This window comes from Streptomyces sp. NPDC091416, assembly GCF_044756845.1.
In the GTDB taxonomy this organism is placed as follows: Bacteria; Actinomycetota; Actinomycetes; order Streptomycetales; family Streptomycetaceae; genus Streptomyces.
In genome coordinates, this window is record NZ_JBIVTU010000010.1 from 171,407 (window position 1) to 229,077 (window position 57,671).

General features: G+C 70.6%; 26 protein-coding genes, 1 pseudogene and 1 riboswitch (2 of these 28 running past the window's edge). Of the genes and pseudogenes, 14 read left to right on the forward strand and 13 right to left on the reverse strand.

Annotated elements, in window-relative coordinates; translation table 11 throughout:
* Positions 1–434, reverse strand: partial view of a TetR/AcrR family transcriptional regulator gene (locus ACIQMX_RS28055; RefSeq protein ID WP_363073700.1) — the 5' portion only. The gene continues 169 nt to the left of window position 1, outside the view; only the first 434 of its 603 coding nucleotides appear in the window; it begins with the start codon at positions 432–434; its stop codon lies off the left edge, out of view.
* 135 nt (positions 435–569) lie between these two features.
* Between ACIQMX_RS28055 and ACIQMX_RS28060 the strand changes: the two genes are divergently transcribed.
* Complete coding sequence (locus ACIQMX_RS28060) at positions 570–2,426, forward strand: glycoside hydrolase family 15 protein (RefSeq protein ID WP_402482119.1); 1,857 nt, start codon at positions 570–572, stop codon at positions 2,424–2,426.
* Between the two features lie 60 nt (positions 2,427–2,486).
* On the opposite strand, the gene ACIQMX_RS28065 is transcribed toward ACIQMX_RS28060, so the two are convergent.
* The gene (locus tag ACIQMX_RS28065; RefSeq protein WP_402482122.1) at positions 2,487–3,080 is read right to left on the reverse strand and encodes a histidine phosphatase family protein; all 594 of its coding nucleotides are present in this window, start codon (positions 3,078–3,080) and stop codon (positions 2,487–2,489) included.
* 124 nt (positions 3,081–3,204) lie between these two features.
* Positions 3,205–3,298, forward strand: a riboswitch (adenosylcobalamin (AdoCbl) riboswitch).
* Between the two features lie 45 nt (positions 3,299–3,343).
* On the opposite strand from ACIQMX_RS28065, the gene ACIQMX_RS28070 reads away from it, so the two are divergent.
* Together ACIQMX_RS28070 and ACIQMX_RS28075 are read left to right on the forward strand one after the other, a co-directional pair.
* Entirely contained in the window at positions 3,344–3,559 is a 216-nt protein-coding gene (locus ACIQMX_RS28070) for a CbtB-domain containing protein (protein ID WP_363073706.1), read from the forward strand.
* Between the two features lie 29 nt (positions 3,560–3,588).
* Complete coding sequence (locus tag ACIQMX_RS28075; protein WP_402482125.1) at positions 3,589–4,356, forward strand: CbtA family protein; 768 nt, start codon at positions 3,589–3,591, stop codon at positions 4,354–4,356.
* 69 nt (positions 4,357–4,425) lie between these two features.
* Here ACIQMX_RS28075 and ACIQMX_RS28080 read toward each other — a convergent pair whose 3' ends face one another.
* Both ACIQMX_RS28080 and ACIQMX_RS28085 read right to left on the reverse strand, forming a co-directional pair.
* Positions 4,426–4,935 (reverse strand): GNAT family N-acetyltransferase, encoded by a 510-nt coding sequence (locus ACIQMX_RS28080; RefSeq protein WP_402482127.1) that lies wholly within the window; start codon positions 4,933–4,935, stop codon positions 4,426–4,428.
* 72 nt (positions 4,936–5,007) lie between these two features.
* Entirely contained in the window at positions 5,008–5,364 is a 357-nt protein-coding gene (locus ACIQMX_RS28085) for a tetratricopeptide repeat protein (protein WP_402482129.1), read from the reverse strand.
* 142 nt (positions 5,365–5,506) lie between these two features.
* On the opposite strand from ACIQMX_RS28085, the gene ACIQMX_RS28090 reads away from it, so the two are divergent.
* From ACIQMX_RS28090 to ACIQMX_RS28130, 9 genes and pseudogenes are all read left to right on the forward strand, one after another.
* Positions 5,507–6,472 carry a pirin family protein gene (locus tag ACIQMX_RS28090; RefSeq protein ID WP_402482132.1) on the forward strand — a complete coding sequence of 322 codons (966 nt, stop codon included), beginning with the start codon at positions 5,507–5,509 and terminating at the stop codon, positions 6,470–6,472.
* A 1,625-nt stretch (positions 6,473–8,097) separates the two neighbouring features.
* Complete coding sequence (locus tag ACIQMX_RS28095; protein WP_363073718.1) at positions 8,098–8,616, forward strand: hypothetical protein; 519 nt, start codon at positions 8,098–8,100, stop codon at positions 8,614–8,616.
* Positions 8,617–9,041: 425 nt separating this feature from the next.
* The gene (locus tag ACIQMX_RS28100; RefSeq protein ID WP_363073720.1) at positions 9,042–11,027 is read left to right on the forward strand and encodes a hypothetical protein; all 1,986 of its coding nucleotides are present in this window, start codon (positions 9,042–9,044) and stop codon (positions 11,025–11,027) included.
* Complete coding sequence (locus ACIQMX_RS28105) at positions 11,008–11,748, forward strand: hypothetical protein (RefSeq protein ID WP_363073722.1); 741 nt, start codon at positions 11,008–11,010, stop codon at positions 11,746–11,748. Before ACIQMX_RS28100 ends, ACIQMX_RS28105 begins: the two co-directional genes overlap by 20 nt.
* Positions 11,749–12,095: 347 nt before the next feature.
* Positions 12,096–12,649 (forward strand): annotated as a pseudogene (locus ACIQMX_RS28110) (transposase family protein); the annotation flags it as partial.
* Complete coding sequence (locus ACIQMX_RS28115) at positions 12,647–12,817, forward strand: helix-turn-helix domain-containing protein (protein ID WP_363073848.1); 171 nt, start codon at positions 12,647–12,649, stop codon at positions 12,815–12,817. The pseudogene ACIQMX_RS28110 and the gene ACIQMX_RS28115, both read left to right, overlap by 3 nt.
* Before the next feature lie 432 nt (positions 12,818–13,249).
* Positions 13,250–15,379 carry a glycoside hydrolase family 2 protein gene (locus ACIQMX_RS28120; protein WP_402482136.1) on the forward strand — a complete coding sequence of 710 codons (2,130 nt, stop codon included), beginning with the start codon at positions 13,250–13,252 and terminating at the stop codon, positions 15,377–15,379.
* Between the two features lie 678 nt (positions 15,380–16,057).
* A complete protein-coding gene (locus tag ACIQMX_RS28125) occupies positions 16,058–18,712 on the forward strand; it encodes a glycoside hydrolase family 97 catalytic domain-containing protein (protein WP_402482139.1) in 2,655 nt (884 codons plus the stop codon).
* A gap of 393 nt (positions 18,713–19,105) precedes the next feature.
* A complete protein-coding gene (locus ACIQMX_RS28130) occupies positions 19,106–20,779 on the forward strand; it encodes a glycoside hydrolase family 27 protein (protein ID WP_402482141.1) in 1,674 nt (557 codons plus the stop codon).
* A 102-nt stretch (positions 20,780–20,881) separates the two neighbouring features.
* Here ACIQMX_RS28130 and ACIQMX_RS28135 read toward each other — a convergent pair whose 3' ends face one another.
* Both ACIQMX_RS28135 and ACIQMX_RS28140 read right to left on the reverse strand, forming a co-directional pair.
* Positions 20,882–22,258 carry a glycoside hydrolase family 76 protein gene (locus tag ACIQMX_RS28135; RefSeq protein WP_402482144.1) on the reverse strand — a complete coding sequence of 459 codons (1,377 nt, stop codon included), beginning with the start codon at positions 22,256–22,258 and terminating at the stop codon, positions 20,882–20,884.
* Between the two features lie 704 nt (positions 22,259–22,962).
* On the reverse strand, positions 22,963–26,001 hold the full coding sequence (locus tag ACIQMX_RS28140) for a TIM-barrel domain-containing protein (RefSeq protein WP_402482147.1): 3,039 nt from the start codon (positions 25,999–26,001) through the stop codon (positions 22,963–22,965).
* A gap of 1,262 nt (positions 26,002–27,263) precedes the next feature.
* Here ACIQMX_RS28140 and ACIQMX_RS28145 point away from each other — a divergent pair.
* Positions 27,264–30,080 (forward strand): PQQ-dependent sugar dehydrogenase, encoded by a 2,817-nt coding sequence (locus ACIQMX_RS28145; RefSeq protein ID WP_402482149.1) that lies wholly within the window; start codon positions 27,264–27,266, stop codon positions 30,078–30,080.
* A 632-nt stretch (positions 30,081–30,712) separates the two neighbouring features.
* Here the strand turns inward: ACIQMX_RS28145 and ACIQMX_RS28150 are convergent.
* Both ACIQMX_RS28150 and ACIQMX_RS28155 read right to left on the reverse strand, forming a co-directional pair.
* The gene (locus tag ACIQMX_RS28150; RefSeq protein WP_402482152.1) at positions 30,713–31,384 is read right to left on the reverse strand and encodes an SDR family NAD(P)-dependent oxidoreductase; all 672 of its coding nucleotides are present in this window, start codon (positions 31,382–31,384) and stop codon (positions 30,713–30,715) included.
* A 94-nt stretch (positions 31,385–31,478) separates the two neighbouring features.
* Positions 31,479–32,009: a MarR family winged helix-turn-helix transcriptional regulator gene (locus ACIQMX_RS28155; protein ID WP_363073736.1), complete on the reverse strand. Its 531-nt coding sequence runs from the start codon at positions 32,007–32,009 to the stop codon at positions 31,479–31,481.
* Positions 32,010–32,191: 182 nt separating this feature from the next.
* Between ACIQMX_RS28155 and ACIQMX_RS28160 the strand changes: the two genes are divergently transcribed.
* Positions 32,192–32,677 (forward strand): NUDIX hydrolase, encoded by a 486-nt coding sequence (locus tag ACIQMX_RS28160; protein WP_402482155.1) that lies wholly within the window; start codon positions 32,192–32,194, stop codon positions 32,675–32,677.
* 327 nt (positions 32,678–33,004) lie between these two features.
* Here ACIQMX_RS28160 and ACIQMX_RS28165 read toward each other — a convergent pair whose 3' ends face one another.
* The 5 genes in view from ACIQMX_RS28165 to ACIQMX_RS28185 are tightly spaced (at most 27 nt apart) and all read right to left on the reverse strand, a layout consistent with a single transcriptional unit that may run on beyond the window.
* Positions 33,005–33,205, reverse strand: a complete 201-nt coding sequence (locus ACIQMX_RS28165; RefSeq protein WP_363073740.1) for a hypothetical protein — start codon at positions 33,203–33,205, stop codon at positions 33,005–33,007.
* Positions 33,205–33,963 carry an SRPBCC domain-containing protein gene (locus ACIQMX_RS28170; RefSeq protein WP_402482158.1) on the reverse strand — a complete coding sequence of 253 codons (759 nt, stop codon included), beginning with the start codon at positions 33,961–33,963 and terminating at the stop codon, positions 33,205–33,207. Before ACIQMX_RS28170 ends, ACIQMX_RS28165 begins: the two co-directional genes overlap by 1 nt.
* Positions 33,964–33,990: 27 nt before the next feature.
* Complete coding sequence (locus tag ACIQMX_RS28175; protein WP_402482160.1) at positions 33,991–35,238, reverse strand: cytochrome P450; 1,248 nt, start codon at positions 35,236–35,238, stop codon at positions 33,991–33,993.
* A 10-nt stretch (positions 35,239–35,248) separates the two neighbouring features.
* Entirely contained in the window at positions 35,249–35,464 is a 216-nt protein-coding gene (locus ACIQMX_RS28180; RefSeq protein WP_402482163.1) for an MbtH family protein, read from the reverse strand.
* A gap of 3 nt (positions 35,465–35,467) precedes the next feature.
* Positions 35,468–57,671 carry the 3' portion of a non-ribosomal peptide synthase/polyketide synthase gene (locus ACIQMX_RS28185; RefSeq protein ID WP_402482166.1) on the reverse strand. 1,754 nt of this gene lie beyond the right edge of the window, so only the last 22,204 of its 23,958 coding nucleotides appear in the window; its start codon lies beyond the right edge, outside the window — the gene reads right to left on this strand; the stop codon is at positions 35,468–35,470.

Sequence of the window (57,671 nt, forward strand, 5' to 3'; positions counted from 1 at the left end):
CGTTCGAGGACGCGCCTCGTCTCGCTCATGATCCGCTCGGTGTACTCCGCGTACTGGCCGCGCGCCGCGCCCGCATCGGCCGACGCCGCGATGAGGCCCGCGAGCAGCCGGTTCGAACCCGGCAGCCGGTAGGCCTCCAGCCGGGCGGTCAGCACGAAGCGGAGCTCGGCGCCGAAGTCGCCCAGATCGGGCACCGAAAGGACGCCGATGCGGGTCTCCGCGGCGGCGATGATCAGATCCTGCTTGGTGGGCCACCGCCGGTAGATGGCCGGCTTGCTCACCCCGGCCCGGGTCGCGACGACGTCCATCGTGACCGCCGCCATCCCCTGCTCGGTGACCAGCTCCACGACCGCGTCGAGCACGGCTCCGGTGACCCGTTCCTCGCGCGGTCGCCCCGGTCCCCGTACGGCCCCGCCGGCTTGCCTCTCCCTCATGTGCAGAGCCTACGGCCCCGGCCGGGACCGGCCGTCACCGCGCTCACTTCCTCATCACGACGGGGCGACTTCTCATCAGGACGGGGCGACGCCGTCGGCATACGATGGGGCGTCGGTGCCGAAAGGGGCGTAAAAGTGGATGAATATCCCCTGATCGAGAACCACGGTCTGATCGGAGACCTGCAGACCGCGGCTCTCGTGAGCACGGACGCGACGATCGACTGGTTCTGCTGTCCGCGCTTCGACTCACCCAGCGTCTTCGGCGCTCTCCTCGATCACCGCAAGGGCGGTCACTTCACCGTCCGTCCGGTCGCCGACACCTATACCAGCAAGCAGCTCTACCATCCCGACACCGCCGTCCTCGTGACGCGCTTCATGACCGAGGCCGGCACCGGTGAGGTGGTGGACTTCATGCCGGTGACCGGCACGAAGGCGACGGACCGGCACCGTCTGGTCCGCATGCTGCGCTGTGTCCGGGGCAGCATGGCGTTCGAAGGAGAGATCGCTCCGCGCTTCGACTACGGCCGCGCACCGCACGAACTGCACATCACGGAGCGCGGGGCCCTGTTCACCTCACCGGACGTGAATCTCGCCGTCCACGCCGTCCGCGAGCCACAGGACGAGCGGCTGCTGAACATCCTCTCGGGCGACAACGACCTCCAGTTCAACCTGTCCCTGCGGGCCGGCCAGCAGCGCGGCCTGGTCATGGAGTCGTCCCCGGACGGGCCGCCGCACGAGGTCTCCGTGGCGGAGTTCGAGCAACTCTTCGACGAGACCGTCCAGTTCTGGCGCTCCTGGCTGGGCCAGTCGACTTATGCGGGCCGGTGGCGGGAGGCGGTGGAACGCTCGGCCGTGACGCTGAAACTCATGACGTACGCCCCCACCGGCGCCCTGGTGGCAGCCCCCACGGCGGGCCTGCCCGAGCAACTGGGCGGAGAACGCAACTGGGACTACCGGTTCACCTGGATCCGTGACGCGTCGTTCTCGGTGTACGCGTTGCTGGGCCTGGGGTTCAGGGAAGAGGCCAGGTCGTTCATCAGCTGGCTGCACGACCGCGTGAAGGAAGAGGCCGGTCACGAGGGCGGCACCGGGCCCCTGAACATCATGTACCGCGTCGACGGCTCCTCCGATCTGGTCGAGGAGAGCCTGGAGCACTGGGAGGGCTACGCCGGCTCCGCCCCGGTCCGCATCGGCAACGGAGCGGCGAGCCAGCTGCAACTGGACATCTACGGTGAGGCGCTCGACAGCATCTACTTCGCGCATCAGCACGGCATGCACCTCGACACGCGGGGCTGGGCCGCGCTGCACACCCTTCTCGACTGGCTGGTCGATCACTGGGACCAGCCCGGTGAAGGCCTGTGGGAGACCCGCGGCGGCAGGAAGGACTTCACCTACGGCCGAGTGATGTCCTGGGTGGCCTTCGACCGCGCCGTCCGTATCGCCACCGACGACGGCCGTCCGGCGGCCCGCGGCCGCTGGGTGGACGCCCGTGACACCATCTACCAGCAGGTGCTCAACCGGGGCTGGGACCCGGCGAAGAAGGCCTTCGTCCAGCACTACGGCGACGACGTGCTCGACTCGTCCCTGCTGCGCATGCCGACCGTCGGCTTCATCACGCCGGACGATCCGATGTGGCGGACCACGCTGGACGCGATGGAACACGAACTGGTCAGCGACAGCCTCGTCTACCGCTACAACCCCGAGGCCTCGCCCGACGGGCTGAGCGGGTCGGAGGGAACGTTCTCCCTGTGCACGTTCATGTACGTCGACGCCCTGGCGCGGGCCGGACGCACCGACCAGGCCCGGCTGGTCCTGGAGAAGATGCTCACCTACGCCAACCATCTCGGCCTGTACTCCGAGGAGATCGCCCTGACGGGGCGTCAACTCGGTAACTTCCCGCAGGCGTTCACCCACCTCGCCCTGATCGACGCCGCCATCACGCTGGACGCGAGGCTCAACGCGGCGCGCGGGGGCCGGCGGGGAAGGGCGTGAAGTCCCACGCGGGGAGTATCCGTCCCCGCCGGCGCGGTGACCGGCGCTTCCGGGCCACCGTCACCGCATCCCCGCCTCCGGTACGAGCGGACGGCCGCAGCGCAGGTTCCACCGCCCCGACCTGCCGCTGAGCTCCGTCACCGTCAGTGGTGCCACGTCCAGTCGCCAGAACGCCGGTGGCGGGAGGGCCAGAGCGCGGACGACCGCGGCCCGGATCACGGCAGGCTCGACCACGCCCAGGACCCGGCCCGGGCCGTCCCCGGGCAGGGAGTCGAGCCACGCGCCCACACGGCCGCAGAGTTCCAGCAGCGACTCGCCCCCGTGCGGAGCGGCTTCCGGGTCCGCGAGCCAGGCCGCCACGCCGTCCGGCTCGTCCGCGCTCACATCGGACAGCCGCGCACCCGACCAGCGGCCCATCTCCCAGTCACGCAGGGCATGTTCGGTCTCCGTCCGCAGCCCCAGTGCCTTTGCGGTGCCGTTGCAGCGGAGGGACGGTCCTCGCACCCACTGGTCCGCGGCCGGGACCGAGCCGGCGGCGGCAGCAGCCCGGGCCGGCCGGAGTCCGGAGCCGTCCAGGGGTGCGTCACCGGCGAACCGGGCCTCGCGCAGCGCCCCGTTCATCCCCGGTGAGATCAACATCACCCGTACCGTCATACCCGCCCTCAACTCCCTGAACAGTGGCCCCGAGGCCAAGCACACCATGGCATCCAGGGCCCTGCGGCCCGCCCGCGGGCACCATGGCGGCCGTCACGCCCAAGCGGTATGGTCGCGACGACACGACGAGGGTGTGACGGAAGTCCGGTGAGAATCCGGCACGGTCGCGCCACTGTGAACCCGTACCCGTACGGGAAGTCAGACCCAGCACCCTCGTCTCAGGCACCACGATCGGGACGCGTGTTCCCTCAGGAGGTTCTGCCATGGCACAGAGTGCTGCCCCCGCCACGGTCACACCCGCCATCACCCCCATCTCGCTGAAGGCACTCGCCCCTTGGGCGGTCTTCTTCGGCGTCGTCATGCTGATCCTGCTCTACTTCGTCGGCGCCGAGCAGGGCGCCACCGCGCTCATCTCGGGCGAAGGCGTGCACGAGTGGGTCCACGACGGCCGTCACCTTCTCGGTTTCCCCTGCCACTGATCCATCCGGCTGATCCAGGGGAATCCCTCATGAACTCCATATCTGTCAGAGCTCTGCTGGTCCGCGGCATGCTGGCCGGCCTCGTCGCCGGTGCGTTCGCGCTTGCGGTGGCGTACTTCCTCGGCGAGTCGCGCGTCGACGCGGCCATCGCCCTCGAAGAGGCGCACAGTCACAGTCACGACCACGGCGGCGAGGAACTCGTCAGCCGGGGCATGCAGGCCACCGGCGGCCTCGCCACCGGTGTGCTCGTCTTCGGCGTCGCCGTCGGCGGCATCGCCGCACTGGTCTTCTGTTACGCACTCGGCCGGCTGGGCCGCTTCGGCCCCAGAGCCACTGCCGCGCTGATCGCGGGAGCCGCCCTGCTGACCGTGTACATCGTTCCGTTCCTGAAGTACCCGGCGAATCCGCCGGCCGTCGGCAACCCCGACACCATCGGCGAACGCACCACGCTGTTCTTCCTGATGGTCGCGCTCAGCGTGCTGCTGGCGGTAGCCGCCGTGATCCTCGGCAGACGGCTCGCTCCGCGCCTGGGCAACTGGAACGCCACCATCGCCGCCGCTGCCGGCTATGTGCTGGTCATCGGCCTCGCCTATGCCTTCCTGCCCTCCTTCAACGAGGTCGGCAAGGACTTCCCGGCTTCCCTGCTGTGGGAGTTCAGGCTGGCCACGCTCGCGGTGCAGGCCACGCTGTGGACGACCTTCGGGCTCGTTTTCGGCTACCTCACCGAACGGCTGCTCACGCCGGGACCGGAGGCGGTCACGGGCGGGAGCGCGAAACGGCCGGTCACGGTCGGCTGAGTGGTCCGGCAGGGCCCGCCGGGGGAGATCAGGCCTCCCCGGCGGGCCCTGCCGCGCAGGGACGGCGGCTCACGCCTGCGCGGCGGGACCGTCCCAGTCGATCCGGTAGTACCTCAGCAGCGCGTCCTCCTTCACGAGGCGCATGCCTGCCGCGGTCATGACGTTCTGGGAGGCGATGTTGTCGAGGTCGGCGTCCCCGTGCACGGACGCGATGCCCTGGTCGCGGGTGAACCGCAGGAGCGCGCGGAGCGCCTCGGTGGCGTACCCCATGCCCCGCGCGGACGGCACGATGCCGTAGCCGATCGTCACGTGCCCCTTCTCGTCGGGCGCTCCGTGGAACCCGGCTCCGCCGATCAGCACACCGTCCTCGCGGCGCCGTACGTCGTACGAACCGTAGGGAGTCGGGTCGCCGGTCCCGGCACAGGTCTCCAGGAACCGCTGCGCCGCCCGCATCTCGCCCGGCAGAGGATAGTCGGGAGCCCAGCGAGCACCGTCGGCCGGTTCTCCCGCCGCCACCCGCTCGGCGTCGGCAACGGTCATCGGGGAGAGGATCAGCCGCGGCGTGTCGAGTGGGGTCATGCTCTGTGGGGTATCACGCGGTGCGGCCGGGCCGCACCCGCATATCCGGGTGCGGCCCGGAGCGCCCGGCGGTCAGGAGCCACCGGCCGGGGTGAATTCCCCGGACAGCGCGGCCGCCATCCGCAGCTGCGTGTCCGCCTCGGCCTGCCGGCCCTGACGCTCCAGCGTGCGGCCGAGCATCAGCCGCGCGTACTGCTCGACCGGGTCGAGTTCCAGCACCGTACGCAGCTCCGTCTCGGCCCGGACGAGGCGCGCCGAGTGGTAGTAGGCCCGCGCCAGCAGCAGCCGCGCCGCGACCTGCTCCGGCACCTCCTCGACGAGTCCGCCCAGGATCCTGGCCGCGATCGTGTACTCCTTCGCGTCGAAGAAGAACTGAGCGCGCTCCCAGCGCTCGGCCGCGGTCCCGAACTCGTAGTAGGTGTCGCTCATGTGACCTCCTCGGTCGAGGGTGCCGCCGGGCCGCTCCCGTGCGTATCCACCCGCCACAACACCGATAGGTGGTTTAACATTCCACTAAATATTCGGCGTGGGTGCCACCCGCCCGGAGCCGGACGGGAATAGGTTGGCCGCCATGAGCAATCTCGATCGCCAGGCCGCACTCTCCGTCTGTGGAGGGCGGGGTTTCGTCGTCGCCGAACCCGTACGCGAACTTCTCACCCCGCGCCACGTCCGGCTCGGCGAGTCCACCGAGGTCCGCAGACTGCTGCCCAATCTGGGCCGCCGCATGGTCGGCGCCTGGGCGTTCGTCGACCACTACGGCCCCGACGACATCGCGGACGAACCCGGGATGCAGGTGCCACCGCACCCCCACATGGGTCTGCAGACGGTCAGCTGGCTGCACGAGGGCGAGGTCCTGCACCGCGACAGTCTGGGCAGCCTGGAGACGATCCGCCCGCGCGAGCTCGGCCTGATGACGTCGGGCCGCGCGATCAGCCACTCCGAGGAGAGCCCCCGGCCGCACGCCGCGCTGCTGCACGGAGCGCAGCTCTGGGTCGCTCTGCCCGATGCCCACCGCACCGTCGAGCCGCACTTCCAGCACCACAAGGACCTGCCGGCCGTCACCGCCCCCGGCCTCACGGCCACCGTGATCCTCGGCAGCCTCGACGGCGCCACCTCGCCCGGGACGGCGTACACCCCGATCGTCGGCGCCGACCTCGCCCTGAGCAGCGGAGCCGAGGCCCGCCTCCCGCTGGACCCCGACTTCGAGTACGCCGTCCTGTCGATGTCCAGCGAGGCGGAGGTCGACGGCGTCCCCGTGCTGCCCGGCTCGATGCTCTACCTCGGCTGCGGCCGCACCGAGCTCCCTCTGCGTGCGGAGTCCGACGCGGGGCTGATGCTCCTGGGCGGTGAGCCCTTCGAGGAGGAGATCGTCATGTGGTGGAACTTCGTGGGCAGGAGCCAGGAGGACATCGCGCGGGCCCGCGAGGACTGGATGAGCGGTGACCGGTTCGGCGCCGTGCGGGGCTACGACGGTGCGCCGATTCCCGCTCCGGCGCTGCCCGGCGTGCCTCTGAAGCCGCGTGGGCGTGTGCGCTGAGCTGCGGATCATCGTTTGCGCGGAGTGCGGCTTCCTTTTCTGGGGGTGAGCCGTGTGGGGGTAGGCGTGCAAGCAGGTCGAGACCGCTCTGGACGGAGCTCGCTGCTGGGCGGGGCTATCTCATCTGTGCCAGCGTGTTTCCGCGTATGCCAGGAAGGATGCTGACTTGGGGTGTCAGTTAAGTTCGATCGCCGGCCGGGGTGCTAGCCCCGGGCGCTCCTGGGTGAGCGTGGCTGCGGCCCAGCAACGTCAGGCGCTTGCTCCTCGGGCCGTCATCGTTGCCACGGGGCCCGTCTAGAAGACGGCGTGAGGAACCCGGTTCGGGTGCGCGGGGAAACCTCACCGAGGCCCGACGCGGTTGTGCATGGAGAAGTCGAGCACGGCGCCGTCGGCGGCGAAGGTCGGCCGGGATCTGGGGCAGCAGAGAGCATGCCAAGTCACCTCGAGGGCCGCCCCGCAGGCGCCGTGTCGATTCCTTCCAGCGATTCCGCGAGTAGAGAAGGCTCTAACGAGCTCGTGCACGGTTAGTGGTGGGATGCCGAAGGCCAGGGCGAGGTCTCGGTGCTTACATCTGCCAAGCCAGGATCCGGTCTGCGGTCTGTTGCTGGGACAGTAGGCCCGGCGATGGCTTGGATGGTGTCATCCATGTGCTCTCGGCGACCGAGGTGGCATGCCAGTGCTCGCCAGTTCTTCAGGTGGGCGATGCCGTGTTCGACCCGGATGCGGTGTGAGGAGTGAGCTTTGCGCTGCCTCTCGTGCATCTCCTCGTACTAGTCGGGGGCGTTCTTTTTGCACTTGCGGTGCGGGGCGTCACGACGCGTCCGCCGGTTTGTGCTGCGAGTCCTTGGTAGCCGGCAGCGGCAAGGATCTCGACCGCTGGACCGTCGGCCGGGAACCTGACCAGCCCCAACTCGCGGGCGTGGGTGATGTCCGCGCGACTTCCGGGTCTGGTCGGGCTGCAGAACAGCAGTCGCCCGTCCCCGTCGGTGAAGACCATGGCCTTCACGGCGGGCAAGGGTGCGCTCGTTGCCCCACCCGCGGTATGCCCGGGCCTAGCCCAGAAGCACCCGTACCGCGTGGCCGTGGCCGAAAGCTGCCGTCCTGCCGAAATCCCACGAACAACAGAGAACACGGCACTCACTTCCGTGCCGTGAGTCATAGAGATCAACTGGCTAAAACCGTACGGAGTGCGGCAGGCTTTTCTCGTTACTGCCCAAAAGGATCCACCTTCCGTGCCCGCCGTAGGGATTCTGTGGGCATGCGACTTCATCTGCTGCGATGGTTTCTTGACCCTGTCACCAGCTTCGCTGCCTTCCGGCAGGGCATCGCAAGTCACGGAGAGGAATCGTTCGACGTGGCCTGGCGTCGTGCGCGGGTGGAACGTTTTCCCGACGAGGCCCTCTATCGGCAACACGGCCACGCGCCCGAATCCCACCCGGCAGAGCGAGATGGCACTATACGTCGATCGGACAAGTGGCCGAATTGACATGCGCTGCGTTCTGGTCGCTTCATTCTGGCCGGGGAGATGGAGGAAAACCTGCCATCCTCATGAAAATGATCCGTGTCGACAGGCTGTGTCAGAAAGAATCAGACGGTCATTCCCTAGGAAGCTGGGAGAGCGAATCATGCCCGATGCCACTGAGCTAGCTTTGATCACTGCTTCGCTTCCAGCCGCGCTGACTTTCGTCTTCCAGCGCGTCGAACGCCTCCTCAGCTCCCGTGGTGCCGAACCCGAGGCCGACATTGTCGTACCCGACGCCCTGACCGGAACGTTGCAGTTGCCGCTGCAACCCGACCACGCCCTCCTAGACCAGCGCCGGCGCGAACTTGAGATGCTGCGGGACGCCCTCGCTGACTACTCCCACGGCGACGTCCCCCTCCCCGCTTCGCCGGGCCTGCTGCGCAACTGGGCGAGGCTCCGCGACGCACTGGAAGACATCTACAGCCAGCGCCTGACCTTCGACGGAGAAGACCGATCAGCCTCCGGACCGTTCGTGCACCAGAAGGCCGACGTCCTCACCGGCGAGGCCACGGGCATGGACGCCGACGAAATCACCGGCAACGCACGGGTCGTTCAGGACGTCGGCCGGGTGGAGCGGGACGCCAAGATGACCGGAATGAAAGCCCGGCGGATCGGCTCGTAAGCAGAACCGGCCATCGACCACGCCTGCGTATGCGGCACTGCTGTACCCCGATCCTGAAGGGCTGAACCTTGACCACGCTTCCGCCGGCTGACCCCGACAACACCGCCAGGTCGCACTCAGCTCTACCCAGTTGGCCGCAATCCCCGGCACCCGGAGGGTTTCCGCCTGTCAGCGAGGACACAGCGCAGACCGAAGGGGCGCGCGCGGGCGCTGGAGAAACGGACCCCGAAGACGGCGCTGCTCCCACACCAGCCAGCGCGCCTCAGGCCGCAGAGCGCGGAGGCGAACCCGTACACGGCAGCACCGGTCACCAGGCGCGCCCCGCTGATGCCCAGCCCTCTGTACTAAACCGTGACCCCGGAATCGGCGCCCGCGAGGACGACGGCAGGCACACCTCCGCAACAGCCGTCCAGCAGAACGTTCCCGTGAACCTCGGCACGGTCATCGGGACACAGAACATCAGCGAGATCCGTCGCCTGCGAGGCACTCCGCTGCCCAAAGACTGGATCGAGGACCGTCTCGCCTCCTACCTCCCAGACAGCCAACTGACCGACGGCATCAGCGGAATTCTCAAAAACAACCGAGTCGCGGTGCTCCACGGATTGCCAGGCACCGGCCGCTACTCCACCGCACTGCACACCCTCACCCGCCAGTCCGCTGTGACGGCCATCCGGCAAGTCCGCCGAGAACCCAACGACGCAGTGGACCTCGAGGGGCTCACCGACGAGGACACCGGCTGGATCCTGGATCTCAGAGACGAAGAAGAGAGCCTGCATACCGGATTCGGACTGCACCTGAGAGAGGCCGAAGGGTACCTGAGCGCAACCCGCTCCCTGGTCATCGTGGTCACCCATACCGACACCTGGGCTCATGTGGCCAGTGAAGCCACCGAACTCGCCCGCCCCGTCGCCCCGCCCGCGGCCCTCAATGTGCTGCGCGCGCACCTAAACTGCCCCCAGCCAGGCATTGCCGAGATCGAACAATGGCTCGCCCAGGACGCCATCGTCACCGGAATGGAAGGCGCCAGCCCAGCCACCGCAGCGCACTGGGCCCGCATCATCCGCACCACTGCCGCCTTCAACAGCTCCAGCACCGACCCCAAGACCGTTCCGGAACTGGTCGACGCTGTCGTTCAGGCTGCCCGCAACTGGCGCCACACTCTGCGCACATGGCACACCTGCAACACCGACAGCGCCCACCGAAACTACCTGCTTGCCGCCGCTACCCTCGACGGCGCACCCGCCGAGGACATCTACGAAGCCCACACCACACTGGGCAAGATCCTCGGTGACACGCCACAGCCCACCCGGGGACAACAAGGCCCCGGCATCATCGAACTCACCCACGCCATCGGCGCCGAACTCGGAAGCGACGACCGCATCCGCTTCCTCAACCCCAGATACGCCGAAGCCGTCGTCGACTACTTTTGGGTCGACCGGCCCCACCACGTCGCAGCTTTCACCCGCTGGACCGCCGAACAAGCCGCCACACTGCCCCCTGACCTTGGTGACCCGCTGGCCGAACGCGTCACCCAGTGGGCCACCCACTACACGATCGCTAAGCAGAGCTTCACCGTGCTGAGGGCTGTCGCCACCGACTGGGCCAAGAACCCCCGCCTCCACGACCGAGCCCAGGACCTCCTCGTGGCCGCTGCAGTCGACCCTACCGACGGCAAACGCACACGCGATCAGTACCTCACCTGGGCCAAAGCCCTCGACACCGACGACCCCAGCAACCGTAAGCACACCCCCGTCGCCCTCAAACGAGCTCTTGCCGGGGCTTTGGCCCAACTCGCCCCCGCTTACCCCCAGATCGCCCTCAAGCGGCTGTCCGAACTCGCCGTCCACAGCACCGACGAAACGGTCGCCGACGCTGTCGGAGACGCGCTGACCCAGTTGTGGGACCAAAAGACCCTCCAAACCACTGTCCGCACGATCCTCTTCTCCTGGTTCACCTCCCCCCAGACCCACTACGTCGCTGCCGCACGCCGAGCCTTCCTCCACCTGGCCGACCGGACCACCGCCGAGAGCCTGCCCCTGCTGCTGAACCACACCGACCACACCCTCGACCCCTGGACACTCGCCGGGTGGCGCTGCGCCCTGGACGGCCCCGCCACCGTGCCGGTACAGCGAGCCGTCAATGCATGGCTCGACGCCGGGCTGACCCACCCGACGCTGCGGACCACCGTCCTGCGAACCTTCACCGAAGCCGTTTTCCGATCCGACGCCGACCGCACCTACCTAGCAGAGCGCTATCTGCGCCTCAACCAAGCAGCCTTCGGCTGGCAACCCACACACGCAGAATCACTCCCAGGCGAACGCTCACTCTTGCGCGACGCCCTCGTATGGGCCTTGACCCAAGCAGACCCCGCCGCACCTGTAATCGCGCACCATGCCCCTCTCGCGCAGTAGTGGCAGCAGATGGCCTGCACCCCGGGCAGGCACGCTCAAACTCGCCTGCCCGGCTCCCACCATCACGCCGGGCTACTACTTCGAGCTCACCCTCGACGGCGCGTGGGAAGAACTGCCTGCCCCCACCCCGCACCGCAATCCGGCAGCTGCAGCCACTGACCACGCTCTCAGCGTCGTCCGCAACATCACCGCTAACTACCTGGCCACCGACACCGCCGCAGCCACCGCCCGCATCAACACCGTCCTCGGCCGCCCCAGTGACGTCCCCAGCCTGCCCGTACGTCTCTGCTGGGCCACGGCCCACCTCATCGCCCAGCCCGGCGCCCAACAAGCCGCCCTCACTCAGCAGCGCCTCGCGCACGAACAAGAACAGCGCCGTACAGAAGAACAACGCCGCCTGTCCGAGGCCCGGGCTCTGCGTGACACGCTGATGAGCGACCCGTCCCTGGCCCTCTCCTACTGGTTTGCCGCAGCCCCTCACACCATCGACACCGACACCCTCGCCCGCCTAGAGGAACTGTTCAGCACGGCCGCCGCCTACGCCCCCCACGGCCAGTGGGCACCGTTGGCGCGACTGCTGCACACGTTCGCCGATAACCTGACTGACGGCGCCAAGGGTCACCTGATTGACACCCTGGCCACCCTCACAGACCGATACGGTCGCCCGGATATCACCGTCGCCATCAGGGCACTACACGCCTCGGGTCCGGAACGGACCTGATGCCGCAACCCCGGTAGTGCCGGCATGATCACGCTCACCCAGGGGTAGCCTGACTTCTTTAGGGATCGTCTCAACTGGCTTGGTCAAGTGGCTGGTGCCGGACGGGCTGTGGGAGTTGTTCCAGCGGGTGGTTCCCGCAGCTCCGGTGCGTCGCAAGGGCGGGGGCCGATGGCGGTATGGGGACCGGCAGGTAATGGCAGCGATCGGCCGAATCCATGCAGCACCCCCTGGTGCGGCTGGCCGACACACACCGAAGGATCGTCATCAACGAAGTCGCGCGAGTAGCTCCTTCCATGCAGGCCGACCGAGCGGCCGACCCGTCGAACAGGCGTCTGCCCACGGACTGACAAGCCCTGATCACCTTGGCCCACCTGGGATGAGGGATACCTATGCCCAGCTCGCCGCAGGGTTCCGCATCGGCATCGCGACCGTCTATCGCTACATGCGCGAGGTCATCGACGTCCTAGCTGCCCTTGCCTCGACACCGACCGAGGCGATGAAGAGCATCCAGACCAAGGCGTTCGTGATCCTGGACGGCACCGTCCTGCCGAAGGACCAGATCGCCGCCGACGCCCTGTACTACCCCGGGAAACACAAGAGCCACTGCATGAACGCCCAGGTCCTCACAGATCCGTTCGGACGGCTGTGGACGTCTCCTGCCCTGCCCGGGTCCGTCCACGACCTGACTGCTGCACGGGCCCGCGGGTTCATCGACGCGCTTGCCGCAGCCGAGTTGATGTGCTGGGCGGACAAGGCGTACCAGGGAGCCGGCCACCTCGCCCGCGTCCCGTTCCGAGGCCGTCGCCTCAAACGGTGGCAGAGTTGGCACAACAGCACACACGCCAAGATTCACTGCCTCGGCGAGCAGACCATGGCCACTCTGGAGGGCTGGCGCCTTCTGTACCTCGCGTGCGACCAGGACGTGCGGGAGGTCGCCGCCCGGCTTGCCGTGCATCCGAACACCGTCCGGTACCGGGTGAACCGGTTCCAGGAGCTCACCGGGCTGAACCTGCGTCGCACCGAGGATCTGGTGACGTCGTGGTGGCTGCTGAACCGTCGGCGTTCCTGAGGCCGGATCCGGCCTGTCCGGGCGGGGCGCGGCGCAGCTGATCCCGCTCTCCGCGCCCCGGGTGGTCTGCCCGGGAGGCGGTGCGGAGAGCGGGACCGGTCATCCGGCCGGGGCAGGGGCCACCGCAGGGCTTTGGAGACGTTGCGTGAACGACTGATCCGTGCCGGACCGCCGGTAGAAGGGTGTCTCGCATCTGGCGTTCATACATGTGGACGGCAAGATGCGGCCCAGACCGGTTGTGCCCGTCGTCATCTGGCCCGAACGGCAGGGGTTGACCTCTGAGTTGACCGGCTCTAGCGTCACCTCTGCTGCGGTTCATGGTGCAGAAGAATGTTCATATGTGTGAATCTCTGGGTTTGAGTTCAGATGCCTCCGCGTTGCCGGCGAGGCAGTCGCCACCCATGAGTCCCCCACCCTCCCTGGAGGTACGTCATGAATGAACTTCCAAGTCGCCGACTGGTATTGGGCACGATGGCCGGCGGTGTACTTGCCACGCTCGCCTCCGGCGGCACGGCCGCCGCCGGGTCGGCCGCCTTGCAGACCTACGCTCCGCCCGCTCGGCGAGTCCGGCTCGGCCTCAACTCCGGCTGGCTCTTCCACAAGGGCGACGTTGCCGGAGCGGAACGGGCCGGCTTCGACGACAGTGCCTGGGACTCACTGAGCGTCCCGCACACCTGGAACGCCGAGGACGGAGCCGACGGCGGCAGCTACTACCGAGGAATCGGCTGGTACCGCAAGCGTGTCACGGTGCCGTCGAACCTTTCGGGAATGATGCTCTTCCTCCAGTTCGCAGGGGTCAATCAGGTCGCGGACGTCTGGATCGACGGCGTTCACCTCGGGCAGCACCGAGGTGGCTACTCGCGATTCCGGTTCGGCGTCACCGAAGCCCTCGCGCCCGGGAAGACCTGCGTGCTGGCCGTCAAAGTGACGAACGCGCACAACCCTGACGTCGCCCCGCTCGGCGCGGACTACACCTTCCAGGGCGGCATCTACCGCAACGTCAGCCTGCACGCAGTCGACAAGCTGGCGGTGCGCATGCTCGACTACGCCGGTCCCGGCGTCTACGTGCGCCAGCGCAGTGTCACGGCCGCCTCGGCAACCGTCGACGTGAAGGTGACCCTCTTCAACAACAACACCACCAGCCGCTCCGTGGTGGTGCGCGCCGTCGTCACCCACGCCAACGGAACCGTCGTGACGGATCGGAGCACGACGGCGCAGGTGATCAAGGCCAACAGCGGCATGGACGCCGTGCAGACGCTCACCATTGCCAACCCGCGGCGCTGGAACGGGCTCGCCGATCCCTACCTCTACAACGCCCACGTCGAGATCCGGGACGCCGCCTCCGGCACCGTCACGGACGTGGTCACCGAGCCGCTCGGCCTGCGCGGGTTCAGCCTCGACGCCACCAACGGCTTCACGCTCAACGGCAAGAACCTGAACCTGCACGGCGTCAACCTGCACCAGGACCGAGCGGGCGACGGCTGGGCCGTCACCGATGCCGACCACGAGCAGGACTTCGCCCTCATCAAGGAGATCGGCGCCACCGCGGTGCGGATGGCGCACTACCAGCACGACCAGAAGGACTACGACCTCGCGGATGCCGCGGGCGTGGTGGTGTGGGCGGAGATTCCCCTGGTGGACGCGATCACGGACTCGGCCGCGTTCACGTCGAACACCCAGACCCAGTTGCGGGAACTGATCCGGCAGAACTACAACCACCCGTCGATCGTCTTCTGGGGGATCGGCAACGAGCAGCGCACCGACAACACCTCCACCAACAGGCTCCTGGCCCAACTGGCCGCGCTCGTCGAGAGCGAGGACCCGGAGCGCATCAGCGCCTACGCCAACAACCTCGGCAACGAGGCCGGGGTGGCGGGTCACGCGGAGACCACGGCGTACAACAAGTACTACGGCTGGTACGGCGGTTCGTACAACGACCTGGGCGGATGGGCCGACAAGCTGCACGCCGCGTCGCCCAACCGCACGTTCGCCGTATCGGAGTTCGGCGCAGGGGCGAACCCGGGGCAGCACGCGCTCAATCCGTCGGCGCCCAGTCCGGGAGGGCCGTTCCATCCGGAGGAGTACCAGGCGCTGCTGCACGAGGCGTCCTGGAAGCAGCTCACCGCGCGGCCCTTCGTCTGGGGCTCGTTCGTCTGGAACATGTTCGACTTCGCCTCGGACGGGCGCGACGAGGGCGGCCGGCCCGGAATCAACGACAAGGGCCTGGTCACCCGCGACCGGCTGCTCCGCAAGGACGCCTTCTACTGGTACAAGGCCAACTGGTCCGCGGCGCCGACCCTGTACATCACCAGTCGCCGCTGGACGTCGCGGACCGACGCCGCCTTCGAGCTGAAGGTCTACTCGAACGCGCCGGAGGTCGCCGCAGCCCTCAACGGCACGTCGCTGGGCAAACGGAGCAGCGCGGACCGCATTTTCAAGTGGACCGGCCTGGAACTGCGTCCGGGAGTCAACACCGTCACCGTCACGGCCTCGATCGATGGCGCAGCACATACCGACACGGTCACCTGGACCCTTGAATCCGGTGTGACGCATGACGGCTGACCGGACCGTCACCGGCACTCATACCCTTGGCCAGCGCATAGTGGTCGCCTCCGGCGGCGTGGAGCCGCTGACGTATGTGTACGCGCCCGGCGCGCACCCCTCGGAGATCCACAAGCCCTACGTGCACGCACTTCGAAGCCGCCGAGGACCGGCTGCGATTCGTTGAGCGGCTGACCGGGCCGGAGGGTGGCGGCCGGGAATGGGATGCCGGGGGTCGCGCCATCGCCCTGCACTCGGCGGACCTGAAGGAGGGCGCCCGAGTTCCGGGCCGGTCCCTGTCCCCGATGAACATGCGCGACGAGCCGTTGCGTTTCGGATCGGCTATCACCGCCGATGGCGGGCTCGTCGGCTGTGCCGGACTCAGCCACTCGATGGCACGGTCCCGGGCCTTCGCCGAAGCGTTCCGGCTTCACCCGGGAACTCGGCCACCGCTACCGCGTTGTCGTCTTCGACGGTGCCTGGGACGCGACCGCGCCGCTTCCTGCCTCGACAGCCATCAGCGGTGAGCGTCGTGGTCCGGATCAGTGCGCCTGCACCGCTCAGGTTGCTCTGCGGGCTCCTCAATTGGCGTGTGTAACAAGCCTAGTTGGAGTTCTGTTCATTCTTGTGTGAACCGTTGACGCTCAATTCAACAGGTCTACACACTGTGCACCACCACCCCCACGGAAGGAGTCCACCATGTCCGGGTGCACGTTCAGAAGTCCGCGCCGCTTGGCCGCGTACGTGCTGGCAGCCGCCCTGGCCGCCGTTGTCCTACCCGCGGCGCCTGCCACGGCAGCGCCCGCCTCCGCAGCAGCGGCCACCACGTGGACGGTCGCAGGTCCCTCCGCCAACGCGCCCGTCTCCGCGCAGGTCAGTCTCGAAAGCGACGATGGAGCGTTGCGATTCGGAGTGTCCCGCCAGGGAACAGCCGTACTGAACCCCGCCCCGATCGGCGTCGAGACCACCGCCGCCGACCTGACGAAGAATCTGGTGTTCACCGGACGCAAGGACCGGACGGTCACCGAGTCCTACACGATGACGACCGGGAAGAAGCGCACGCGGCAGACCGCCTACACCGAGACGACCCTCTCCTTCACCGGCTCCGCCGGCGCGCGGCTGGACGTCCTGGTGCGGGTGTCGAACACCGGCGCCGCGTACCGGTACGTCCTGCCAGGCTCCGGGAGCGTGACGGTCGAGCGGGAGGCGTCTTCCTGGGACGTGCCGACGTCCGCGAACGCCTGGCTGGTTCCGGCCGGCCGCGAGGACCAGGGACAGTGGATCCGTACGACCGCGGGCAGCGCTCCGGCGGGCGACTACGCCGTACCCGCCCTGTTCCGGGTCGGTTCGACGTACGCGCTGCTGGCCGAGACGGACCTCGACGGGCGCTACGCCGGCAGCCGCCTGACACACCGGGCAGGGACCGGTGGCTACGGCACCTCGATCACGAACGCTCCCGTCACCGCGACGTTGCCGCTGGCCACGCCGTGGCGCACCGCCGCCGTCGGGGACCTGGCGGCCGTCACGGAGTCGACGATCGTGGACGACCTCGCCCAGCCGTCCAGGGTGGGTGACACCTCCTGGATCAAGCCGGGCGCGTCCGCCTGGTCCTGGCTGACCGAGCACTCGAGCCCGTCGGACCCCGCCCGCCAGCGCAAGTACATCGACTTCGCCCAGCACCACGGCTGGGACTACGTCCTGGTCGACGAGGGCTGGCAGTCCAGCTGGATGCCGGACCTGGTGAAGTACGCCGACGCACGAGGCGTGAAGGTGATCGCCTGGTTCAACTCCTCCGGCCTCCAGACGGCCGAGCAGCGTGACAGGTGGCTGCCCCTCGTCAAGAGCTGGGGCGTGGCTGGAGTGAAGATCGACTTCAGCTACGAGTACACGCAGCCCACCCTCAAGTGGTACGACACCGTGCTCGCCCAGACCGCTCAGCTCAAGCTGCTGGTCAACTTCCACGGCGCCGCCACCGCGCGCGGCATGCAGCGAACCTGGCCGCACGTCATGACGGGTGAGGCGGTCTACGGTGCGGAACAGCAGAACAACCGGGCGGCCCGTAACACGGTGCTCCCGTACACCCGCAACGTCATCTCCAGCATGGACTTCACTCCCGTCGTCTTCAGCATGAGCAACCGGGACACCACCGATGCCCATGAGCTGGCGACAGCGGTGGTGTTCGAGTCGGGCTGGCAGCACTACGCGGACAACCCCGAGAGCTACCAGTCACGGCCCGAGGCGCTGCGCATCCTCGACCAGCTCCCGACGGCCTGGGACGAGACCCGGCTCCTGGCCGGCACGCCCGGCGAGGACACCTACCTGGCTCGCCGGGCGGGCGGCAGGTGGTACGTCGGGGGCATCTCGTCGGTGGCCGCGAAGACGTTCCAGACACCGCTCGGCTTCCTCGGCGACGGCCGGTGGCTCCTGGAGACCGTACGCGACGGCTCCGGCCCGCTCGTGCGCGAGACCAAGGTGGTCTCCCGCGCGGACACCCTGTCCGTGGCGATGCGGCGCAACGGCGGCTTCGCCTCCGTCCTGTGTCCCTACACGGAGGGAATGACGACCTGCGGCTCCTCCGACACCGACGGGGTGCTCAAGGGCCAGGAGTCCGGACTGTGTGTCGACGTGCCGAACGGGACGCAGACCAACGGGACCGACGTCCGGCTCGCGGACTGCAACGGCGACAGCAACCAACTCTGGACGCAGAACCCGGCCGGGCAGCTCCGCGTGTTCCCCGGCAAGTGCCTGGACGTCGACGGCGCGGCGACCGCGGACGGGACGGCGGTCCAGATCTGGGACTGCAACAACACGGGCGCCCAGCAGTGGACCGTGAACAACGACGGCTCCGTGGTCAACCCGGCCTCGGGCAAGTGCCTGGAGGCCCGTGACCACGGCACCGCGACCGGGACGGCGCTCGTGATCCGTGGCTGCGACGGCGGAGCCCAGCAGAAGTGGGCACGCGGAGCCGCGACCGGAGCGGTGAAGGGCCAGGAGTCCGGGCGCTGCCTGGACGTACCCAACAACGAGACGGGCAACGGAACCCGGCCGGCGCTGTGGGACTGCAACGGCGGCGCCAACCAGACCTGGTCCTCCACGGCTTCCAACCAGCTGAGGATCTATCCCACCGAGTGCCTGGACGTCCGCGACGGGGCGAGCGCCGACGGAAGCGCCGTCGTCATCACGGACTGCACCAATGCGACGAGTCAGAGGTGGCGTGTCATGGCCGGCGGCTCGATCGTCAATGTGGCGTCCGGCAAGTGCCTCGACGCGTACGACCGCGGCACGACGAACGGCACTCAGGTGATCATCTGGCCGTGCAGCGGAGCCGCCAACCAGCAGTGGAACCGCGGCTGACCTGTCGCGTCACCGCCTGGAACAAGATCCATGGCATCGGGACTCGGCGGCAGTTCAGGACGGCGCCGATCCTCATCCGGACCGTGGAGCGTGACCGTCATGGATCTGACGGCCGAAGACGCATCGAGCGAAAGGGCTGCGGACGCCTGACGGCATCAAGCACCACACGTCCGGCATCACCTTCGTCCCCTCCTGACGAGCTCGTGACCGGAACCGGCGGGAGCGAGCCTGCCACTGCCACCACCACTGCCACTGCCCCCGACACCGGCCTCGTCCTCGCCCGGCTGACCGGGCGCCCCGGCTACGAGGCGCCCGGTTCGCGACGAGGGCACGCACATCCCGCACGTGCCCTCGTCGTTTCCATCCTTGCGGGACCATCCTCAGGAGCCGTACATGTCCTACGAACGGCATGGTTTCAGAAGACGCTTCGCGGCCTCGGCCGCTTCCCTCGCACTGACCGCCGGCGGTCTGGCGGGCGCAGCCGCGGTGACCTCCGGAGTCGCCGTCGGTATGCAGGTCGCCGCCGTCGCGGCCGCGCCGCAGGCCGCTGCGGTGGAGAACGGCCTTGCCCGGACCCCGCAGATGGGATTCAACAACTGGAACACCACGGGCTGCGGATCGCAGTTCAACGAGGCGATGGTCAAGGGCATCGCCGACATCTTCGTCTCCAAGGGCCTCAAGGCCGCCGGATACACCTACGTCAACCTCGACGACTGCTGGGCGCTTCCCTCGCGGAACGCCGCAGGCAACCTGGTCGCCGACCCGGTGCGCTTCCCGAACGGCATCAAGGCCGTCGCCGACTACGTCCATTCCAAGGGGCTGAAGTTCGGCCTCTACTCCAGCGCGGGCACCAAGACCTGCGCGGACAACGGATTCCCCGGTGGTCTCGGACACGAGAAGCAGGACGCCGATCAGTGGGCCTCCTGGGGCGTGGACTACCTGAAGTACGACAACTGCAACAACACCGGCGCCGACGCCAAGACCCGGTACAAGACGATGGGTGACGCGCTGAAGGCCACCGGCCGTCCGATTCTCTACAGCATCTGCGAATGGGGCTCCAACTCACCCTGGAACTGGGCGCCGGACATCGGCAACTCCTGGCGCACCACCGGAGACATCAACGACACCTGGTCCAAGATGATCGAGATAGCCCACAAGAACCAGCCACGGGCGCAGTACGCCAGGCCCGGTGCCTGGAACGACCCGGACATGCTGGAGGTCGGCAACGGCGGCATGACCGACACCGAATACCGCACCCACTTCAGCCTCTGGTCACAGATGGCCGCGCCCCTGCTCATCGGCAGCGACATCCGCACCGCGAGCCCGGCGACGTTCACCATCCTCGAGAACACCGACGTCATCGCCGTCGACCAGGACCCGCTGGGCAAGCAGGGTACCGTCGTCTCCTCCTCGGGCGGACACGTCGTGATGACCAGGCAACTGGCCAACGGCGACCGGTCGGTCACGCTCACCAACGAGAACGGCTCCGCCGCCACCGTCAGCACCACGGCTGACGCGGCCGGGCTGCCGGCAGCGTCCTCGTACAGACTCGCGAACCTGTGGACCAAGGCGGTGTCGTCCACGAGCGGCACGATCAGTGCGTCGGTGCCCGCGCACGGCACGGTCATGTACCGGGTCTCCGCCGGCACCGGCAGCAGCACCGGAACGACGCACCCCCTGATCAGCGCCTCGTCCAAGCGCTGCCTGGACGCGGAGGGCGCTGAGACGGCGCCGGGCACCAAGATCGAGATCTGGGACTGCAACGGCCGCCCCAACCAGGCCGTGACGCTCACCGCCGCCGGTGAGCTGCGGCTGTACAACGGCTCGCAGTGCCTTGACGCCTACGAGAACGGGACCACCCGGGGCACGCCGGTTCAGCTGTGGACGTGCAACGGCGGAACCAACCAGCAGTGGAAACTCAACGCCGACGGAACCATCACCGGCACCCAGTCGGGCCTGTGCCTCGATGTCACGGGTGGTGACAAGCCTGCGGGGAACGTCAACGGCGCCGCGCTGGAACTGTGGTCCTGCAACGGCGGGGCGAACCAGCAATGGAGCCTGGGCTGATCTCTTCCGACCCGGCCTGTAGCGGCCCCGGCCCGTGCGCGTACGACGCGCGCGGACCGGGGCACAGCCACGTGGCCCGCCGGAAGCCCGGGTGCGGATCCCTCAGCCCGCGGCGGCGTTGAGAAGGTCGAGGACGCTCTGCTGGCACCCGTAGTCGGTGGTGCCGCTACCGCCGTTCCAGTGCGGGCCGTACTGGTCGAGCGGGTTGCGGTCGTGGGCGTAGGCGCTGTTGGCCCAGCGGGTGAGAGCAGGGGTGTAGGGGCGGTCGGACAGCCGGCGGTTGAGCGTGCCGAGGCCGCGTACGTAGGCACCCTTGAAGCTCGGTCCGTCTCCCGTGCAGCTGTCTCCCTCGCCGGGTTCGCGCAGGACGCCGTCCGTCTCCAGCCGCGTGGTGGAGGCGTCGGCCAGTTCGCGGGCGGTCGTCAGGAGGCCGGCGTCGCCGGTGGCCCTGTGGAACTCGGTCAACGCACCGAGGACGACGCCCTGGTTGTAGGTCCAGGTGGGCTGGCCGTTGTTGGCGCAGGCATCGGTGAGGCCGTCGTTGATCATGTGATCACCGTTGATCATGCCGCTGCCCCGGAACCAGTTCCATTCGCTCCTGGCCCGGTCCAGGTACGTGGTGTCGCCGGGGATCCGGTTGTGCAGGGCCGAGTTGAGCTGGAGGAACAGTTCGTTGGCGATGGCGTTCTTGTAGTTGCCGTTCGTGCTCCAGCGGACCCCGCCGCCGCAGGTGCTGTTCCAGTTCGCCTGCATGTGGTCCGCGTCGGCCCGCGCCGTGTCCAGGTACCGCTTGTCGCCGGTCACGTCGTACGCGTCGATCCAGGCCAGGCCCCACCACCCGGTGTCGTCGAGGTACTCGTTGCGGAACTGCCCACCCTGCGCGTTGATGTTCTTGTCGTACGTCTCGGCGATGGCGTACGTGTAGCTGCCCATGCCGCTGATCCTGCTGTTGTCGATGACCGCTGTCAGGGCGTTGGCCGCGGTCCACCAGCCGTTGCCGCCGAAGAGCTTGCTGTTCCGGTCGAACGACATCATGAGCGCGGTGGCCGCCGCGGTGCTCCGGCTGCCCGCGTTCCAGGTGGTCCGCGCCCAGGGCGTGCATGCGATGGCCCCGCCGGCGGGCTGCCCGCACGCCCGCAGGGCCCCGACACCCCGGGTGTTCCAGTCATCCACGTTGTACATCTGGGTACGCCAGCCCTGCCCGCCGGACGGCACAGCGGTGTCGCCGAGGCGGCTCCCGGACGCCCAGGTACGGCCGCCGTCCATGGACCGGTCCAGCCACACCCGGTCACCGGAGCCGCCTTTGTCGATGGACGCCCAGCCCATCGCGTCGGCGTCGTCGAAGTGCAGCGCGATCGACCTCCCGGCGACCGAGGCGGTGACCGGGATCCGGTCCTGGGTGCTCGATGCCGGGTCCCGCGCATCGCAGTACGCGTTGCAGACGGCTGCGGGCGCCGCGGCGGCGGAGGGCGCCGACATCCCGCAGAGAAAGAGGGGAGACAACGTTGTCAGAGTCGCGGCTAAGACCGTCGGAATGGATCGGAGTGACTTCATGGGGGGACTCCCGGAACGTTTGATTGTGGTGGGGGATGGTCTGTCGACCGAAGGAGAGCGTTTGCCGAAACTAGCCAGGCTTGCCCGGCCACGTCAACGGATCGGACCCGCTCGCTCGCCGCCCTCCGCAGCGGAGGGCGGCGAACAGGGAGCCGGGCTCGTGGCCGATTCAGCGGCAGGACCCGGCTGGTACGGACGCCGTGCGAGGGCCTGCGTCGTTCGGTTGAGCTTCCGGATCTGGTCGGTCCCGCCCGTGGCGGCCCACTGCTGGAGTGCCGTACCGGGCGCGGTGGACTCCTCGGGCACGTCGGCCGGCCACCCCACCGCTGCCGAGATCGACCAGGACTCCCAGATCGCCGCTGGACTGCCGGCTCAGTGCGGCCCCCTGGCAGGACCCGTGCGAAAGATCGGTGGACCGGTAGCAGTCGGTGGACCGGAAGCTCGTGTCCGCCGCACTCTCACCGGTCTTGTCCTCGCCGAAGGCGTACCGGGCGGAGTCGACCTTCACGTTGCCGGGGCCAGCCCGTCAGGGCAAGGTCCCTGCCGTCCGCGTCCCGCCCGGCAGCCGCCAGGACTGCTGGCCCTGACGGCTGCCGCGCGGGCGACTCCGCACCTTCCGGGAGGAGTCGCTACAGCACGGTCAGACTGTCGATGTTGGCGCCCTGGGACCCGGTGAGGACTGCGCGGACGGTGATGCCATCGCCCTTCGGGAGGTCCGCGGTGACGGCGGCCGTCGCCCAGGTGTTCCAGCCGCCGGTGGGCGGCATGGCCAATGTGCCGGCCTTCTTGCCGTTGACATCGATGGACAGGGGGCGGTCATTGCCGCTCCCATTGGCGTAGCGGACGAGGAGCCGCTTCGTGCCGGCCGCTGCCACGGCGACCGTCCACGCGATGGTGGCGCCGTCCGCGGACGTTCCGGTGAAGTCGGCGTAGCCGGCCCCGGTGTAGCCGGGGTGGCCGGTGTCGATGGAGAAGGTGCTGTCGAGCCGGGCGTTCTCGGCCTGGTAGACCGTGCCGCCGCCGACAGCGGGGTAGGAGCCACCGCCGGGCTCGACAGTGGCGGCGTTGCCGCCGTCCTGGACAACGGGTATTTCCGCTGTGACGATGCTCAGGATCTTCGCCGTCGCGTCCCATACGCTTCCGGCGCCCTTGTCGCTGAGGACAGCCGCGGCCTCGCTGGAGAAGGCGGGCAGTGTGGCACCGCCGTTGACCCGCATCCCGACGGGCGCCTCCAGGCCGTGAACGCGGATGACATAGCGCCGCTTGTCCGGCGCCCCCTCGTACGTCCCCCTCGGGTGAGCGATGACGACGCGCCTGGAGGCGTTGGCGTAGGTGAGGCGAGTGACGCTCGTGCCCTTGCCGGTCCGGTACGCCTCGGTCACCCCGTCGTCCTCGACGACCTCGAAGGCGCCGTCGGCCCCCGCGTAGACGTCCATCTCGAGCTGCCGCTTCGTGAGGTAGGCGGTGCTCTGCGCGTAGGGATACCTGGGCAGAATGGCGCCCGCCTTGACGAACAGCGGCGTTTCTCCGGTGCGGGTGGTGTAGGGGAGGTCCGCGGTGTCGGATCCGGTGTGCTTGATGTCCGCCCAGAAGTTGTACCAGGTGGTTCCGGCCGGCAGCCAGATCTGCTGGACGCTTCCACCGTCGGAGGTGACAGGGGCGACGAGGAGCGAGGGACCCCACATGTACTGCAGGTCGTGGGTGTAGGCCTGCGGCCGGTCCTGGTAGTCGATCACCATGGCCCTGGCCATGGGCATGCCGGTGGCGTTGGCCTGATGGGCGAGTGTGTAGATGTACGGCATCAGGCTGTACCGCAGCTGACCGTACTTCGCGAAGTCCGCCCGCGCCTGCGTGCTCTGATCGAGCGGCCAGCGTGATGCCAGCTTGCCGCGGTCCTTGGTCGAGGCAGTGCCGTGCGGGCGCCAGATCGGCGAAAGGCTGGACCAGCCGGCCGGCCAGTTGCGGTAGAACGCGTCAGAGATCAGGCTGCCGTTGCCGAAGCCTCCGCCGTCGATGTTCGCGAAGGGGAAGCCGCCGAGACCGGCCGTCTGCATGCCCCGGATCTGGTTCCGCATCTCGTCGTACGTCGAGCTGATGTCACCCGTCCAGTAGTGCCCGTAGCGCTGCTGTCCCGCGGTGGCACCACGACTCCAGGTCCAGGGGCGTTTGGCGGCTCCGACGTGCCCGGCCCGGTCGGGGTCCCAGCCTTCCTTGCCGACGGCCTTGTGCACGTCGAGGAAGTAGGCGTTGCGCCCTTCCGCCCAGCGGCGGCCATCGGCCATCCTCGCCGTGTACGGGATCGCTCCGAGGTCGTCGACCTCATCGATCCACAAGGCGTCGCCGGGATACTTGAGCGCCGGGTCGAGCGCCTTGTCCCAGAAGACCTTCCACACCCAGGCGCGGGTGTCGGGGTTGCTCCAGTCGGGGACGGCGTTGTTCTCCTTCACGTCCTTGAGGTCAGCCGTCGCGAAGCTGTATCCGGGCGGAGGGCCGCCCTTCCATCCCGCCATCTCATTGGTGTTGTTCCGGTTGTAGTCCAGGGTCACGGTGACGCCGTTCTCGGCGGCCCACTTCTGGTAGCCGGCGGGGTCGGGCCAGCGGTCGTGGCTGAACTCGAACCACGAACCGGACCAGGAGCCCGAGCCCTCACGCCAGCGGTTGTCGTTGACGTGGTGATCGAAGGGGAAGCCGGCGGCGCGGTGCTGGGTGATCTTCTCCCGCCACCAGTTCTGGTCGCTCACGTCGGCGAAGTTCTTGTCCGAGAGCTGAAGCCCGAACACGGATCGCTGAGGCAGCCGCGGGCGGCCGGTGAGCTGCGTGTAGCGGTCGAGGAGCTGGGCGAACCGCGGACCGTTGATCAGGAAGTAGTCCAGCTGGGGGCTGACACCGCCGGCGTCGTGCCCGTCTGCGAAGAACCCGTATCCGCCCGACCCGCCGAAGTGGAAGGTCGTGTCGAACGTGGTGTTGAAGAAGACGCCGTACCCTTTGTCGGACAGATAGAACGGCACGATGGCCGGTGCCTGGTTGTCGGGGTTCCTGGCCGACGCGTCCGCGTAGTTGTGGGAGACCGTGTCACCCGTGCGGTCGAGCCGGGGTGTGCGGCCGAGCATGCCGTGTCCGGCCTTGAGGAAGCGCTCACCGGAGGCCGGCGGGACGAACGCCTGGGTGGCGATGGTGCTGTTGGCCCCGCTCCAGGAAATGCCGCGTGTGGCATCCTCCTTGACCAGCAGGGCTCCGGTGGCCAGCGAGTAGAACTCCAGCCGCAACGGCTTCTTGTGCAGGACGATGCGCAGTCCGTCGGCTGCGCCGGTGCGGAGATCGAGGGTGTCGTCGGTGACGGTGAGCTTCAGACTGCCGCCCAGAGAGGTGTGGCTCTCCGGCTGCACCATCTCGTAGCGGGTGTCCGAGAAGAACTCCTCCCCGGCGCGGGCAGCGCTCACCCTGATCATCCGGTCCCCGTACGCCGTGAGCCGGAGCCGCTGTCCCGTCACGCTGGTGACGGTGACCCGACGGCCGCCCTCAGTGGTGTGTTCGGAGTAGTCGGAGAGCTGCTCCCCTTCGCCGGCCGCCGCGAGGGCCCGGTGGGGCAGGGAGGTGACGGCGCCCGCGGCGAGCGCGCCGGCAGCCGTTGCGAGCAGGGTCCTGCGCTTGATCTGTTCGCGCTTCATTGCGTCTCCAATACGTGTAGCAGCCAGGGGCTTTGCGGCTTTGCGCACGCAGGGCCCACGAGCTGGGCGGAGGTCCTCCGGGCCGGTGATGCGGTTGTGGGGAGCGGTCCTGTCGCGTGGGCCGTTGCCGAGGTACGCAGCCGCGCCGGTGGAGGGAGGAGTCAGGGGCGGCGCGGTTCGAGTGCCGCGCCGAGGAGTCGTCGATCGCTAGTGGTGGTCGACCGGTGTCGATACCGGCGACGGTGGTCAGCCAGTCAGCCAGTCAGCCAGTCAGTCAGCCTGCGGCGGGCGGCAACTGGCCTTGCCGAGAAGGTGTTTCACGGCACGCCTTCCCGGGATGGGGATGAGCTCCCGGCGTTGCGCGCCTTCACGTCATGCAGGGCGGACTGCCTGCACCTTCAGTTCATGTACTTGAACATCGAACTGCAATGTGAATGGCTACAGGTGGTGACGGTAGGTCGGGAGTCATCCGGGGGTCAACCCTGCTGCACGCGGACGGGCTCCCTGTGGCGCAGGTGGAGATGACCGCCTCTGGGTCATGGTGTGCGATTTACCCCCTTCGCGACCGGCTCCCGTCGGGCCTCTGGCCTGCGGTTTGTCGTCAGGGGGTGAGTGTGTCGAACTGTTTCTTTATCTTGAGTCTTGACTCAAAAAACAACATCACACCACACTGGTGGTGGTCCCTTCGTTGCTTGAAGGGCATGTTCGCGAAGGGCGGGCTTGGCCGGGGTCCGGTCAACTTCCCTCTCTGTCGGCCTCGTTGTGATCGAAGACGCCGGCTCGATGCCGAGCCTTCCTGCTGCCTGTGACCGGGTGGTGCGGGGGGCCTGTCGCGGCGCGTTTCTTTCGGAACTTCGAATCTCACCGGCCTCGTGGTGGTTCTGCCGGTGTTCATGTGTTTCTGGTGGCCGGTCGAGAAGAGATCGCGAGCGCGCGGAAAGGGGCGCCTGAACTTCGCGCTTACCTGCGGAAGGTGCTCGACGGCGCTGTCCCCCGGCTGTTCCGTGCCACCGAACTTCGGCCCTGAGTGCGGGAGTTGGGATGCGGGTCGAGGTGCCCGCACTTTGTCCCCCCGCAGATAAAAGTTCGAGCCTGACGCGTCAAAGGGGTTTCTGGTTGATGAAAAAGCCATTACCTTCCTGGTCTGTACCGGATAACAAGGACGCGTTCGCCCGGCTCCCTCCCAGGGCATCCGTGTCCCCGGCGCGACGGCGCGCGCCTGTGCGAAACCCCCCAGCCCCGTTGACTTACGGAGGACGCGCGTGCACAGGAGACTCACCCGGCCCCTCGCGGCGCTCGCCAGCACCCTGCTGGCTGCCGCGGGCGCCCTCACCGTCCAGCAGAACCAGGCCGAAGCGGCCCCCGCAGCACCTGAGTTCCAGCAGGTCACCCTTGCCAAAGGGGTGGCCGAGACCGGCGAGCCGATGACGCTCGCCGTCCTGCCGAACCGGTCGGTCCTGCACACCTCGAGGGACGGCACCCTGCGCCTCACCGACGCGGCCGGCACCACCAAGGTCGCCGGCAAGCTGGACGTCTACTCGCACGACGAGGAAGGCCTCCAGGGCGTCGGCGTCGACCCCGCCTTCACCACCAACCGCTTCGTCTACCTCTACTACGCCCCGAAGCTCACCACGCCCTCGGGGGACGCCCCCGCGGACGGATCGGCCGCCGACTTCGCCCCCTTCAACGGCGTCAACCGGCTCTCCCGATTCGTCCTGAAGACCGACGGCACCCTGGACGCCGCCAGCGAGAAGAAGGTCCTGGACGTCCCGGCGAGCCGGGGGCTGTGCTGCCATGTCGGCGGCGACATCGACTTCGACGCCCAGGGCAACCTCTACCTCTCCACCGGCGACGACAGCAATCCCTTCGCCTCCGACGGCTACACCCCGATCGACGAGCGGCCCACCCGAAACCCCGCCTACGACGCCCAGCGCTCGGCCGGCAACACCAACGACCTGCGCGGCAAGGTGCTCCGGATCAAGGTCAACGCCGACGGAAGCTACTCCGTACCGGCGGGCAACCTCTTCGCCCCCGGCACCGCCAAGACCCGGCCCGAGATCTACGCCATGGGCTTCCGCAACCCCTTCCGGATGACCGTCGACAAGCCCACGGGCACCGTCTACCTGGGTGACTACGGCCCTGACGCGGGCACATCGAGCGCCACCCGCGGGCCCGCCGGGCAGGTCGAGTTCAACCGGATCACCAAGGCCGGCAATTTCGGCTGGCCCTACTGCACCGGCAAGAACAACGCGTACGTCGACTACAACTTCGCCACCTCGACGTCCGGCTCCGCGTTCTCCTGCTCGGCGCCCAAGAACACCTCGCCGAACAACACCGGCCTGACCGACCTCCCCCCGGTCCAGCCCGCCTGGATCCCGTACGACGGCGGCTCGGTCCCGGAGTTCGGCAGCGGCTCCGAGTCACCCATGGCCGGTCCGGTCTACCGCTACGACGCGGCTTCGACCTCCGAGGTCAAGTTCCCCGAGAGCTTCGACGGGGACTTCTTCGCGGGCGAGTTCGGCCGCAAGTGGATCAAGCGCATCGAGCAGGCCGGCGACGGCACCGTACAGTCCATCAACGCCTTCCCCTGGCAGGGCACCCAGGTCATGGACATGGCCTTCGGCCCCGACGGTGCGCTGTACGTGCTCGACTACGGCACCGGGTACTTCAACGGGGACGAGAACAGCGCGGTCTACCGCATCGAGAACGTCAGCGGCGGGCGGTCCCCGCTCGCCCAGGCCTCGGCCGACCGGACCTCCGGCAAGTCCCCGCTCGCCGTGAAGTTCTCCTCGGCGGGCACCACCGACCCCGACGGCGACCCTCTGTCCTACGCCTGGAAGTTCGGTGACGGCGGCACCTCCGCCTCGGCCGACCCCGCGCACACCTACACCGCCAACGGGCAGTACACCGCGGAGCTGACCGTCTCCGACGGCACCGGCCGGACCGCGACCGCCTCCGTCACCGTCACCGTGGGCAACACCGCGCCCACGGTGAAGCTGGAACTGCCCGTCGACGGCAAGATCGTCGACCCCGGCGCCGCGGTGCCGTTCAAGGTGACCGTCACCGACCCGGAGGACGGCGCCATCGACTGCTCGAAGGTCAAGGTGACCTTCATCATCGGCCACGACAGCCACGGCCACCCGCAGACCTCGGCCACCGGCTGTTCCGGCACCGTGCAGACCATCGCCGACGGCGAGCACGACCCCAACGCCAACATCTTCGGCGTCTGGGACGCCGAGTACACCGACAAGGGTGCGAACGGGCAGCCCGCCCTGACCACGCACGACGAACACATCAGCCAGCCCAGCCATCGCCAGGCCGAGCACTACGGAGGCTCCGCCGGTGTGTCGGTCGTCAGCCATGACGCGGCCCGGGGCGGCAAGACCGTGGGGAACATCGAGAACGGCGACTGGATCTCCTTCAAGCCCTACGCGCTGGAAGACGCCACCAAACTGACAGCCCGCGTCTCCTCCGCCGGCGCAGGCGGCACGCTGGAGGTGCGCGCCGGGTCGCCCACCGGCACTCTGCTCGGCTCCGTGGCCGTTCCCGTCACGGGAAGCTGGGAGACGTTCCAGGACGTCTCCACGAACCTGAACAACCGCCCCGCCGGCACCACCACCCTCCACCTCGTCTTCAAGGGCGGCAGCGGCTCCCTCTTCGACGTGGACGAGTTCACCGTCACGACCTCGGGTCCTCGGGAGGGTGCCATCACGGGTATCGGTGGCAAGTGTGTGGATGTGGCCGGGGGTGCGGTGGCGGACGGGACGCAGATCCAGCTGTATGCGTGCAATCAGACGGCGGCGCAGAGGTGGGTGGTCGGTACGGACGGCACGCTGCGGTCGCTCGGCAAGTGCATGGACGTCAGTGGTGGCGGTACGGCGAACGGGACCAAGGTCCAGCTCTACGGGTGCAATGGTTCCGGGGCGCAGAAGTGGACCCCGGGGGCTGATGGGACCTTGCGCAATCCGCAGTCGGGCAAGTGCCTCGACGCCGAGGGTGTGTCCTCCGCCGACCGGACCAGGCTGCACCTGTGGACGTGTGGCACCGGCGCCAACCAGAAATGGGTCCTCCCCGGCTGAGTGACCCGCTCGACACCGTCATCGGCGCGGAGGGCGACGGTGGCGGGACCGGCCCCGCACATGGGCCGGTGACGGCGGCAGAGCGCGACGCCGAAGCGCCCTGCCGCCGTCCCTCACGCCCTCGTCCGGATCAGGCGAAAGACGCCAGGGGCCGGCCGGCCAGGAATCGCGGGACAGCCCTTGGCTGAAGCCGTTCAGGCCCCAGTCGCCGTTGGTCTGCTCGCCGCGCGCCAGGGAGCCACTGCTCAGGCCCCGGTAGGTGAGGAGCCGGCCGGGGTTGCCCCGGTAGCCGCCGATGGTGTGGCGAGTGTCGCCAGGCCCCGCACGAGATGCTTCCGCGTGTGTGGTGTTCCCCTGCCCATGGATGTGCGCCGATGCCCTCGGCCCTCAGCACACCGGGGTCCTCCGGGTTGCTGAGGCGGCTGCGCGGCTGCTCGCCGGTGCAGGCACACCCGGCCGCGAAGGGATCATGGCTGACCAGGAGGGCGGGGAAGGGTGCGGAGGCATCGGCTCCCGCCGTGAACAGGACCGGGGCAGGCGGCTTCCCTTCTCCTGCTCCTCCGGTGCGGGCGGCCACCGTCCGGGGGCGGTCGGTGAGGTCGGCGGCCGCCGCGGGGGTGTGGACCGGCGACTCAGGCGCCGATGAGGTGCTCGGGCCGCGTCCGTTCGGTGTGCAGGTCCCAGTAGTCGAGGGCGATCTCGTCGGGTGCACGGAAGGGGACACCCTCCGGGGCCTGGGCCCGGGTGCCGATCATGAGGTTGATGGCCACGTTGGCGACGTAGATGCCCTGCTCGGCAAGGGTGTTGTGCAGGTTGAGCGCCCAGTTGCGCTGTCCGGCCTGTGCGATGTTGGCGTCGGCGAGCATCGGGTACGGGGCGATCGCGCCGCCGCCGGTGGTGAACAGCAGCGTGCCGGATCCGGCCGCGAGCATCCCGGGCAGTACGGTCCGGACCGCGGCGACGGCACCGTAGAGCAGGCTGTCGATCTGCGGGCGCAGGTTGTCGAGGGTCACGTCCTGGGGCGCGGTCATGGTCAGGCCCGCGTGCGGTGAGAACTCCAGGACGTCGATCCGCCCGAACCGGGCGACGGCCGCCTGAAGCGCACCGGTGAGCCGGTCGGGGTCCGCGACATCGGCGGGGAAGCCCTGCGCCGTGACGCCGGAACCGGCGAGTTCGGCGACCAGGGTGTCGAGCTTGTCCTTGCTGCGGGAGATCAGGGCGACGTCGAAGCCGTGGCTCCCGAAGACCTTGGCTATGGACAGACCGAGCCCGGGGCCGGCTCCGACGATGGCGATGGTGGGCATGCGAAAGCTCCTTGTGGGGTTGCGGTCCGGGCCGGAGGCCGGGTGAAGGCGGAAGCGGAGATGGGTGAGGGAGTGGGAAGGGCAGGCGTCGGGGTCAGTCCCGGACGGACGGCGGGGTCACCCCGGGCCAGTCCGTGGGACACGGCGCGTCGAGAGCGCCGAGGATGCGCTGCGACGCCGCGCCGAGCTGACGCTGCTGCGCCTTGGTCAGCGGGTCGAGAACCAGACGGCGCACCGCGTCGAGGTGGCTGGGGGCGGCGGCGGTGACCTTGTCCATGCCCTCGTCGGTGAGGGTGGCCAGGGTGACGCGGCCGTCGGACGGGTCGGGGTGCCGGTGCACCCAGCCGCGCTTCTCCAGGCGGATGACCACATTCGACAGCCGGGACAGCGTGCTGCCCGCGTACTGCGCGACCTCGCTCATCCGCAGGGTGCGTCCGGGGGCCATCGACAGCGCCGACATCACCACGTACTCGAAGTGGGCGAGTCCCGCGTCCCGCTGCATCCGCGCCTCCAGTGCGGCCGGCAGTTGCGTCAGCACGTAGGCGAACGCGTTCCACTGCTGCTGCTCATCGGCGTCGAGCCACTGCGGCCCGGCTGTCTCCTGTGCCTCCGGCGCGTCTTCCATGCCCATCAATATACTCCAAGCATGGAGTGAATGGCCACTGCGAAAACTCTTACCTTGAAGTGAATGGCCGTCCGGAGGGACGTTGGCTGAGACGTCCGGGGGCCACGGCCTCCTGGTGGCTTCACCCAGGCTCTGTCCTGGTCGGCCAGGTGCCGAGGTCCTAGCCTGACGAGGTGACGAAAATGGAGGAAAGCCCGGTGCCGCGCCCGGGCGCTCGCGTGGTGCTGCTGGACGACACCGGCCGGCTCCTGCTGTTCTCCGCCATGGACAAGGAGGACGGTTCCGTCCGGTGGTTCACCCCCGGAGGCGGGCTCGAGCCGGGCGAAAGCCACGAGCAGGCGGCCCTGCGGGAGTTGCGGGAGGAAACCGGGCTGACGAACCTCTCGCTGGGTCCGGAGATCTGGCGAGGGCGCCCGTGGACAGCGGTCCGGGAAGGCGTCGTCCATGAGGTCCGCCAGCGCTACTACATGGCCCGGGTGCCCGCGTTCCAGGTCGATACCTCGTCCTTCGAAGAGGTCGAGAAGGCCGCGATCACCGGGTACCGCTGGTGGACCCTGGCGGAACTGGCCGCGACCCCGGATCTGCTGCGGCCGGCTGAACTGCCGAAGCTCTTGGCGTCCTTGCTGACCGACGGCCCGCCGGACCGGCCGATCCCCGTGGACGGCTGAGTCCACGTCCTCAGGCGCACCGCCGGCCCGAGGCCGGTCGAAAGCCAGGACCCGGCCCTTCGAACCGTCCCTGTCAGGGGCACGGACGAGGAGGACCCGGGACAACCGGACAGGTGTCGCCGAACACCTTCCGAGTGAGGCGGGGGCTGCGGTCGGGCCCGGGATTCGGGCAACGGGGGCGGTGGGCGAGCCGCGCAGCACATCGCCGACCGGGCTTGCCGCGGCCCGCACGGATACCGCGCCGCATTCCCCGCGTGTGCGTGCCTCCTGAGCCGTCGGTGGGCCGGCCCCGGCGCTCCCGCGCCGGGGCCGGCTTCCCGGAGCGGGCTACCGGCGGTGTCGCGCGGGTACCGGGTGGAGTTTGGCGATGAGCGCCGAGAGGAAGACCGGAAGCTTGTCGACCATGGCTTTGGGGACCGGGGTGGACTGGACGGTATCTCTTCTCACGTCCTGGACGACGAGGGTGTGGGTGCCGTTCTCCTCGATGAGCTCGGCGGCGAAAAGCAACGTCTGCGTGGAGGTTTCCATCAGAACTCCTGGGCTTGTGTGTCGTCGAGCCAGGCGGTCCACGCCTTGGTGGCCTGCTCCTCGTCGCTGTCCTCGGCGAACAGGTGGTGGCCGAGCCGGATCGGTACGTTCCAGCTGCTGCCGTTGAAGAACCGGTACAGGGCGTCCGGGCCGCGCAGGCCGAGGAAGTCGGTGCTGATCCAGTCGACGACCACCTCCACGGGTGCACGCTCCGGGCCGGGGGCCAGAAGCGTGAAGCGGTCGCCGACGGCGGCGTCGTCGGCCAGGCCGAGGCGTCGGCGCAGGGCCGCGAAGTCGGCCGGGTCGGCGGTGGGTTCGGGGCGCTCGGACCTGACGTAGACGGCGGGCCGGCCGGCGAAGTGCCGGAGGTACTCGGCGAGCGCGTGCTGATGGAAGTCGACGTACTTCTCGGCCACGTCCGTCTTGGCGTCCCAGTTCCAGGCATCGTCGACGACACCCGTGTGCACCCAGTGGATTCCCATCCGCAGGTGGCTGGTGCCGCCGTCGGCCGGCTCGACGCGGTAGCTGAGCGTGTTGGAGAAGCCGCCTTCCTGGGTCGCCCGGACAGCGAAGCGGTGCGGCGGCTCCCACGCCACGACGGTGGCGTCTCCCCGGGTGACCCTTCCGCCGACGCGCGGCTCGATCTCCATCGGGTAGAGCCAGCCGAGGTTGCCGGGGCCGGTGGCGACGGCGTTCCAGACCTGGTCGGGCGGGACGGGCAGGTACTGCTCCCGGCAGACCTCGAACTCTCGGGCCATGATCGGTACTCCTTCGTCGTTCAGGGGTCAGTAGGCGAGCGGGAGAGCGGTCAGCCGCCGCTGGAGCGGGTTGTCCCGCCAGTCCAGGGCCGATGCGTCGGCCAGCCTCAGCCCGGGGAGCCGGCGCACCAGCGTGCCGACGGCCACCTCCGCCTGGAGCTTGGCCAGTGGGCCGCCGAGGCAGAAGTGCGGGCCGTGGCCGAAGCTCAGATGCCGATTGCCCTGGCGGGACAGATCGAGGCGGTCGGGGTCCTCGAAGCGTTCGGGATCGCGGTTGGTCGCGCCGAGGAACAGGTACACCAGGTCGCCCTCCCGCAGAGTCCGTCCGCCGATCTCCAGGTCCTGCGCGACGACCCGGACGATCGCCTGGGTCACCGTGTCGTAGCGGGCCAGTTCCTCGACGGCGCCGCGGATCAGGTCCGGGTCCGCGCGCAGCCGGGCCAGCTGGTCCGGGTGGCGCAGCAGCGCCAGCACGCCGTTGCCGATCAGGTGGGTGGTGGTCTCGTCGCCGGCGGTGATCAGGACGAAGCAGGTCGACAGGAGTTCGGAGTCGGTGAGCCGGTCGTCCTGTGCCTGCGTGGCGACCAGGGCGCTGATGAGGTCGTCGCCCGGTTCAACCCGGCGCTGCCGGATGAGCCCGGACAGGTACTCCTCGTACTGGTCGATCGCCGCCTCGGACTTGTCGATGTCCTCGCTGAGCCGGCCGAAGCGGCGGAACCAGCTCTTGACCCGCGGGCGGTCCTCCTCCGGAATGCCGAAGAGCTCGCAGACCACGGACATCGGCAGCGGAGAGGCGACGGACTCGATCAGGTCCATCGCCGGTCCTGCCGCGACCGCTTCGTCGATGAGCCGGTCGACGATCCGCTGGACGCCGTCGCGCAGGGCCTCCACCCGCCGGGCGGTGAACGCCCTGTTGGCCAGTTTGCGCAGCCGGGCATGGTCCGGCGGGTCGGTGTTGGTCATCACCCGGCCGAGTCGCTCGGTGAGCCGGCTGAGGGCTTTGAGGTCGCCGCCGAGCGCGCTGTAGGCACGGGTCATCCGGTCCCGGTCGTTGGACAGCCGCAGGTCGGCCAGGGCTGCCTCGACGTCGGCGTACCGGGTGAGATACCAGATGCCCTGAGGGCTCCGATGGACCGGGTCCTCGCTCCGCATGCGGGCATAGAGCGGGTACGGATCCCGCCGGGCCCCGGAGGTGAACAGGGCCGAGGCGAGGTCGTCGGGCCGGGCGGGGCCCGCGGTTTCGCGGGCCCCGCCCAGTGTGTCGGTGGAGATCACGTCGGCCGTGCTACCGATGGGCGTTCATGGCGTCGGCGAGGCTCTTGGGACGCATGTCGGTCCAGGACCGCTCGACGTGCTCCAGGCAGGCGGCGTGGGTGTCGGGGCCGTGGGCCACGGCCCAGCCGGCCGGGACGTCCGCGAACTGCGGCCAGAGCGAGTGCTGGTTCTCGTCGTTGACGAGGACGAGGAAGGTGCCGTCCTGGTCGTCGAAGGGGTTGGTCATGGGTCAGTCCTCCTGAGGGGAATGGGTGGTGTCACCGGCGTCGCCGGTGGCCTCGGTGATCCTGGCGGCCAGGATCGGTCCGATCTGGGCCAGCGATCCGGCCTGGGTCATCTGGTCGTGCCGGGTGGTGATCTCGTGGGATTCGATCCGGCCCGTGATGTACGGGTGCCAGAGAGCCGGACCGGCGTCGTCGTGGTCCCGGTCGATCGTGGAGTTGAACAGCAGCAGGTCCCCGTCGTACCGGCCCGGGACGAAGTCGACCGCGAGCTTCGCATTGTTGATCATGATCTGGACGATCACCTCGACCTGCCGCTCGTTCAGGCCGGCCAGCGCGCTGCCGCGCCGGTTCAGTACCTCGGCGACCTCGGCATAGGTGATCTCCTGGTCCTCCAGCTCGTCCGGGTCGACGTCGAGCACCCCGACGAGCACGTCCCGCACGGTGGGCACCGGCTCCTCCTCGAACCGCACGTCCTTCACCGGGTAGGCGTCGAGGATCGCCAGCAGCGCGGTGCGCTCACCGCGGGCCTGCAGTTCACAGGCCAGTGCGTGGGCGATGAGTCCGCCCGCGGACCAGCCGAGCAGCAGGTACGGGCCCTCCGGCTGGATCTTCCGGATGTGGTCCGCGTAGTCCGCCGCCATCTCCTCGTACGACGTCGGCAGGGGTTCGGGGCGGCCGAGGCCGCGCGCCTGGATCGCGTACACCGGATGCTGCGGACCGAGGTGGTTCAGCAGCCCGCTGTAGGACCAGCTGATGCCGCCGCCGGGATGGACGCAGAACAACGGAGTGCCCGTCCCGGTCGAACGCAGCGGCAACAGCACGTCCAGCGCGTCGTCCGGACCGTTCATGCCCAGGCGTTCGCTGAGCCCGGCCACGGTCGGTGCCTCGAACAGCAGGCGAAGTCCCAGCTCCAGGCCGAGGGTCTCGCGAACCCGGGAGGCCAGCCGGGCGGCCAGCAGCGAGTGCCCGCCCAGATCGAAGAAGCCGTCGTCGATGCCCACCTGTTCCCGGCCCAGGACTTCGGCGAACAGGCCGCACAGCAGCTGTTCCTGCGGCGTCCGGGGGCCGCGCCCGGCCTCCGACGCCCCGTAGTCGGGGGCCGGCAGCGCGGCTCGGTCGAGCTTGCCGTTGGCGGTCAGCGGCAGCGTGTCCAGGGTGACGAACGCCGCCGGAACCATGTAGTCGGGCAGTTCGCGGCGCAGCCGGCCGGCCAGCTCGGCCGTCGTGGGCGCACCCTCGGACGCTGCCATCAGGTAGGCGACCAGCCGCTTGTCTCCCGGCCGGTCCTCCCGGGCGACCACCGCTGCCTGGGCGACGCCCGGGCAGCCTGTCAGGACCGCCTCGATCTCCCCGGGCTCGATCCGCTGACCGCGCAGCTTGACCTGGTGGTCGACGCGTCCGGCGAACTCCAGGGTGCCACCCCCGGCCGACGTCCCGGAGTGTCCGTCCGGGCGCCACCAGGCGAGGTCGCCGGTGCGGTACATCCGGCTTCCGGCCGGCCCGTACGGGTCGGCGGTGAAGCGCTCGGCCGTCAGGCCGGGGCGGCCGAAGTAGCCGCGTGCCACGCCCGTCCCCGCGAGGTACAGCTCACCGACCATGCCGGCCGGCACCGGCCGCAGCCGCTCGTCGAGCACATAGGCGCGCATGTTGGCCATCGGCCCGCCGATCGGCACGGTAGCGGCGTTCTCGGGGAGGTCGCGCACAGCGTGACAGGTGGCCAGGGTGGTGGCCTCGGTGGGCCCGTAGCCGTTGACCACCTCGATGCCGGGGCAGGCCGCGAGCACCCGCGCGGCGGCGGCGGGGGAGACCACGTCGCCGCCGGTCCACACCTCACGGACCCCGGCGAGCACGCCCGGCCGCTCCTCGGCGACCAGACGGAACAGACCGGCGGTCAGCCACAGTCCGGTCACCCCGTGCGTGGTGATCGTGTGCTGGAGCAGGTCGAGGCCGAGCTGCTCGGGCGGCGCCACCACGACCCGGCCACCGTTGAGCAGCGGAACCCACAGCTCGTAGGTCGAGAGGTCGAAGGCGGTCGGAGAATGCATCAGCACCCGCTCATGTCCGCCACCACGCCATTCGGGTGTCAGCGCCAGACCCGCCACGTCCCCGTGGGTCACGGCCACGCCCTTCGGCCGTCCGGTCGAGCCGGAGGTGTACATGATGTACGCGACCTGCCCCGGTTCGCAGGCGACGTCGACGTCGTACGGCTCGGCGGCCGCGGTCCGCACGAGTGCGGCGAACAGCTCCGGGGTGAGGACCAGGGCGGCCCCGCTCTCCCGCATGATCAGGTCGATCCGGGAGGACGGGAAGCGGGGGTCCAGCGGGACGTAGGCGCCACCCGCCTTGACGATCGCCAGGATCGCCACGACCAGCTCCGCCGAGCGGTCCATCAGGACCGCGACCGGCGTCTCCGGCCGTACGCCCTGGCGGATCAGCGCCCTCGCCAGGCGATCGGCCCGCAGATCGAGCTCCGCGTAGGTCAGCTCGGTGCCGCCCGACACGACCGCGACCGCGTCCGGGGTGGCCCGCACCTGACGGGCGAACAGCTCCGGCACCGAGGCCGACGGCAGCTCCGCGGCCGTGTCGTTGAAGCCGTATAGGAGCCGTTGGCGTTCGGCGTCGGACATGAGGTCGATCGCGCTGATCGGCCGGCCGGGGTCGGCGACCGCCGCGCGCAGCAGGCGGGCCCAGCGCTCGAACAGCAGCTCCACCGTGGACGCGTCGAACAGGTCGGTGGCGTACTCCACCGCGCCGACCAGCCCGTCGGCGCCGCCGTCGGGGCGGAACTGCTCGGCGAGGCTGAACGTGAGGTCGACCCGGGCGGTCCCGGTCGGCGCCTCCAGGTGGCCCGTCTCCAGCCCCGGCAGGGCGAACTCGCCGAGCGGCGCGTTCTGCAGGGCCAGCATGATCTGGAACAGCGGGTGATGGGCCAGCGACCGCACCGGGTTGGCCACCTCGACCAGGTACTCGAAGGGCACGTCCTGGTGGTCGTACGCGGCGAGCGCCTTGTGCCGCACCCGGCCGAGCAGTTCGCCGAAGCCGGGGTCGCCGCTGGTGTCGGTGCGCAGCACCAGCGTGTTGACGAAGAAGCCGACGAGCTCGTCCAGTGCCTGGTCGGTACGGCCGGCGATCGGGCTGCCGATCGGGATGTCCGTACCGGCACCGAGCCGGTCCAGGAGAGCGGCGAGACCGGCCTGGAGCACCATGAACATGCTGGCCCCGCGCGCGGCGGCGAGGTCCCGCAGCGCCTGGTGCAGCTCGGGGTCGAGCCGGACCACGACCCGGTCGCCCCGCTGGGAGGCCACCGGCGGCCGGGGCCGGTCGGCGGGCAGCTGAATCTGCTGCGGGATTCCGGTCAGTTCGTCCTTCCAGTAGGCCAGTTGCCGGGCGAACAGGCTGTCCGGATCGGCGGCGTCACCGAGCAGGTCGCGTTGCCAGCGGGTGTAGTCGGCGTACTGCACCGGCAACGGGGACCACTGCGGCTCCTCGCCCCGGCAGCGCGTCGCGTAGGCCGTCGCGAGGTCGCCGGAGAGCGGTCCCATCGACCAGCCGTCCGCGGCGATGTGGTGCACCACGACCAGCAGCACGTGCCGGTCGGGGGCGAGCGCGTACAGCTCGGCCCGGACCGGCGGCTCCGCGGCCAGATCGAAGCCGCGCCGGGCCGTGTCCGCCAGGCGCTCGGCCAGCCGGCTCTCGTCGAGTTCGGCCACCGGCAGCGCCGGATGTGCCTGCGCGGGGCTCAGCACGACCTGGTACGGAACGCCGTCGGTCTCGCGGAAGACCGTCCGCAGGCTCTCGTGCCGGGCGATCACGTCCGCGAGCGCGGCATGCAGGGCCGCCCGGTCCAGGCTGCCGGTCAGGCTCAGCGCGAGCGGCATGTTGTAGGTGGCGCTCGGCCCGTCCATCCGGTGCAGGAACCACAAGCGGCGCTGGGCGAAGGACAGTTCCAGGTGTTCCGGACGGGGGCGGGCGGTGAGCGCGGGCCGCGCCGCTCCCGAACCGTCCAGATGGGCGGCCAGTCCGGCCACGGTCGGGGTCCCGAACAGGGTCCGTACCTCCAGCTCCGCGCCGAGGGTCGCCCGGACCCTGGAGGCCAGGCGGGTTGCCAGCAGCGAGTGTCCGCCGAGGTCGAAGAAGCTGTCGTCGACTCCGACCTGTGCCAGCCCGAGCACCTCGGCGAACAGCTCCGCGAGGACCTGCTCCTGCGGGGTGCGCGGCGCCCGCCCGGCAGCGGCCGTGCCGAGGTCGGGGGCGGGCAGCGCGTGGCGGTCGAGCTTGCCACTGGCCGTCAGCGGCAGCGCGTCCATCGCGACGAACGCCGACGGAACCAGGTAGTCGGGCAGCCGCCCGTGCAGCCAGTCCCGCAGCTCGCCGAGGAGGGCACCGGTGCCACGGCTGCCGGCCGGGCGGTTGGTCAGCGAGGACAGCGCCCGGCCGGATGCCCCGGCCGGGCGGGCCGGCAGGGCTGTCGGGCCGGGGAGCGCCTGCGGACCGGCGAGCACGATGTCCACGGCGTCCGCCGCGGCGGCTGACCAGGTGACGGTCACCGTGCGGCCGAACTCCCTGCCGAGGACGTGGAAGTCCTCCGGGTCGGGGAGGCCGCTCTCCTCCGGGGCGCGCAGCCGCTCCAGCAGTTCCGCGAGCGGTCCGTCCTCCTCCTGCAACGCCCGGGCGAGCGCGGCTTCCCGCACCACGCGGCGGTTGGGTACTCCGGTGATCCGCAGGACCTCGGCGGCCGGCTGGGAGAGCAGCTCGCGCAGCCCGGCCGTCCCGGTGATCTGCCGCTCCCAGGCCAGCTCGACCGAGGCGGCCGGGGGCTTCGGGTCGACGAGCGGCTTGTGCAGCGTCACGTCGTAGCGGTAGCGGGTCAGCTCGTTGTGGTGGCGGCCGCGCTTGACCTCCACGGCCAGCGCGCCGATGTCCGTGCCGCGCTCGCGCAGGACGGTGAAGAAGTCCGGATCGACCAGGAGTTCCTTCTCCACCCTGAGAGCCTGCTCCACCGCACGGCGCACGGCCGCGCGGTCGGAGCCGTCGCCGGCCCGGTGCAGCTCGACAGCGGTGGCCAGCGGGCGCAGCAGCCGCAGGTTGCGGACGTCGCCGACGAAGAGCGCGCCCCCCGGGGCGAGCAGCTTCATCAGTTTCCCGATCACGTCCGCGAGGTAGTCGGCGGTCGGGAAGTACTGCACCACCGAGTTGATCACGATGGTGTCGAACTCACCGGCCGGCAGCCCGTCGGTGTCGTGCGCCGGACGGGTCTGCAGCACCACGCGCCCGGCCAGCCCCTCCTCCTTCTCGACCTGAGCTGTCAGGGCGTCGATCGCGGTGGCGGAGAAGTCGGTCGCCCAGTAGGTCTCGCACCGGGGCGCGATCTGCGAGAGCAGCAGACCGGTGCCGACTCCGATCTCCAGCACGCGGCGCGGCCTCAGGGCCAGGATGCGGGTCACGGTCGCGTCGCGCCATTCCCGCATCTGCTCGACGGGGATCGGGCCGCCGTCGTAACTGCTCTTCCAGCCGACGAAGTTGTGGCCGAAGGCCGTCGCGTCGGGGGAGATGGGCAGGGCGTCGTAGACGTCCTGCCACTCGCCCACGTGGTCCGCCTCCAGGGCGCTGTCCCGGGCGGTTTCCCGGCGCGGGACGACGTAGGCGACGAGCCGGTCGTCCTGGGCCGCGACGGCGGCCCGGGCGACGGCGGGGTGTTCGGCCAGGACGGCCTCGACCTCGCCGGGCTCTACGCGGAAGCCGCGGACCTTCACCTGGTCGTCGGCGCGACCCACGTACTCCAGCTGGCCGTCCCCCCGCCGCCGCACCAGGTCTCCCGTGCGGTACATGCGCTCACCGGGCCCGAACGGGCAGGCGACGAACCTCCCCGCCGTCAGACCCGGCCGGTGGAGGTATCCGCGCGCCAGGCCCGCGCCCGCGACGTACAGCTCGCCCGTCACGCCCGGAGGCACCGGCCGCAGACGGTCGTCCAGCACGTACACACGGGCGTTGGCGATCGGTCGCCCGATGGGCGGCGCGCCCGGCCCGGGGGACAGCGGGTCGCTCATGGTCGCGCAGACCGTGGTCTCGGTCGGGCCGTACGCGTTGATCATCCGGCGTCCGGGGGCCCACCGCTGCACCAGCTCGGGCGGGCACGCCTCACCCGCCACCACCAGCGTCGACACCGTCACCGTGCCGTCCGGCACAGCGGCGAGGACGGACGGGGGCACCGTCACGTGGGTGGCGCCGAGGCCCGGATCGGTCAGGGCGGCCACCGGATCGCCGGCGGGAGGCAGCAACAGGGTGGCGCCGCCCAGCAGAGCGGTGAAGATCTCCGAAACCGAGGCGTCGAAGCTGGGCGAGGCGAACTGGAGCACCCGGCTGCCGGGTTCGATCGCGAAGCGCTCGATCTGTCCGGCGACCAGACTCGCCACACCTCCGTGGCCGACGACGACGCCCTTGGGGCGGCCGGTGGAGCCCGAGGTGTAGATGACGTAGGCGGGGTGGCGGGTGTCGGGTGTGGTGTCCGGGGCGGTGTCGGGCCAGTGGCCTTCGGTCACCGTGGCGGGGTTGTCGATCACGGCGGCGGGGCGGGCGTCGTCGAGCATGTAGCTGATGCGTGACGGCGGGTAGGCGGGGTCCACGGGCAGGTAGGCGGCGCCTGCCTTGAGTACGCCGAGGACGGCGACGACCGATTCCACCGAGCGCGGCAGGGATACCGCGACCACCTGCTCCGGGCCGACTCCCCGGGCGATCAGCGCATGGGCGAACCGGTTGGCACGTGCGTCGAGTTGTGCGTAGGTGAGCTCGATGTCTCCGCAGACCAGCGCGGTCGCGTCCGGTGCGGCAGCCACCCGCGCCGCGAAGGCCTGCGGCAGCGGGACGGCGTCGACGTCCCGGGCCGTGGCGTTGTCGCGTTCCAGCAGCCGGTGCCGCTCGTCGGAGCCGAGGAGATCGATCTCCCCGATCGACAGCCCGGGGTCGGCGGTGACGGCCTTCAGTAGAAGCGTCCAGCGCCGGACCAAGGAGGCCACCGTCGAGTGGTCGAGCAGGTCGGTGGCGTACTCGACCGCGCCGGCGATTCCGGCCGGACTCCCGTCGGAACCGAACCGTTCGACCATGCTCACGCCCAGGTCGAACTTGGCGGTGCCGGTCGCGACCGCGTAGGTGGTGACGTCCAGGCCGGGCAGCGAGAACCGGCCCATCGGCGCGTTCTGGACGGCAAGGATGGTCTGGAACAGCGGGTGGTGGGACAGGGAGCGGGAGGGGTTCAGCGCCTCCACGAGGTGCTCGAACGGTACGTCCTGGTGTGCGTACGCCGACAGCGCCGTCTCCTTCACGCGGCCGAGCAGCTCCGTGAAGCTCGGATCGCCGCTGGTGTCGGTGCGCAGTACCAGTGTGTTGACGAAGAACCCGACCAGATCGTCCAGCGCCTCGTCCGTGCGCCCCGCGACCGGACTGCCGATCGCGATGTCCGTACCGGCCCCCAGCCGCGTGTACAGCGCGGCCAACGCCGCCTGCAGCACCATGAACAGACTCGTCCCGGTGCTCCGCGCCAACTCCGCCAGCGCGGCGTGCAGTTCCGGTTCGAGGTCCAGGCCGACATGGTCCCCGTGCCGGCCCGCGACAGCCGGGCGGGGCCGGTCGGTGGGCAGGGGGAGCAGCTCGGGCAGGCCGGACAGCTGCCGCTTCCAGTAGCCGAGCTGTTCGGTGAACCGGCTCTGCGGGTCCGCGGCGTCGCCGAGCAGCTCGCGCTGCCACAGCGTGTAGTCGGAGTACTGCACGGGCAGGTCCGGTCGGCTGTCCGTCCGGCCCTCGCAACGGGCGGAGTACGCCTCGGCCAGGTCGCGGGCCAATGGCCCGGTGGACCAGCCGTCGGCGGCGATGTGGTGCATGACCAGCAGCAGCACATGGTCGTCCGGCGCGAGCGCGAACAGTTCGGCGCGCAGCGGCGGCTCCGTCGCGAGCTCGAAGGGCTGCCGGGCGGACTCGGCGAGCCGCTCCGGCAGCTCGTCCTGCGTCACCTGGGCAGGCCGGGCCCCGAGGCGGACCGCGGCCGGGTCCAGCACACGTTGGCAGGGCACGCCGGCAACCTCCGGGAACACCGTCCGAAGGCTCTCGTGCCGGGCCACCACGTCGGCCAGCGCCCGATCCAGTGCGGGGCGGTCGAGTGTTCCGGCCAGCCGCAGCGCCAGGGGGATGTGGTACGTCGCGGCGGCGCCGTCCATGCGGTGAAGGAACCAGAGCCGACGCTGGGCGAAGGAGAGCGGCACCGCCTCGGGCCGCTCGTACGGGGTCAGCGCGGGGCGGGCGCGGCCGGCCTCGGCCAGCGCCCCGGCCAGGCCCGCCACGGTGGGCGCCTGGAAGAGCGCCCGCAGTTCGAGTTCCACACCGAGTACCGAGCGCACCCGGGCGGCCAGCCGGGTGGCCAGCAGGGAGTGCCCGCCCAGCTCGAAGAAATCGTCGTCGACCGAGACCCGCGGCACGCCGAGCACCTCCGCGAACAACTCCGCGAGGATCTGCTCCCGCGGGGTGCGCGGCACGCGCCCGCTGCCCGCCGGAGCGGCCTCGGGCACGGGCAGTGCCGCCCGGTCCAGCTTTCCGTTGGGCGTCAGCGGCAGCGCGTCCAGCGCCATGAAGACGGCAGGCACCAGATAGTCCGGCAGCCGCTCGCGCAGGTGCGCCGCCAGCTCCGAAGGGCGGGCGGCCAGATCAGGGCGGGCCACCACGTAGGCCACGAGCCGGTCGTCCTGGGCCGCGACGGCGGCCCGGGCGACGGCGGGGTGTTCGGCCAGGACGGCCTCGACCTCGCCGGGTTCGACGCGGAAGCCGCGGACCTTCACCTGCTGGTCGGCCCGGCCGACGTACTCCAGCTCGCCGTCGGCACGCTGCCGCACCAGGTCGCCGGTGCGGTACATCCGTGCGCCCGCCGGTCCGAACGGGCATGCCGTGAACCGTCCCGCGGTCAGGCCGGGCCGGTCCAGGTAGCCGCGTGCCAGACCCGGGCCGGCGACATACAACTCCCCGGGCACGCCGGGCGGGACGATGCGCAGCCGCCCGTCCAGTACGTAGGTCCGGAAGCCCGCGACCGGTCGCCCGATGGGCGGCGCGCCGGGCCCGGGGGACAGCGGGTCGCTCATGGTCGCGCAGACCGTGGTCTCGGTCGGGCCGTACGCGTTGATCATCCGGCGTCCGGGTGCCCACCGCTGCACCAGCTCGGGCGGGCACGCCTCGCCCGCCACCACCAGGGTGGTCGCCGTGAGTTCGGCGCCGTCCAGCGCAGCCAGGGCGGAGGGCGGCAGCGTCACATGGGTGACGGAGAACCGGCGGTCCGTCAGCGCCTCCAGCGGAGCCTCGGCGGGGGCCAGTACGAGGGCCGCACCGGTGAGCAGCGCGCTGCACAGGTCCCAGAAGGACGCGTCGAAGCTGGGCGAGGCGAACTGCAGCACGCGGCTGCCCCGCGCCACACCGAGCCGCTCGATCTGTGCCGCCACCAGGCCCGACACCCCGGCCTGGCTCACGACGACGCCCTTGGGGCGGCCGGTGGAGCCCGAGGTGTAGATGACGTAGGCGGGGTGGCGGGTGTCGGGTGTGGTGTCCGGGGCGGTGCCGGGCCAGTGGCCTTCGGTCACCGTGGCGGGGTTGTCGATCACGGCGGCGGGGCGGGCGTCGTCGAGCATGTAGCTGATGCGTGACGGCGGGTAGGCGGGGTCCACGGGCAGGTAGGCGGCGCCTGCCTTGAGTACGCCGAGGACTGCGACGACCGATTCCACCGAGCGTGGCAGGGATACCGCGACCACCTGTTCCGGTCCGACCCCCTGGGCGATCAGCGCATGGGCGAACCGGTTGGCGCGTGTGTCGAGTTGTGCGTAGGTGAGCTCGGTGTCTCCGCAGACCAGCGCGGTCGCGTCCGGTGCGGCCGCCACCCGCGCCGCGAACAGCTCCGCCAGGCTCACGCCGGCCGCTTGCTCCCCGACTGCGGGCAGCAGCTCGTCGCGCTCCTCGGACGACAGCAGGTCGATCCCGCCGAGCGGTCGGTCGGGTGCGGCGGCGACCGCGGCCAGCAGCCTGGTCAACCTGGCGGTCAGGGTCTCGACCGTCGCCCGGTCGAACAGGTCGGTGCTGTACTCGACAGCGCCGCCCAGTCCGGCCGGCTCGCCGTCGGGGCCGTACTCCTCTGCGAATCCGAAGGTCAGGTCGAGCCGCGCGGTTCCGGTGAGCACGGCCATGCCGGAGACCTGGAGGCCCGGCAGCTCGAATGCGCCGCCCGGCGCGTTCTGCACGACCAGACCGGTCTGGAACAGCGGGTGGTGGGACAGGGAGCGGGAGGGGTTCAGCGCCTCCACGAGGTGCTCGAACGGTACGTCCTGGTGTGCGTACGCCGACAGTGCGGTCTCCCTGACCCGGCCGAGCAGCTCCGCGAAGCTCGGATCGCCGCTGGTGTCGGTGCGCAGTACCAGTGTGTTGACGAAGAACCCGACCAGATCGTCCAGCGCCTCGTCCGTGCGCCCCGCGACCGGACTGCCGATCGCGATGTCCGTACCGGCCCCCAGCCGCGTGTACAGCGCGGCCAACGCCGCCTGCAGCACCATGAACAGGGTCGCTCCCGAGCGGCGTGCCAACTCCACGAGCGCCGCATGCAGCCCGGCATCGATCCGGAGCTCCAGCACGTCACCGCTGTACGACATCGAGGCCGGGCGAGGCCGGTCGGCGGGCAGCTGCAACTGTTCGGGCAGACCCGCCAGCGTCTGCGTCCAGTAGGCGACCTGGCGGGCGAACAGACTGTCGGCGTCGTCCTCGTCGCCCAGGATCTCGTGCTGCCACAGGGTGTAGTCGCCGTAGGTCACGGGCAGCGGTGGCCATACCGGAGCCACGCCGCCCTGCCGGGTGGTGTAGGCGGCGGCCAGGTCACGGGCGAGCGGGCCCATGGACCAGCCGTCCCCGACGATGTGGTGCATGACCAGCAGCAGCACGTGCTCGTCCGGCGCGACCGCGAACAGCTCCGCCCGAAGCGGCACCTCCGACGTCAGGTCGAAGCCGCGCACCGCCGCCTCGCGCAGCAGCGCGGCCACCTCCCGCTCGCCGGCCGTACGCACGGACAACGGGACGGCGGCCTCGGCCGTGTCGAGCACCCGCTGGTACGGAATTCCGCCGGTGTGCGGGAAGACCGTGCGCAGGGTCTCGTGCCGGTCCACCACGTCCACGAGCGCGGCGCTCAGTGCGGCCCGGTCGAGGTCTCCGGAAAGCCGCAGGGCCAGCGGCATGTGATACGTGGCGCTCGGCGCCCCGAACTGCTGGAGGAACCAGAGCCGCCGCTGGGCGAACGACAGCGGCATCAGTTCGCGGCGGGGCCGGGGCACCAGTGCCCGACGCGCGGTTCGGGCGCCGGGCAGCGCGGCCGCCAGTCCGGCAGCGGTCGGGGTCCGGAACAGGGCGCGCAGCTCCAATTCGACCCCGAGCGTCGCCCGGACCCGGGAGACCAGCCGGGTGGCGAGCAGGGAGTGCCCGCCCAGCTCGAAGAAGTCCTCGTCGACCCCGACGGCGGCGAGACCCAGCACCTCGGCGAACACCTCGCACAGGATCTGCTCCTGCGGCGTGCGCGGCGCCCGGCCGCCGGCGGCCGGGCCCGGATCCGGCGCGGGCAGAGCCGCCCGGTCGAGCTTGCCGTTCGGCGTCAGCGGCAACGCGTCGAGCAGCACGAACGCGGACGGAACCAGGTACGCCGGCACCCGCTCGCGCAGGAACTCCGCCAGCGCCGCCGCGGTCACCCCGGTCGCGTCCGTGGGGACGACGTAGGCGACGATCCGGTCCTCCCGGGCGAGTGCCGCGACCTGGGACACGCCCGGGTGCACGGTCAGCTCGGCCTCGATCTCGCCGGGCTCGACCCGGAACCCGCGCACCTTGACCTGGTGGTCGACCCGGCCCGCGAACTCCAGCTCGCCGTCGGCACCCCAGCGCACCAGGTCACCGGTGCGGTACATCCGCGCGCCCGCCGGCCCGTACGGATGGGCGACGAAGCGCCCGGCACTCAGACCGGGCTGGTTCAGGTAGCCGCGCGCCAGCCCCGCTCCGGCCAGGTACAGCTCGCCCAGCACGCCGGGTGCCACCGGCCGCAGCGCCGAATCCAGCACATAAGCCTGGCAGTTGGCGATGGGCCGGCCGATCGGGACCGGCTGCGGGCAGTCGGCCGGAAGCGGGTAGGCGGTGATCACATGGGTTTCGGCGGGTCCGTAGTGGTTGTGCAGCACCCGGCCCGCCCGGCGGGCCCGGAAGCGGCGCATGGGACCACTCAGCCGCATGGCCTCTCCGGCCTGGGCGACCATCCGCAGGTGCGGCAGGTCGAGCCCGGCCTCCTCGGCGGCCTCGGCCAGCGCCTCGATCACCAGATTCGGCGCGAACAGCTCCTCGACCCGGTGCCGGTCCAGCCAGCGGGCGAGCAGCTCCGCGCTGCGGCGCTGCTCCTCGGCCGGCACCATCAGCGTCTTGCCGTACAGCAGCGCGGACAGCACCTCCTGCACCGAGACGTCGAAGCTGATCGCGGTGAACTGGGCCGTGCGCGTGCCGGGTTCGCCGCCGACCGTCCGGTGGTGCCATTCCAGCAGATTGAGCAGTCCGGCGGCGGGCATCGCGATGGCCTTGGGCCGGCCGGTGGAACCGGAGGTGTAGATGACGTAGGCCGGGTGCCGGGCGTCCACGGGGACGGCCGGATCGTGCTCCGGCAGCTCGCCGGCCGGTGTGACGTCGGCGAGATCGCCGAGCACGACGGCCGGACCGGCGTCCTCCAGCATGTACGTGATGCGGGCGGCCGGGTAGTCCGGGTCGACGGGGAGGTACGCCGCGCCCGTCTTGAGCACCGCGAGGACGGCGACCACGAGCTCGGCCGAACGAGGCAGCCGCAAAGCGACGACCCGCTCCGGTCCCACGCCCCGGGCGATCAGCGCGTGGGCCAGGCGGTTGGCCCGGCGGTTCAGCTCGTGGTAGGTCAGCACGGTGTCCTCGAACACCACGGCCGGGGCCTGGGGCGTCGCCCGCGCCCGCGACTCGAACAGGGCGGGCAGGGTGGCGTCGGGCGTCGGGCAGGCCGTGTCGTTGCGGGCGACCAACAGCTCGCGCCGCTCCTCGGCGGTGAGGACGTCGACCCGGCTCAGCGGACGCTCCGGGTCGGCGACCACGGCCGCCAGCAGCCGCAGCCACCGGGCGACCAGTGCCTCCACCGTGGCGGCGTCGAACAGGTCGGCGCTGTACTCGACCCGCCCGACGATGCCCTCGGCCGGCCCGCCCGTGCCGCCGCGCTCCAGCAGGTGGAAGCCGAGGTCGAACATCGCCGTCGGCGTCCGGACCAGCATGATCTCGGCGGCCAGACCGCTCAGCTCGAACTCGGTGCGGGGCACGTTCTGCAGCGCGAGCAGCACCTGGAACAGCGGCTGCCGGGCGAGCGACCGGGACGGATTGAGCGCCTCGACGACATGCTCGAACGGCAGATCCTGGTGTGCGTACGCGCCGAGAGCCCGCTCCCGGACCCGGACCAGCAGCTCGGCGAAGGACGGATCGCCACTGGTGTCCGTGCGGAGCACAAGGGTGTTGACGAAGAACCCGATCAGGTCGTCCAGCGCCTGGTCGGTCCGGCCGGCGATCAGGCTGCCGACCGGGATGTCCGTACCCGCACCCAGCTTGTCCAGCAGCGATGCCAGACCGGCCTGCAGCACCATGTACACGCTGGCGCCGTTCTCCCGGCCCAGCCGGACCAGGCCGGCGTGGAGTTCCGCGTCGAGCTCGATGGCCAGGTGGCCGCCGGAGCAGGAAGGTGACGCGGGGTGGTGGCGGTCGGCGGGGAGCCGGATCTGCTCCGGCAGGCCAGCGAGTGTCCGCGTCCAGTAGTCGGTCTGACGGGCGAACAGGCTGTCCGGGTCGGCCGCGTCGCCGAGCAGCCGGTCCTGCCACAGGGTGTAGTCGGCGTACTGCGCGGGCAGCGTCGCCCACTGCGGCGCCCCGCCCTGGCGACGGGCCGCGTACGCGGTGGCCAGATCGGCGGCCAACGGGCCCAGCGACCAGCCGTCACCGGCGATGTGGTGCATCACCAGGAGCAGGACGTGCTCGTCCGCCGAGATCTCGAAGACCTCGGCGCGCAGCGGGGGTTCGGTGGCGAGATCGAAACCGCGCGCGGCGGCCGCCGCCAGCAGTTCCGGCAGGGCCGGCTCGTCGGCCGGGGTGACCGGCAGACTCGGTCGTGCCTCCTCCGTGGCGAGTACGCGCTGGCAGGGCATGCCGTCCGTGGCCGGGAAGACCGTGCGCAGGGTTTCGTGCCGGCCGGTGAGGTCGCTCAGCGCCGCCTCAAGAGCCGCCAGGTCCAGCGGCCCGGAGAGACGCCACGCGAGCGGCATGTTGTAGACCGACTCGTCGCCCTCCAGCTGGCGCAGGAACCAGAGCCGGCGCTGAGCGGACGACAGCGGTACCAAGTCGGGCCGCTCCGCCCGCTCCAGGGCGAGCCGGGCCCGGTCCGCGCCGCCCAGCCCGGCGGCCAGTCCGGCCACGGTCGGGGTACGGAACAGGGCCGACAGGGCCAGCTCCACGCCCAGCGTCGCGCGGACGCGCGCCACCAGCCGCGTAGCGAGCAGGGAGTGTCCGCCGAGGTCGAAGAAGTCGTCGTCGACGCCGACCCGAGGCACGCCCAGCACCTCGGCGAACAGGCCGGCCAGCACGTGTTCGCGGGGGGAGCGCGGCGCCCGGCCGGCCGGGGTCGCGCCGGGCTCAGGCTCGGGCAGGGCGCGCCGGTCCAGCTTGCCGTTCGGTGTCAGCGGCAGGGCGTCGAGGGAGACGAACGCGGCCGGCACCATGTACTCCGGCAGCCGCTCGCGCAGGTGCGCCCGCAGGTCCTCCGGCCGGAGCTCCGCCCCGGTTGCCGCCTGGAGGTAGGCGACCAGACGGGGGCCCCGCGCCCGGTCCTGCCGGACGGTCACGGCGGCCCGCGCGATCCCCGGGTGCTCGTCGAGGACCGCCTCGACCTCACCGAGTTCGATCCGGAAGCCGCGGACCTTGACCTGGTCGTCGGTGCGGCCGAGGAAATCCAGGTTTCCGTCCGGGTTCCACCGCACCAGGTCGCCCGTGCGGTACATCCGCGTGCCGGACGGCCCGAACGGGTCCGCCACGAACCGTCCCGAGGTCGGACCCGGCCGGTTCAGATAGCCGCGCGCCAGACCCGGACCCGCGATGTACAGCTCGCCCGGCACGCCCGCGGGTACGGGCTGCAACGCGGCGTCGAGCACATGCAGCCGGACACCCCCGAACGGCCTGCCGATCACCTGGCGCGGGCTCGACTCCAGCGGCGCGACGACCGAGTCCACCGTGCACTCGGACGGCCCGTAGTAGTTCAGGGAGAACACGCCGTCGGCCGCCCGCAGCCGTTCCCACAGCTGCTCGGGCACGACCTCTCCGCCCAGCGCGACCACCGAAGGACGCCACCGCGGATCGTCCAGCAGACCGTGTTCGATCAGGACCTGCAGGTAGGAAGGGGTGCCGCCGACCGTGTCCAGGTCCGCGCGCACGGCGTACTCGAGGTAGGCCTCCGGGTCGGACCAGGTCGCCTCGTCCAGGACGTGCAGCTCGTGGCCCGCGAACAGGGCGAACAGCTGGTCGCAGGAGCCGTCGAACGACACGGAGGTGGTCAGCCCCATCCGCAGCCGCTTCCCGGCGCCGGAGAACAGCGGCCGCTGGTTGGCGAACAGATTGGCCAGGCCACCGTGCGTCGCCACCACACCCTTGGGCCTGCCGGTGGAACCCGAGGTGTAGATCACGTAGACGGGGTGGGCCGCGTCGACGGCCACCATCGGATCGGCCGTCGGGCAGCTCGCCACCGCGGCGGCCGTCTCCGGCTCGTCGAGCACCAGCCGGCCGGCGGCACCCTCCGGCAGCCGGCCCAGAGTGCGGGCGTCGGTCACCGTCAGGACGGGGCGGGCGTCGTCGAGCAGGTACGCGATCCGGGCGGCCGGATACTCGGGGTCGACCGGAACATACGCGGCGCCGGTCTTCAGCACCGCCAGGATCGCCACCACCAGCTCGGTGGACCTCGGCAGAGCAACCGCCACCAGCCGCTCCGGTCCGGCGCCCCGCGCGATCAGCGCGTGCGCCAGCATGTTCGCCCGCGCGTCCAGTTCCGCATACGTCAGCGACGCCTCCGGCCCCACCACCGCGAGGGCGTCAGGAATCGCACGTACCTGAGCCCGGAACAGCTCCGGCACGCCCTCGGCAGGCGCCACCGCCGGCCCGGTGCTCCGTTCCGTCAGCTCACGGTGCTCCTCGGCGGTGAGCAGGTCGAACCGGCTGAGCCGCTGCCGCGGATCGGCGACCGCGGCGCGCAGCAGCCGCTCCCACCGCCCGGCCATCAACTCCACGGCGGTCGCGTCGTACAGATCGCAGGCGTACTCGACGGACCCGTCGATCCCCGCCGGGGAGCCGTCCTCCGCGTGCCGCTCGGACACGGTGAGCATCAGGTCGAGCTTGGCCGTGGTGGATGCCGACGGCAGGTCGTCGACGCGCAGCCCGGGCGGCGCGAAATCGGCCCTGGGCGCGTTCTGCAGCACCAGCATCACCTGGAACAACGGGTGGTGCGCCAGCGACCGGGCCGGGTTCAGGACCTCGACCAGGTGCTCGAACGGAAGGTCCTGGTGGGCGTAGCCGGCCAGCGCGGTGTCCCGGACCCGGCCCAGCAGCTCGGCGAACGTCGGATCGCCCGAGGTGTCGGTACGGAACACCAGAGTGTTGACGAAGTAGCCGACCAGCTCGTCCTGCGCCTGATCGGTCCGGCCGGCGACCGGACTGCCGACCGGAATGTCGTCGCCCGCGCCGAGCTTGCTCAGCAGGGCCGCCAGCCCGGCCTGGAGCACCATGAACAGACTGGTCCCGTGCGCGCGGGCGAGCTCGCGCAGACCCCGGTGCAGTTCGGCGTCGAAACCGGCGAGTACGGCACCGCCCCGGTGCGAGGCGACCGCCGGGCGGGACCGGTCGGTGGGGAGCTGGATCAGCTCGGGGAGACCGGCCAGCTGCCGGGTCCAGTAGTCCGCCTGACCGGCGAGCAGACTGTCCCCGTCGGTGGAGTCGCCGAGCAGTTCGTGCTGCCACAGGGTGTAGTCGGCGTACTGGACCGGCAGCGGCGACCACTGCGGCTCCGCGCCGCGGCGGCGCGCCGTGTAGGCGGCGGTCAGATCCTGCACGAGCGGGCCCAGCGACCAGCCGTCGCCCGCGATGTGGTGGAGCACCAGCTGGAAGACGTGCTCGTCCGGCGCCGCCTCGAACAGCTCGGCGCGCAGCGGCACGTCGGCCGCCAGGTCGAACGGCCGGTCCTTGGCCGCCGCCATCAGAGCGGGCAGACCTGCCTCGGTGGCCCCGCTCACGCGCAGCCGCGGGCGGGCCGCGTCCACCGCCAGCACCTGCTGGTGCGGCACGCCGTCCGCCGCCGGGAAGACGGTGCGCAGGCTCTCGTGCCGGGCCACCACGTCCGCCACGGCGGCCTCCAGGGCCTGCCGGTCCAGCTCCCCGGACAGTCGCCACGCCAGGGAGATGTGGTAGTTCGCGCCCGCGCCCTCCAACTGGTGGAGGAACCACAGCCGTCGCTGCGCGAACGACAGCGGGATCACGCCGGGGCGCTCGCGCCGGACCAGGGCGGTCTGCGCCGGCCCGGCCGCCGCCAGGGCAGCGGCCAGTCCCGCCGGGGTCGGTGCCTCGAACAGCGTGCGCAGCGGCATCTCCACGCCGAGCGTCGCGCGGATCCGGGCGGCGAGTCGGGTAGCCAGCAGCGAGTGCCCGCCCAGCTCGAAGAACCCGTCCTCGACGCCGGCCGACGCCACCCCCAGGACCTCCGCGAACAGCTCGCAGAGGATCTGTTCGTGCGGAGTGCGCGGCGCCCGGGCGGGGGCTGCCGGGGTGAGGTCGGGAGCGGGCAGGGCCCGATGGTCCAGCTTTCCGTTGACGGTCAGCGGCAGCGCGTCCAGCACGACGAACGCCGACGGCACCATGTACTCCGGCAGCCGCTCGCGCAGGTGCTCCCGCAGGCCGGCGGAGCTCGGTGCGGCGCCCGCGGCGGGAACCAGGTACGCGGTCAGCCGGGTGTCGTCGGCCCGGTCCTGCCGCGCCAGAACGGCGACCTGGGCGATCTCCGTGCACGCGGCCAGCGCTGCCTCGATCTCGCCGAGCTCGATCCGGAAGCCGCGCACCTTCACCTGCTGGTCGGCCCGGCCGACGTAGCGCAGGCTGCCGTCCGCCGCGCGGCGCACCACGTCACCGCTGCGGTACATCCGTGCCCCGGGCGGTCCGAACGGGTCCGCCACGAACCGCCCGGCAGTCAGGCCCGGCCGGTTCAGGTAGCCGCGCGCCAGGCCCGCGCCCGCGACGTACAGCTCGCCCGGTACGCCCGGGGCCACCGGCCGCAGGCCGTCGTCGAGCACGTAGGTCCGCAGGTCCGGGAGGCCCGTGCCGATCCGGCCGGCAGTGGTGCCGGACCCGTCGAGCGCCGCGTACGTGACGTGCACCGTGGTCTCGGTGATGCCGTACATGTTGACCAGCCGCGGCGTGTCCTCCGGATGCCGGTCGTACCAGCTCGCCAAGCGGGCGTGCTCCAGCGCCTCACCGCCGAACACCACCGTGCGCAGGGCGAGTCGGCGGCCGGTCTCCGGGGCCTCCGCGTCCGCCTGCATCAGCTGGTAGAAGGCGGACGGCGTCTGGTTGAGCACGGTCACCCGCTCGCGGGCGAGCAGTTCCAGGAACCGGCCGGGCGAGCGGCTGGTGTCGTGGTCCACGACCACCAGACGGCCGCCGTGCAGCAGCGGGCCCCACAGCTCCCAGACCGAGAAGTCGAAGGCGTAGGAGTGGAAGAGGGTCCACACGTCCTCGGCGGAGAAGCCGAAGAGCTCCCGCGTGGTCTCGAAGAGGCGCACCACGTTGCGGTGCGGGACCACCACACCCTTGGGGTTGCCGGTGGAACCCGAGGTGTGGATGACGTAGGCGGCCTGGCCCGGATCGACGTCGAGCCCCGGGTCCGTGTCCGGCAGTTCGTCCAGGTCGGCGGTGTCCAGCAGCAGCCGGTCCACGTGCTCCGCCGCCGGCAGCTCTCCCGTCCGGCTCGTCGTCACGAGCAGAGAGGGCCGGGTGTCCCGCAGCAGATAGGCGATGCGGGCGGCCGGGTACGCCGGGTCCACCGGTACGTACGCGGCGCCGGCCTTGAGGACCGCGAGCACCCCGACGACCAGTTCCGCCGAACGCGGCAGGGCCAGCGCCACCCGGTCCTCCGGCCGCACCCCGCGGTCGATCAGGGCATGCGCCAGCCGGTTGGCGCGGGCGTTCACCTGGCCGTACGTCAGCGTGGCTTCGCCGTCCGTGAGGGCTGTGGCATCCGGGTCCGCCCGCACCTGCCGCTCGAACAGCGCGGGCAGGCTGCTCTCCGGCAGCTCCCCGCCCCGGCCGGTGCCGGCCGGCAGCAGGGCCCGGAGCTCGTCGGCGGACAGCACGTCCACCTGACCGATCCTTCGGCCGGGGTCGGCGACGACGGCGCGCAGCAGCCGCAGCCACCGTTCGACGATCTCGGTGACGGTGGCCGCGTCGAACAGGTCGGTGCTGTACTCCAGTACGCCCGACAACCCGTCCTCACCGGGCTGCTCGGTCAGGAAGAAGGTCAGATCGCACTTGGCCGTCCCGGTGGGGACCAGGCCGGTCTCCACGTGCAGCCCCGGCAGGCCGAAGGTGCCGGACGGCGCGTTCTGCAGAGTGAGCATGGTCTGGAACAGCGGGTGGTGTGCAAGTGTCCGGGTCGGGTTCAACGCCTCCACGAGGTGCTCGAACGGCACCTCCTGGTGCGCGTACGCGGCCAGCGCGGCGGAACGCACCCGGCCCACCAGGTCGGTGAACGACGGGTCGCCGGACAGATCGGTGCGCAGGACCAGGGTGTTGACGAAGAATCCGACCAGGTCGTCCAGGGCCTCGTCGGTGCGTCCCGCGATCGGCGTGCCGATCGGGACGTCGGTACCGGCGCCGAGCTTGCCCAGCAGAGCGGCCAGACCGGCCTGGAGCACCATGAAGAGGCTGGCTCCGCCGTCGCGGCCGACTTCGCGCAGCTCCCGGTGCAGACCGGCGTCGATCGTGATCGGCAGGTGAGCGCCACGGTACGACATCGCCGCGGGCCGGGGCCGGTCGAAGGGCAGCTCGACCTGCTCGGGAAGGTTCGCCAGCCTGTCGCGCCAGTAGGCGAGCTGGCTGCCGAGCAGGCTGTCGGGGTCACTGCCGTCACCCAGCAACTCCCGCTGCCAGAGGGCGTAGTCGGCGTACTGGACCGGCAGCGGCGACCACTCCGGCCTCGCCTTCTCGCTCCGGGCCGCGTAGGCGGTCGCCAGGTCCCGCGCGAGCGGCCCCGTCGACCACCCGTCACCGGCGATGTGGTGCACCACCAGGAGCAGTACGTGCTCGTCGGTACCGAGCCGGAACAGCTCGGCACGCAAAGGCGGCTCCTCGGCGAGCTCGAAGCCGTACCGCGCCGCCTGTGCCAGCCGGTCCGGCAGGTCGCGCCCGGCGAGCTCCGTCACGCGCAGCCGGGGACGTGCCGCGTCCAGGTCGAGCACCCGCTGGCACGGCACACCGTCGACCACCGGAAAGACGGTGCGCAGGCTCTCGTGCCGCTCGGCGACGTCCGACAGGGCGGCTTGCAGGGCGCGCCGGTCCAGACGTCCGGACAGCCGCAGCGTCAGCGGGATGTTGTAAGTGGCACTCGGGCCCTCCATGCGGTGCAGGAACCACAGCCGGCGCTGCGCGAAGGACAGCGGGACCGTCCCGGGCCGCTCGCACCGCTCCAGCGCCGGGCGCGCCCGGCCCGCGACGTCCACCGCGGCCGCCAGCTCCGCCACCGTCGGCGCGTCGAACAGGTCGCGCAGCCTCAGCTCCACGCCCAGCACGGACCGTGCCCTGGCAATCAGCCGGGTGGCCAGCAGGGAGTGCCCGCCGAGAGCGAAGAAGTCGTCGTCGACACCGGCCTCCGACAGGCCCAGCACTTCGGCGAACAGCCCGCAGAGGAGGTGCTCGACCGCGGTGCGCGGAGCTCGGCCCGGCGCGACGGCCTGCCGCCCGGGTGCCGGGAGCGCGTGCCGGTCGAGCTTGTCGTTCGGTGTCAGCGGCAGCGCGTCCAGCATCACGAACGCCGAGGGCACCATGTGCTCGGGCAGCCGCTCCCGCAGCAGGGCCCGCAGCGCGTCCGCCCGGACGTCCTGTCCCGCGACCGGGACGACGTAGCCGACCAGCAGGGGTTCCTCGTCGGTGCGCACCGCCACAGCGGCCCGGGCGACCTGCGGGTGCCCGGCGAGGACCGCCTCGATCTCACCGGGTTCGATCCGGAAGCCGCGGACCTTGACCTGGTCGTCGGTGCGGCCGAGGAACTCCAGGTTTCCGTCCGGGTTCCACCGCACCAGGTCGCCCGTGCGGTACATCCGCGTGCCGGACGGCCCGAACGGGTCCGCCACGAACCGTCCCGAGGTCGGACCCGGCCGGTTCAGATAGCCGCGCGCCAGACCCGGACCCGCGATGTACAGCTCGCCCGGCACACCCGCGGGCGCCGGGCGCAACGCGGCGTCGAGCACATGCAGCCGGGCGTTGGTGACGGGCCGGCCGATGACCGGCCGCGGGCTGGATGCCGCGGGCGCGGCCACCGAGTTGACGGTGCACTCCGAGGGCCCGTAGAGGTTGAGGCAGGAGGGTCCGCCGGCGGTCCGCAACCGCTGCCAGAGCTCCTCGGGGACGGCCTCGCCGCCCGCCGCCACCAGCGAGGGGCGGCCCTGCGGATGGTCCAGCAGCCCATGGGCGACGAGCACGTGAAGGTAGGAAGGCGTGGCCTCGACGTAGTCCAGCCCGCGGCACGCCGCGTAGTCCACGAAGGCTTCGGGGTCGGTCCAGGTCGCATGGTCCAGGACGTGGAGCTCGTGGCCGGCGAAGAGGGCCATCAGCTGGTTCCAGGAGGCGTCGAACGACACCGAGGTGGTCAGCGTCACGCGCAGCCGCCGCCGGTCCTCCAGCAGCGGCGCGAACTGCACGAGCCGGTGGTCGGTGAGCAGGTCGAGCAGACCGCCGTGCGTCGCCACCACACCCTTGGGCCTGCCGGTGGAACCCGAGGTGTGGATCACGTACGCCGCGTGGCTCGGATCGACGGCCGGCATCGGGTCCGAGGCGGGGCAGCCCGCCAGCAGGGCGGCCGTCCCCGGCCCG

Excerpts from the sequence above, each read along its gene's own strand:
- ACIQMX_RS28065 (WP_402482122.1), bottom strand. The coding sequence starts at position 3,080 with ATGACGGTACGGGTGATGTTGATCTCACCGGGGATGAACGGGGCGCTG.
- ACIQMX_RS28070 (WP_363073706.1), top strand. The coding sequence starts at position 3,344 with ATGGCACAGAGTGCTGCCCCCGCCACGGTCACACCCGCCATCACCCCC.
- ACIQMX_RS28075 (WP_402482125.1), top strand. The coding sequence starts at position 3,589 with ATGAACTCCATATCTGTCAGAGCTCTGCTGGTCCGCGGCATGCTGGCC.
- ACIQMX_RS28080 (WP_402482127.1), bottom strand. The coding sequence starts at position 4,935 with ATGACCCCACTCGACACGCCGCGGCTGATCCTCTCCCCGATGACCGTT.
- ACIQMX_RS28085 (WP_402482129.1), bottom strand. The coding sequence starts at position 5,364 with ATGAGCGACACCTACTACGAGTTCGGGACCGCGGCCGAGCGCTGGGAG.
- ACIQMX_RS28090 (WP_402482132.1), top strand. The coding sequence starts at position 5,507 with ATGAGCAATCTCGATCGCCAGGCCGCACTCTCCGTCTGTGGAGGGCGG.
- ACIQMX_RS28095 (WP_363073718.1), top strand. The coding sequence starts at position 8,098 with ATGCCCGATGCCACTGAGCTAGCTTTGATCACTGCTTCGCTTCCAGCC.
- ACIQMX_RS28105 (WP_363073722.1), top strand. The coding sequence starts at position 11,008 with ATGCCCCTCTCGCGCAGTAGTGGCAGCAGATGGCCTGCACCCCGGGCA.
- ACIQMX_RS28120 (WP_402482136.1), top strand. The coding sequence starts at position 13,250 with ATGAATGAACTTCCAAGTCGCCGACTGGTATTGGGCACGATGGCCGGC.
- ACIQMX_RS28125 (WP_402482139.1), top strand. The coding sequence starts at position 16,058 with ATGTCCGGGTGCACGTTCAGAAGTCCGCGCCGCTTGGCCGCGTACGTG.
- ACIQMX_RS28130 (WP_402482141.1), top strand. The coding sequence starts at position 19,106 with ATGTCCTACGAACGGCATGGTTTCAGAAGACGCTTCGCGGCCTCGGCC.
- ACIQMX_RS28135 (WP_402482144.1), bottom strand. The coding sequence starts at position 22,258 with ATGTCGGCGCCCTCCGCCGCCGCGGCGCCCGCAGCCGTCTGCAACGCG.
- ACIQMX_RS28140 (WP_402482147.1), bottom strand. The coding sequence starts at position 26,001 with ATGAAGCGCGAACAGATCAAGCGCAGGACCCTGCTCGCAACGGCTGCC.
- ACIQMX_RS28150 (WP_402482152.1), bottom strand. The coding sequence starts at position 31,384 with ATGCCCACCATCGCCATCGTCGGAGCCGGCCCCGGGCTCGGTCTGTCC.
- ACIQMX_RS28155 (WP_363073736.1), bottom strand. The coding sequence starts at position 32,009 with ATGGAAGACGCGCCGGAGGCACAGGAGACAGCCGGGCCGCAGTGGCTC.
- ACIQMX_RS28160 (WP_402482155.1), top strand. The coding sequence starts at position 32,192 with ATGGAGGAAAGCCCGGTGCCGCGCCCGGGCGCTCGCGTGGTGCTGCTG.
- ACIQMX_RS28165 (WP_363073740.1), bottom strand. The coding sequence starts at position 33,205 with ATGGAAACCTCCACGCAGACGTTGCTTTTCGCCGCCGAGCTCATCGAG.
- ACIQMX_RS28170 (WP_402482158.1), bottom strand. The coding sequence starts at position 33,963 with ATGGCCCGAGAGTTCGAGGTCTGCCGGGAGCAGTACCTGCCCGTCCCG.
- ACIQMX_RS28180 (WP_402482163.1), bottom strand. The coding sequence starts at position 35,464 with ATGACCAACCCCTTCGACGACCAGGACGGCACCTTCCTCGTCCTCGTC.